We start from the raw sequence: 56,091 nt of genomic DNA, 5'->3' as shown, positions 1-56,091 counted from the left end.
TTTGTTAGTCATCAAATGGGGAAGGCTTAGAATTTGCCTTCGATTTCCCACTTGTCCAACAGGTCGTTCAGCGTGCCGTCTGCTTTCATGGAGGCGATGGCCGCGTCAAATTTGCCGCGCAGCTCATCGTCAGATTCGCGGAACGCCATGCCGATACCACCACCAAGGAAGACTTCTGCTACAAATGTCAGATCTGTTTCTGCAACAAATGGAGCCAGGAAGTCTTTGTCCGCCATGACGGCGTCAACTTCGCCGCCGTTCACGGCTGCGATGGTTTCATCCGGTGTAGTGAATTCCACGAGAGTGGCGCCGGTTGTGGCCACGTGGCTGGACTGGATGGTGCCGGTTTGCGCCGCAACAACTGCGGTGTTCACGTCGATGTCTGCAGACATCGCAGCGTATGCGGATGGCGACGGACGGGTATAGCCCTGAGTGAAGTCCATGGTGGCTTCACGCTCTTCGGTGATCGACATGCCAGCGATGATGGCATCGTAGTTGCTGGACTGCAGGTTGGTGATGATGCTGTCCCAGTCGTTGGTGACCCACTCACAGGTCAGGGAGGCACGTTTGCAGAGCTCATCGCCCAGTTCGCGCTCAAAGCCGTCCACTTCGCCAGCGTCGTTGATGAAGTTGTATGGAGGGTAGGCGCCCTCGGTGCCCAGACGAACTGTGTCGGCCATGGCGAAGCCAGCGGTCAGTGCCAGAGCGGCAGTGCTCAGGATCAGGTTTTTCATAGTTTTGCTCCCTATGGATTGGTTGTTTGTTCTTGTTGTTACGCGGCGGTTGAAGACAGAAACTGTTTCAACCGTTCCGATTTAGGATTGCCGAACAGCTCGTCCGGCGTGCCTTGTTCTTCGATTAGGCCTTGGTGCAGAAACACCACGTGATCTGAGACGTCGCGGGCCATTTTCATGTCGTGGGTGACAATCATCATGGTGCGGCCTTCCTCGGCCAGTGCCTTGATCACGCGCACCACTTCTTGCTCCAACTCTGGGTCCAGTGCAGACGTCGGTTCGTCAAACAGCAGCGCTTCAGGCTCCATCGCCAAAGCACGTGCAATGGCGGCGCGCTGTTGTTGACCACCGGAGAGCTGCGCCGGGTAGGCATCGTGTTTGTCCGCAATCCCAACTTTGTTGAGGTAGGCGTGGGCAGATGCTTCGGCCTCAGCCTTGTCGCGGCCCAGCACGGTCACCGGTGCTTCCATCACGTTTTGCAGGATGGTCATGTGCGACCAGAGGTTGAACTGCTGAAACACCATCGACAGGTTGGTGCGGATGCGCAGGATTTGCTTGGGGTCAGCGGGCTCGCGGGCGTGACCGGAGCCTTTCCAAGTCACAGGCTCCCCTTTGAACAGGATGTCGCCCTGTTGGCTGTGCTCCAAAAGGTTGGCACAGCGCAGGATTGTGGATTTGCCGGAACCGGACGAGCCAATCAAAGAAACCACATCGCCGCGGTGCGCGGTGATATCCACGCCCTTGATGACTTCTAGGTTGGCATAGGCCTTGTGCAGGTCGCGGATTTGCAGAACGGGCGTGGCTTCGCTCACAGTGTCCCCATCAGTATTGGGTTAATCATTGGTTGCCCAATAGGAATGAAAATTTGCGCAATTGCAACTTTCAAAAGGGCGGCTGAGGCACCTGATGTGACGTTTTGTCCAAGTAAAGTTCCAAAAGGTCAGGGTGACGGCGGGTTTGGCACCGCCTCATAAGAGCTTTGCGGAAGGTGCACCAGACCATGCAGAAACAATTCTTCGCGCTGTCCAAACGTCAAAGACTGAAGGCCATCCTGTAACGCATTTTGGATGCGAGCTGCGTCTTGGTAACGTGCGGAAATGAACGGCAAAGCCGGTGTTGGCCTTGTCATGTCAACCACAATCAGATCCGAGGTGAAATCATCATAGCGCGTCATCATTTTCCAACTGATGATGTCGAGGGCGGCAAAGTCAGCGTCACCTCGCGCCACCATACGGGCTGATTCCCGATGGGCGCCGCTTAGCTGCCGAGGGCCGATTCGAAATCCATTGTCCTCGAAATGACGCCAGATTGCGGCCCAACCTGATTGCGAAAGCGGCTCGTTGAACGCCAGAGTTGCGTCGTGCAATGTGTCCAGTTTTGCGCCTTCGTAACGTTTGCTGGCAACAATGACCGAACGGTAATGGCCGGCCGGGGCTTCCTCAATGCCGTGATCCGGCGCGCCTATCAACGCAACCTTGTCTTTTAGCCGCGAACGGTATGGAAAACCGCAGGTTTGGGCCAACAACAGGTCGGGGCTTTGCCAGACATCCCAGACATCGCGATCGCGTGTCAGCTGCCTTGGCCCATCTCCGTAAGCCTCACAAAAGAGCAGCCACAAATGATCCCATGTAGCCGCCAGTTCGGGACGGTCATACATGGGAAAGGCAGCGATCATGCCTGCGCAGCCATGCGTTGGCGCGCCAAGGCACTGTCCCGATCAGAGATGCCAAGCAAATTGGCGGCCAAGCGAATGACGCTGTCTTCTTCTGCGTCGCGTTCCCCGTCTGCTTGGACCACTTGCCACATGGCTTCGATCACCTCGATGCGCGCGTCCAGAGGCACGGCGTCTTTGATGGCACGGGTGAAGCGCACAGTGTCGGGTGCCTCAGCCTCTAGTGTTTCAGCCTCTTTGCGCAGGGCGGTGGCTTCAAAGGGACTAAGATCATAGCGACCGGTCACAATGCGCTCGATGCGTGCGGCTTCAGTCGGGTCAAATACTCCGTCTGCACGGGCGATGCGCACCAATAAGGCGGTCAGCGCCAAACGGGCGTCAGTGGTGTTCAAAGTATCAGGGGCGGGCGCCGTCAGGCGTTTGAGGAAGTCTGCAAACATGGCATAGGATTTAGGTTGCACTATCGGATCGCGCAACCAATCATTCTCATTCCTGAAATATCCTGGGGGAGGCGCCGTATGCGGCGGCGGGGGCAACGCCCCCAGAATCTCGTTTCCATACGTGCGGCATTGGCCTAGCCTGCGCCAACTTTTGCAACTCTGACGGCCCCAATGTCACGACTCCCCCTGATCCTCTCCGCTCTTCTGACCCTGCTTGTTGGGTTCGTGGTACAACGCGCGGCGTTTGATTATTTTTCTCAGGAGGAGTGGAGCAAAGCCCAAGGGCAACTGTCGCTCTATCGCAGCACGGTTGTCGCGGAATTGGAGCAACATAGCCATCTGACCCATATTTTGGCTCGCGATACTTTTGTGACTGAGGCGGTGGCAGGGGCTGGCACAGGCGCGCTCAACCAGCGGTTAGAGGATTTTGCCAAACAAGCGGGGCTGGAATCGATTTATTTGATGGACGCCAATGGCGTCACCATTGCCGCGTCCAATCATGCAACAGACACAAGTTTCGTCGGACATAACTACGGCTTTCGCCCCTATTTCAAAGATGCGCTGCAAGGCAAACACGGCCGGTTTTATGCCATTGGCATGACCACAGGGTTGCCGGGGTTGTTTTTGGCCGATGGCGTGGTTGTAGAGGGGCACGAGGTGGCCGGCGTGATCGCGATCAAAAAGGGGTTTTCCGTGTTGGAAGACAGTTGGCGGCGCGCGGGTGAACAAGTCATCCTAACCAACAATGATGGTGTTGTGCTTTTGGCGTCTGACCCAACCTGGCGGTATCGGGCTTTGCGGCCTCTGACTGAGGTGCAGAAAGAAAAGATTGGCGCTGTGCGGCAATTCTCCGGTCAACCCCTTAATCCACTGCAATGGCGGGTGAAGGCCAACAATCGTGCGGTGATCGGTGGTGATGAGCGCATGCATCTGGTGGCGGATGATCTGCCGGATGGCTGGCAGCTGCACTATTTTGCAGATGACGACCGCGCGGTGGCCCGCAGCTGGTTGGCCACTGCAGCGGTGGTGTTTTTGGCGGGCTCGTTGATGATTGTGTTTCAGGTGCAACGGGCGCGACGGGTTGGACGTGCGCTCAAACGGGCGGTGAAAGAAGAGGCACAGCTGCGCACATCCAACTTGCAGCTGGCAAAGGAAGTGGCGGAGCGCAAAGCCACAGAGGAACGGTTGCAGAAAACCCAGAAAGAGTTGGAACAAGCCAGCCGGTTGGCGGCCTTGGGCCAGTTGTCGGCCTCTGTCACACATGAGTTGGGGCAGCCCATTGCCGCGATGCGCAACCATTTGGCGGCGGCCGAGATCAATCCAAAGAACGCCGCGCGGCTGGGGCCTGAGATCGGCGGTCTTGTTGGGCGTATGGAAGGCATCACCCGCCAGCTTAAGTTTTTTGCCACCAGTGGTGGAGATGCGTTTGAAGTGTTTGATTTGCGAGAAGCAATGCAGGCTGGGCTCAGCCTGTTGGCGCCAAACATCGAAAAGGGTGCAATCTTGGTGGATTTGCAAATGCCTGAGGCAGCGGTTTGGGTCCGTGGTAATCGGTTGCGACTGGAGCAGGTGATCACCAATGTGCTGCGCAATGCGTGTGATGCCATGGAAGAAGAGCCTGCGGACTCCCAACTGTCGGTCTATGTTGGGCAGTCTGATGCGCAGGCCTTCTTTGAGGTGTTGGACACAGGGCACGGCCTGGGCACCGCCAGTTTGGCAGACTTACAGGAACCCTTTGTGACCACTCGGGAAAGTGGGCGTGGCATGGGGTTGGGGCTTGCGATTTCGGCCAGTATTATCAAGGATCACGATGGCACCATGAGCGCCCGCGCGCGCGCCGAGGGGGGCGCGGTTTTCCGGGTGATGATGCCCTTGGTGACGGATATGGAAGATGAGCAGATACCATGAGTGACGCGCAGCCGTTTGGCCTTTTGATTGTGGATGACGACAAGTCTATGCGGCAGTCGTTGTTGGCGCTGATGCAGGCTGCGGGTTGGCAAGCGGAGGCGGTGCCGCGCGCGGATAAGGCACTGGAAAAGCTGGGTGAGATGCAGCCGGATGTTATCCTGTCGGATGTGCGCATGCCGGGGATGAGCGGGCTGGAGTTGTTGGCGCAGTTGGATCGGGATTTTGCGCCACCTTTGGTTTTGATCTCGGCGCATGGTGACATCCCCATGGCAGTAGAAGCGATGCAGGCTGGGGCCTATAGTTTTGTGGAAAAGCCTTATGAGCCGCGCCGACTGCTGACGATCTTGACCCATGCAGCGGAGCAAAGCCGGATGAAAGCCAGCAATGTGCGGCTTAAAGAACGGCTGTTTGCTCTGTCTGGTCTTGATCGTGTGTTGTTGGGGCAAACGCCCTCGGTAACAGCGTTGCGCGAAGAAGTGTTGGATCTGTCCGGATTGGATGCAGCGGTGCTGATTCTTGGGGAAACCGGCACCGGAAAAGAGCTGGTGGCGCGCGCGTTGCACGATTTGAGCGCCCGTTCGGATCGGCCGTTTCTGGCGGTGAACTGCGCGGCGTTGCACCCAGACAGCTTTGAAGCAGAGATGTTTGGTGTGTCGGGTGGTCCTGAGGGGCGCTTGCAAACGGCCTCGGGCGGCACGTTGTTTTTGGATGAGGTCGGCAGTTGCCCGCCAGCCGTTCAGGCCAAGCTGTTGCGGGTGATCGAAGATCAAAGGGTCTATCCGGTTGGATCGGGCGTGCCAGTGAACGTGGATTTGCGGATTTTATCCGCGACCAATGAAGACGTCGATCAGGCCGTGTCTGAGGACAGGTTGCGAGCCGATCTGTTGTTTCGCCTCAACACGTTTGTGGTGCAATTGCCGCCGTTGCGGCAACGCCGAGATGATCTGTCGCTGCTGGCGAGCCATTTCCTGAATGAATATGCGCGGATGCATGAGGTCGACGGGCCTGAGCTGAGACATGAGGATATGGCGGCGCTTCTGGCGCATGACTGGCCCGGCAACGTGCGGGAGTTGCGCAATGTGTGCGCCCGTCGGGTGATGGCGGCGCGGCGGGGCGGTGGCTCTTTCGCCAGCGCCTTGGCCGGGGACCTCGGCGCAGAAGATGTGCCGGACACGCTGCGCGAGGCCGTGGCAGCGTTTGAGCGGGAACTGATTGGCAAAGCGATCAAGGCCCACGCCGGGCGCATGGACGCCGCGGCCGAGGCATTGGGCATTGGGCGACGGACTTTGAACGAGAAAATTGTGAAACTGGGCCTTAACAAAGACGCGCTTTTGTAGCTCTGCGGAAATCCGCAGAGCAGGGCGCTTGGCCTGCGCAATTTCTCTCATTGGCATCTGTCGCGCCTTTGCGGCATGCTGTGGTCAGAAAAACGCAATGGGAGGATATTATGCGTAAGATTTTGAGCCGGACGGCTGTGGCTGCTTTGTCGATGGCCTTTGTAACAGAGGCGATGGCAACGGAATGGAATGTGTCCCTGTGGGGCAAGCGCCGTGCCTTTACCGAGCACGTTGAAAAGATGGCGGAACTGGTGTCTGAGAAAACCGGCGGCGAGTTCACCTTGAACATCAGCTACGGCGGCCTGTCCAAAAACCGTGAAAACCTCGATGGCATCTCCATCGGTGCGTTTGAAATGGCGCAGTTCTGCGCCGGTTATCACCGTGACAAAAATCCATCCATCACTGTGATGGAGCTGCCATTCCTGGGCGTGAGCTCGCTGGAGCAGGAAATTGAGCTGTCCATGGCGGTGTATCAGCACCCGGCCGCGATCGAAGATCTGGGCCGCTGGAACGCGACACTGCTGATGCCGTCTCCGCTGCCGCAATACAACCTCGTAGGTATGGGTGACGCACCCGCCAAGCTGGACGACTTTGCCGGCCTGAGCGTACGTGCCACCGGCGGTATCGGCAAAGCCATGGAAACTGTGGGCGCTGTGCCAACCTCCATGTCTGCGACTGAAGTGCGTCAGGCGATGGACAGCGGTGTTGTAAAAGCCGTGGCTTTTGCACCACACGCGCACATGTCTTATGGCACCATCGAGAACGCCACCTGGTGGACCACCAACCTGAACCCAGGCACCGTGAACTGCCCGGTTGTGGTGAATACCGACGCGCTGGCGGATCTGTCTGACGATCACCGTGAGGCGCTGTTGGGCTCTGTTGAAGAATCTCTGGATCACTATGTGACCACCTACAATGGCAAAACCATGGATGCATGGGGTCCAGCTTTGGAAGAGCGCGGCATTGCTAAAGTGGCCTTCTCCGACGCAGAGATCGCAGCGTTCAAAGAAGCTGCAGCTGCCCCCGCGGCCAAAGCTTGGATCGAAGAGAACACTGCGCGTGGCCTGCCTGCGCAAGAGCTCTATGATCTGGTAACTGGCATGATCGCAAACGGCAGCTAAGCTGTCCAATAAGGCGGGGGCTCTGCCCCCGTCTCACACCTATTTGGGTGTGAAACTCCCCCGGGATATTTTGTAAATGTGAATAGGCAGCGCAGAGCGGCCTTCATTCATATTCTCACACTATCCCGCAGCGCGAGGCAGCGCCTCGCCTAGGGCGTATCTAAAGATGCGCAAAACTAGTGCGCCACAGGCGCTCACCATAAAAACAGCGGGAGGTCCCATGGCCAGCGCAACTTCGGTGCTGACGGACAACAGCACCCTCAGCAAAATTGACACCCAGCTCTACAAACTCGAAAAAGCCTTGGCTTTGGTGAGTGGTTTGGCGGTGTTTTCGCTCATGCTCATGGCGGTCTTTTCCGTCGCCGGGCGCAACTTCTTCAACGCGCCTTTGCCGGGCTATGTGGATTGGATCGAGCAGGCGATGCCGCTCATTGCGTTCATGGGCGCCTCTTACGTGATGCGCGATGGCGGGCACATCCGCATGGATATTCTGGTGGGGCAGCTCAAAGGGCGTGCGCTTTACCTAGTGGAGTTTATCACTACGACCGCGGTGCTTACCCTGATGGTCCTGTTGGTGTGGGGCACCTGGGCGCATTTTGATCGCAGCTTTGATTTTGGGGCGCCGATGTGGAGCCGCGACAGTTCGATGGACATTGCTTTGCCTCTGTGGCCCGCAAAACTGTTGGCGCCAGTGGCGTTTTCGGTTCTGTGCCTACGGCTGGTCTTACAGCTTTGTGCCTATGCCAAAGCGTTTGTCACAAATGCTGCAACTCCAGTGGCCGTGCCGCTGGTCATTGATGCGGCCACGCAAGCGGCGATGGAGGCAGAACATGTCTCCGGCCACGATTCCTAAGGAAGACCAAGAATATGGAACCGATTGATATTGGATTGGCGGTCTCAGGCGGCATGTTGTTGCTTGTGGTGCTGGGGATGCGTGTGGCCTTTGCTGCTGGACTGGCAGGCATGATTGGCTTGATCTGGATTTTCTGGGCCAAGTTTGGCTATGAGCCGGAGCGGTTTGGCAAAGCGTTGACCATTGCGGTCAAAACTGCCGGACAGGTGCCACACTCCAAGGTGTCGAGCCAGGCGTTGAGCCTGATCCCGACGTTTATCCTGATTGGCTATCTGGCCTATTATGCAGGTCTCACCAAAGCGCTGTTTGAAGCGGCCAAACGCTGGTTGGCCTGGGTGCCGGGCGGCTTGGCGGTGTCCACGGTGTTTGCCACCGCGGGCTTTGCGGCCGTGTCAGGCGCGTCGGTGGCCACCTCAGCTGTGTTTGCACGTATTGCGATCCCGGAGATGTTGGCGATTGGCTATGACAAACGCTTTGCAGCGGGTGTTGTGGCGGCCGGTGGCACGTTGGCCTCTTTGATCCCACCGTCGGCGATTTTGGTGATCTATGCGATCATTGTGGAGCAGGACGTGGGCAAGCTGCTTTTGGCCGGCTTCATTCCCGGCGCGTTTTCGGCGGTGATCTATGGGTTGTTGATTGTTGGTATGGCGGTGACCATCAAGGGCTTTGGTCCCCCCGTGTCAGGGTTCACCTGGAAAGAGCGGTTTATGTCTCTGCCACCGGCTTTGCCCATTGTGTTTGTGGTCGTGACCATCATCTTCTTTGTCTACAACCCGTTTGGCGGCGATGCTTGGGGAACCCCCACAGAAGGCGGCGCGATAGGGGCTTTTGTGGTCTTCCTGATGGCGCTGTTTCAGGGCATGCGTTGGTCGCAGCTCAAGGATGCGCTGTTGGAGACTGCCAAATTGACGGTGATGATCTTCACCATCATTTGGGGCGTGTTGATCTATGTGCGCTTCTTGGGCTTTGCGGATTTGCCAAGTGCGTTTTCTGATTGGATTGTTTCGCTGACCATGTCGCCCATGCTGATCCTTGTTTGCATCCTTTTGGCCTACGCTGTGTTGGGCATGTTCATGGACGCAATTGGCATGCTGCTGTTGACGCTGCCAGTGGTGTATCCGGCTGTCATGGCCCTGAACGGTGGCGAGTTTGTCTCCGCAGCCGACAGCACCTTTGGTATGAGTGGGCCGATGTGCGCGATCTGGTTTGGCATTTTGGTGGTGAAAATGGCGGAGTTTTGTCTGATCACACCGCCGATCGGCTTGAACTGTTTTGTTGTGGCCGGTGTGCGTGATGATCTGAGCGTGCAAGACGTTTTCAAAGGTGTGACACCGTTTTTCATCGCTGACGCCATCACCATCGCGCTTTTGGTGGCTTTCCCTGCCATTGTGCTTTGGCTGCCAAGCCTAGCCTAAGAGAAAGCCTGTCGGCCCTGCCTAAGTGGCGGGGCCGATGGGAGTGTCTTCGGGTTTGATGCCCATCAGCTTGGAAATTTCGAGCAAGCTGGCGTCTTCGGCGGGGACGTGTTTGCCATCCGCTTCAATCACATCCACCATTTTTTGTGCCACCTCCAAACGGTGGGGGTAGTCCACGTTTTCGCGGATCAAGAGCGCGAAATCCGGCGTGCCCGGGGCGTTGTGTTCCAGCTTCTCGCAGGTGGCCCGCAGTTTGGCGGCCTCAATAGGATTGAGGTCAAAAGTGGTGCCCAGGATGCGGTCGATCTCGCTGATCTCCAGCGCGTGGTAATTGTCGTCCGATTTGGCGACGCGCACAAGCAATGCCCCAAGCGCGAGTTTTTCGTCTGGTTCGGGCAAGGGTGGCGTGTTGGACGTGCCGCGCAGGCGGTCGAGCAGCTGGTCCCAGATCATGGATCATACCCCTCGATGATAACAATGTCGCCGGTGCTGACCGGATCACGCAGGGCTTTGGCCGCTTGGTAGTCTGCGGAGTTGTAGCAATCGAGCGCGGCTTGGTAGCTGGGGAACTCGATGACCACATTGCGGCTGCGCGAAGAGCCTTCGGGGTTTTCGAATTGACCTCCCCGGATCAGGAATTTGGCGCCGAAGTTCGCAAATGGTTTGGCGTTGGCCTGTACGTATTTTTGGTAGCCGTCGATGTCATCTACATCCACGCGTCCGATCCAGTAGCCTTTGGCCATTCTGGCCTCCCTTGAAGAAATTGTTTTTTGGCAGGGTGCCAAGCGGGAGGCCTGTTGGCAAGCGGAGTCAGGTCGGTTTTTTGAACCGGAGCCGGGCGAGCAGTCGCCCGTCAAGCACGATCAAGCCCAGTGTGAGGAAGGCAAAGCCTGCGTAGGCGCGTGGCGGGATCGATTCATTTAGGAAAATGGTGCCAAGCAGAATGGCAACGGGCGGTATCAGCAATGTGACCACAAGCAGATTGCCGGAGCCTGCGGCGGCGAGGACACGGTAGTAGAGCAGGTAGGCGACAGCGGTGCCGAGAATGGATGCATAGGCGATGGCAGCCCAGGTGGAGGCGGATAGGGACAGCGAAATGGGGCCTTCGGTGACGTGGGCGAGGGGAAGGGCTAGGATGGTTGTGCAGGTGAGCATGCCTGCGGACGCAACCATAGGGGAGCACCCCGCGAGGTGTTTGCGGGCCCAGACGCCGGCTAAGCCGTAAGACAGGGTGGCCAGCAAGGCGGCGATTTGCGCAAGGGAGTGCGGATCAAGCGCGGTCAGGTGGCTGAGGCCGATGGCGGTGGCGACGCCAATGAAGCCAAGGGTGATGCCGAGGGTCTTGGCGAGCGTCAAGCGTTCATCAGGTAGGAAGAGCGCAGCGAGCAGAACGCCCCAGAAAGCGGTGGCTGCATTGAAGATCGAGGCGAGGCCGCTTTCGATGGTGAGTTGGGCAAAATTCAGCAGGCTGAAAGGGATCAGGTTGTTGAGCAGCCCCATGACCAGAAACGCCCCCCAGAGACGCGGACTGCGTGGGAGGGCAGTTCTGGTTGCCAAGATCATCAGCCACAACAGGAGCGCCGCCCAGAGGGTTCTATGGGCGACCAGAGTGATGGGGCCGATTTCGTCAAGCGCAATGCGGTTGGCGAAAAAGACCGCGCCCCAGAGGAGTGCCAGCAGGAAGAGTTCGGCCCAGACACGGGGCGTGAGGTGTTTTTGTGTGCTCATGGGATTGGTTTAGCGGGATGCGAAGAGGCAATCACTCCGAAACCTGCGCAAAGAAAAAAGCCCCGCCTGAAAAGGCGGGGCTTTGGTGTTCACGAAGTGAGCGATTTAGAAACGGTAACCGATGCGGATGCCGGCGCCCCATGCGGAACTGTCTTCAAAGTCTACATTTACGCCCGGCGCAGCCTCGTAGTACTGGTCGCCTGGAAGGGCATAAGTCAGGCCACCGGAAACCGAAAGCTGATCATTGACTTGATATGTCGCGCCGAGGCCGATGCTCTTGGAGCCAGTGGTTGGAGCCAGAAGTGTTGTGGTTGGGCGATTGCCCGACTTCTCATAGCCAAACTGCAAGGCGAGCGACAGTTTATCGTTGATGCGCTGACCGACGCCGAGTGTGTAGTTGATGGTGTCGTCATCAAAGTCGACCCAAGACCCTTCAGGTGTTGTGTCGAGGCTAAACCCGCCCCAACCAGCCCAGCGTACCGAACCAAACACCAAAGTGTTCTTGGCAACGCCGGTTTGGAAATCAAGGTTTACGCTTTCAGGAAAGTCCACATCAAAGGTGCGATCTTGCATGCCCGCTGGGAACGCTGCGTTGGAACCCTCAAAACCGCTCTCAATTGCGCTTGCATAGGTCAAAGCCACACGCAGGGCGATTTCCGGTTTCTCGTAGGCAACGCCGACAACTCCGCCAAAATCGTAACTGCTGCTGGCATTCAGAATGCCGTTACCCGATTGAATTGTCCCGCGTACTTTGAGCGCACGGGCACCACCGTGAACGCTAAAGCCGTTGCCAAAGTTGTACTGTACCAAAGCAGTCAGGGCATCGCTGTTAATTTCTGCGGTTCCATCGAATGGACGACCACCTGCGGCGGAAAACGGGCCATTGTCATACAGGATATGCGCGCCAAACGGCTGATCGTAAATCAGGGCAAGGTCCCAATTTTCGTTGATCTCGTGTTTGTAGCCAAAGGACAGGTTGTTGTAGGATTTTGCTACATCATTGGAGTCGCCGATGATCGCGCTCTTACCGTCAACACTTGGGCTCGCGTGTGACCAAGTAAACTGTGCGTAGTTGCCTTCTTCAAAGAGGATGTTGACCCCTTGTCCGGAGCGGTCGATACCGCCTGCAAAAGACGTGCTAGCGGCCAATGTTAGTGCAGTGGCTCCCCATAGCGCTTTTTTCATGTGATGTGTCCCGTGGTTTTATGAGTGTTTTTTTATTTGTGACCATCAGGCTAGTCGCGCAACTTTGTTTAAGTCAACGTTAAGGTAAGCCGAGATTGGCCATGACTTTGCGTCACTTTGGCGCAGGTTTTAGGCGCAGTTGGGACAATATGTTCAAGTAATTGCCCGCAAAAATCACTGCAGCCCCAACCAGTACCCAAATGTCGATTTGTTCACCGTATAGTGTCATTCCTACAACAGCTATGAGCGGCAATCGGATGAAGTCGATGGGCATAACAACCGATGCGGGTGCGAGTCGCAGGGCAGTGGTCAGGCAGTAATGGGCCACAAGACCGGCGCATGCGATTAGGACGATCCATGGGGCGCTTTCCGCTGAAGGCAGTGCTATGTCGCCATCAAAGCCTGCGAAGATCACGCCAAATCCAGCCTGCATAACCGTGAGGTAGAACAGGATGCAGGTGATGCTTTCAGTGCGGGTGAGTTTGCGTGTGAAGAGCGCGGACAGGGCAAAACCAATTGCGGCACAGGCAGCGGAAATTTGTCCCACGTCCAACGCTTGCGGATTGGGGCGGGCGACAAGCAAGATGCCAAAGAAACCAATCAGCGCGGCCAGAAGGCCGATGGGGCGCAGCTTTTCGCCCAGGATCAGGGGGGACAGTAAGATGGCCCAGATCGGAGAGGTGAATTCCAAGGCAAAGACTTGAGCCAGAGGGATCACAGTGAGCGCATAAAACCAGAGGTTCTGCCCGGCAAAATGGCTTAGGTTGCGGACAAAATGTAGGCCCAGATTGCGGCGATTGACTTGTGAGAATGTGCCAGCTAGCCCCGCGACAAGCACAACAATGAAAATGCCCACTAAGCTGCGGTACATCATGATCTCAAAGGTATCGAGTTCGAGAGACACAGCCCGGCCTGCAACCGCCATGCTGGTGAAAGACACAATTGCGCCGCTCATCCAGAGGGCGGCCCTAAAAGTGTCGTTCATTCTGTTAGGTCTTCAATCTGATAGTGGCGAGGGATGCCGTCAGTAACCGTGGCCCAATCAGAGGCTTTGGTGCGGGTTTGATGGGCCTCAAACGACGCGCGGTTGGTAAAGCGTTCGGCCACAAGAAAACGGCCTTGGACGGTTGGGTCTTCGGTGACCTCAAACGACAGACAGCCTGTTTCGGCCCGCGTCAGCGCGATGTGCAGTGGCAGGGCCTCCATAACGGTTGTTAGCCGGTCAGCGGGGACGTCGATATATCCAGTGAGCTTGATCATGGCCGGACCGTGGCAGGTCTTTCCCTAAGGGACAAGTGCATTTGTGAACCAATTAGGACGACCAATGGAAGGTATTGGCGGTTACTCTGCGATTGTGCAGCAGCCGCTGCGTTGACCCAGGCCTAGGGTGTTGAGCGAAACAGACAGCGGGAAGGTGCCATAATCGGTTCTACAGATGCCTTCAGAGACCAATAGCATGTGGGCACTTGGTGGCTCTTGCAGTAGCCACACACGCGGCCAGCCTTCGTGATCCTGAGGCAGGGCTTTGGCGGGTAGGGTGCGGGACTTGTCGCCGGTGCGCATGTAGACGGCGTTGTCGGTGACCGTGAAGACGAGGGGAGAGTTGCGCATTTCACAGGCCAGCGGGGGGGTGGCCACGGCCTGAGAAGCCGCTAGCGAGAGAAGTGCCGATGTGAAGAGTGTGCGCATGTCCCGATCCCCTAGGTCAGGAAAGTGTCGCGCGGATGACCGCAAATGGGAACTCGATTTCTGGCGAAAGGTTAATCGAAAACTTGAATTAACTTTTGTCGGAACAGGGGCCCTCGGAATGTTTCAGTAGGACTGATTGCAGGCAGATTTTTACACGGAGATTGAACTTCATGTGAGGGAACAGGCACCTTTGCGTGAGCTGGAGGGCGCGTGCATTGACGTAGGCACTGAGCGTGCCCTCATAGGGGCATAGGAGGACCACTGACCATGACACAGACTGCCCCGTACCAAGATTACGTTGATCGGCTCACTGACTTGCGTGATGCGCAAAGCGAGGAGGCTTCAGCTGCGGATCAACTTTTGTATTTGCGCGATGCGGTTCGGGCAAAGCCAAATGGGACGTTCCTGGAGCTTGGCACGTGGAAAGGGCAAGCAACCAAGACAATGTTGAATGGAATGCACGGGGGCGATGGCCTGTTGGTGTCTGTGGACATTGAGGATTGCTCGAGCGCCGGAGATGGGCCGAACTGGCAGTTTGTGCAGTCTGACAGCAAAGACGCCAATGCTGTGTTGTCGGCGGCACCGACGCTCAATGACGGGATCGACCTTGTGTATGTGGATAGTATGCACACGGTCGCGCAAGTCTATGCCGAGATCATGGCCTGGTTTCCCAAGGTGCGGCGCGGTGGACGGATCGTGTTCGATGACGTGGATCCGGTGCCCTACATGTATGGCAATCGCAAAGACAGTGCACGCAAGGAGATGATCAACCGCGCTTTGCAGAAACTCATATGCGAGCTGTTTTATGCCAATTTAGATTGCCTGCGCATGGAAATGAAATTTGGCTCCACCGGCTTGGCAATCTGGACTAAGACGTCGGATTTTGGCGCGCAGCTACGTCCCTATGTGCCCATGGTGCCGGCGAGGTTGGACACGCAGCTGGCTGATCTGCATGACCTGTTGCGCGGGCACAGCGCCTATAGGAACAGCGAAACGGCGACGAGTGTGATGATCCCGCTGGGCGTGGCCGCTGAATAAAAAATGCCGCGCACAAGGCGCGGCATTTTGGATGTTTATTCCCACTCGATGGTGCCGGGAGGCTTCGAGGTGATGTCGTAGGTACAGCGGTTGATGCCTTTGACTTCGTTGATGATGCGCGTGGCGGTCTCACCAAGAAATTCGTGGCTGAACGGGTAGTAGTCCGCGGTCATGCCGTCGACTGAGGTCACCGCGCGCAGGGCGCAGGCGAAGTCGTAGGTGCGACCGTCGCCCATCACGCCCACAGTGCGCACCGGCAGGATTGCCACAAAGGCTTGCCAGATGTCGTCGTACAGACCGTGCTTGCGAATTTGATCGATGTAGACCGCATCCGCTTCGCGCAGGATGTCCAGTTTTTCGCGTGTGATCTCGCCAGGGCAGCGGATCGCAAGCCCTGGTCCAGGGAAGGGGTGGCGGCCGATGAAGCTGGCTGGCAGGCCCAACTCACGGCCCAAAGCGCGGACTTCGTCTTTGAAAAGTTCGCGCAGAGGTTCGACCAGCTTGAGGCCCATTTTCTCTGGTAGACCACCCACGTTGTGGTGGCTTTTGATGGTCACGGAAGGACCGCCGGAGAAGCTTACGCTTTCGATCACGTCTGGATAGAGCGTGCCTTGTGCCAGGAACTCTGCACCTTCGATGGTGTCTGCGTGTTTCTGGAACACATCGATGAAGAGCTTACCGATGATTTTACGCTTGGTTTCCGGATCACTTTGGCCTTCAAGCTCACCAAGGAACAAATCGCGTTCGTCCGCATGGATCAGCTTGATGTTGTAGTTGTCGCGGAACATGGCAACAACTTCTTCAGCTTCGTTTTTGCGCAACAGGCCGTGGTCGACAAAGACACATGTCAGCTGGTCGCCAATGGCCTCGTGCAGCAGAATTGCGGTGACAGAGCTGTCGACACCGCCGGAGAGGCCACAGATGACTTGTTTGTCGCCAACCTGTTCACGGATCTTGGCAATCATTTCCTGACGATAAGCGCCCATGGTCCAATCGCCTGAGAAGCCGGCGATTTTCACAAAGTTCTCATAGAGCTTTGCGCCGTTGGGTGTGTGGTGCACTTCGGGGTGGAACTGCACGGCGTAAAAGTGACGTTTGGTGTCAGCGGTTATGGCGTAAGGTGCGTTGGGCGAGGTGCCGTAGACCTCAAAGCCCGGGGCAATTGCGCTGACGTGGTCACCGTGAGACATCCAGACCTGTTCGTCGCCTTCAGCAAACCAACCATCGAGAATGTCGAGTTTGCTGTTTGGGGTCACAAAGGCACGGCCAAATTCGGCTGTGCCATGGCCGCTGTCCACTTGCCCCCCCAATTGGGCCATCATGGTTTGCTGGCCGTAGCAGATGCCAAGAATTGGCACGCCGTAGTCAAAAATCTCTTGTGGTGCACGCGGGGAGCCCTCGCGGGTCACGCTGTCTGGGCCACCGGAGAAGATCACGGCCTTGGGTGCGAAGCTGCGCACGAAGTCCATGTCGACGTTTTGGTAGGGGTGGATTTCGCAGTAGACGTTCAGCTCGCGTAGGCGACGGGCGATCAGCTGAGTGACCTGGCTGCCGAAGTCAATGATAAGAAGGCGGTCATGGGATGTCTGGGTCATGGCGGACGCATAGAGAAGAGCGGCGTTTTTCGCAAGATCGTTCGCACATTCTTGACGGGGTTTTTGTACGAAGTGGCGAACAACCGCAGGGTGGGGTGCCGCAGGTGTCCCAAAACGACTGGCCAATGTCGCATTTTTGTTTCAAAGGACGCTAACCAACCGGAGAGCAGCCTGTGGGAAGGGTAGACCTTTCACAAGGAAATCAACTCAGCCTGTGAGGACATGACATGGCAGAAGCAGCGACACGGCGTCGAGGACGCGGCGGCGGCGGGGCGGCACGACGCGCAGAACGCACCGGTGTAAAAATCGAAACCGCAAAGTTCATTGAACGCAACATGCCGCTGTTTGAGGTGCTCAACGAAGAAGCGCTTCAGATCATTGAGACCAATGCGGATATTCTTCTCGAAGAGGTTGGTGTCAACTTTGTGAACAACAAGGTGGCGTTGGACCGGTGGAAAGATGCGGGCGCAGACGTGGATTACCAAGCGGAGCGGGTTCGCATTCCCAAAGGTTTGGCTCGAGAACTGTGTAAAACGGCGCCGTCGCGGATAACCCAACATGCGCGTAACCCGGAACGCACTGTCGAAATTGGTGGCAACACACTGGTATGTGCACCGGTTTATGGCCCACCCTTCGTGCGTGATGCCGAAGGCGGGCGTCGCTACGCAACGATGGCGGATTTCGAGAAGTTTGTGAAACTGGGCTATATGTCCAAGTGGCTGCATCACTCTGGCGGCACCGTGTGTGAGCCAACCGATGTTCCGGTGAACAAGCGGCACCTTGATATGTTGCTCGCCCACATGACCCTGTCTGACAAGCCGTTTATGGGGTCGGTTACTGAGCCAAGTCGGGCGCAAGACAGCGTGGAGATGTGCGAGATCCTGTTTGGTAAGGAGTTCGTGCAGAACAACACGGTGATGACCTCGCTGATCAACATCAACTCGCCGATGACGTTTGACGACATCATGATGGGCGCGTTGGAAGTGTATGCGAAGAACAACCAAGCCTGCATTGTGTCACCCTTTATCGTGGGTGGCGCGATGGCGCCGGTGAGCGTGGTGGGCACGCTGACCCAGGTGTTGGCGGAAGTTATGGCGGGCATCGCGTACAGTCAGTTGGTGCGCAAAGGTGCACCTGTAATTTTTGGTGCCTTTGTGACCTCGATTGATATGAATTCGGGTGCGCCAACTTTTGGCACGCCTGAAGCAAGTCAAATCCTGTCGGGGGCGGGTCAGTTGGCCCGTCGGTTGGGGCTGCCGTTCCGCTCTGGTGGTGGGCTGTGTGGCTCCAAGATGCCAGACGCGCAGGCGGCTTATGAAACAGCTCATACCCATAACGCCGCGTTGACCGGTGGCGTGAACTTCATGCTGCACGCCTGTGGCTGGTTGGAAGGTGGGCTTGTGTCCAGCTTTGAGAAGTTTGTGATGGACGCAGATCAGCTTGGTGCGATGCATAAAATGGCCGCGGGTGTGCCATATGATGAAAATGCACAAGCCATGGACGCGGTGCGCGAAGTGGGGCCGGGTGGGCATTATCTTGGCTGTGCCCATACGCAGGCCAATTTCAAAGAGGCTTTCTGGCGCTCTGAGCTGCTGGACTACAAGCCGTTTGAGACCTGGTCTGATGAAGGTGGTCGTGACACGCAAGCATTGGCATCCGCACGGGTTCAGACTTTGATGGATGCGTATGAGCAGCCAGCACTGGATCCCGAGGTCGAGAAAGCTCTGCGCGCTTATGTAGCGGAGAAGAAGGCCTCCATGCCGGACAGCTTTGTGTGAGATAGTTCATAAAGACTGCGTGGCCCGCAACAGCTGGGCCTCGCCCAACATGGCGATCAACAGGTCGACATGTTTCACAATTGAATAAGCGGCAGAGCCATTGCGCCGTTGCTGGTCGACTGTGTTTTCCAACTCATAAAGATAGGACAAGGCCTCACTGTATTGCGGTAGACTGTGATGTGAGATGTGCCGTCTAAGATCTTGATCTCGCGCGTACTCCGTCGCGCCGGCCTTTGCGGCGCGGATAAGTAGTCGTGGGCGGTTGAGTTGCTCCAGTTTGGCTAGAGTGTCCTGCATAGAATCGCTCCTTCAGCTCTGAGGACATCCAATGGAGCACAGGTTTGCTCGTGTTGCGCGAATCCGCTTTCGGCGTTCGCCGTAAGAGAGCGCTATTCACAATTTCAAAACAATCCTTAAGGGCAGCGACACCTGATGCGCTCGCCTACACAGCCAAAAAACGCTGTGCAAAACTTTTAGGATAACCCTGTGGATAATTCCGGCAGCGGTTGTGACCCAAGGTCTTTGTAAGGAGTAACGAGAGATGCAACCGGAACAAGTAGCCCCCCAATTGCCAACCTGGCTGCCGCTAAGCGTGGCGCGCTATCTGGCCCACACGGAACAAGGCATTTCGATCCGGGAACTGGCGCGCCGAGATGGCTGTCATGCCTCCACTGTGTTGCGGCAAATTCGCAAGCTGGAGGCGATGCGGGATGATCCGCTGGTGGATGCGGCGTTAAGGACGTTCCGACAGAAGTCTCATGCCAATGGGAACGGCGCGCCTTTGCGGGAATGCGAGGATGTTCTTCCAGAGGAGTCTGTAGTGCAGGCGGAGGGCATGCGGGTGTTGAGGCGCCTGTGTGAAACCGGCGCGGTCTTAGCAGTGGCCAGCGACATGGAGACAGCTGTGGTGATGCGCGATGAAACCACGCGCACGGCGATGGTTGCGCGCCAAGTTGCACAGGCGATGGCGCTCAAAGGCTGGATCACATGTGTGCAGGCTGGGCGTGTCAGCCGCTATGTGATTTCGGCGCAAGGCCGAACGTATCTGAGCAAAATGGTGGCCGCGGCGGAAAATCAGGCGCGGGATCGCGCGCAGGGATTTGCGGAAACGCAAGCGGTGTATGGGGTGACCTCGCCGATTGAGGCGAAGGGCAACCTAACCGCGCATGGCATGGCAGAGACCGCGCGGTTTGTTGCTTCGGAAAGCCCTTTGACAATTCTCGCACGGCGGCGTGACCGGGAGGGGAACCGGTTTTTGTCCGAAGACCTGGTGCACGCCGGAGAACGGCTACGCGAAGATTATGAACTGGCGCAGATGGGGACAGAGCAGGAGGCGTGGCGGCAGTATCTGCAAGCCCCGCATGAAAAGGTCTATTTGGTGGAAGGGGAAGGGACAAGTGGAGCGGAACCGGCGCGGACGCGGGTTGTGGCCGCTCTGGAGACCTTGGGGGAAGGATTGACCGACGTGGCGCTTCGGTGCTGTTGTCAACTGGAAGGGCTGGAAGCGGCGGAAAAACATCTTGGGTGGTCGGCCCGGTCGGGCAAAGTGGTCTTACGGATCGCCTTGATGCACCTGCGCGATCATTACCACGCTGAGGCGGGGGGAGCTGGGGATTACATCGGCTAAAAGCAAAAGGCCCGCCAGTGGCGGGCCTTTCCGAATTTTTGCATGCCAAACTTAGGCTGCGGATTCGACGTTGGCTTTTTCCAAGAACTTCAGCAGGTTCTCTGGGGCACTCTCGCCATAAGGGTCTTCGCCGTGGTTGTCTTCCAGGCCTGGCTCTTCAAACCAGGCCTCAACAACACCGTCATTGATGATGGCGGCATAACGCCAGGAGCGCAGACCAAAGCCGAGGTTGTCTTTGCGCACCAGCATGCCAACTTTGCGGGTGAATTCGCCGGAGCCGTCAGGGATGACGTTTACGTTTTTTACGCCCTGCGCTTCGGCCCATTTGTTCATCACAAAGCTGTCGTTCACAGACATGCAGTAGATGCCGTCAACGCCAAGCTCTTGGAATTTGGCGAAGTTTTCTTCAAACCCAGGCAACTGGTACGTGGAGCAGGTTGGGGTGAAGGCGCCGGGCAGCGAGAACAGAATCACACGCTTGCCTTTGAAATAATCATCGCTGGTCATGTCCTGCCAGCGGAAAGGGTTCGGGCCGCCCACTGCTTCGTCCCGCACACGGGTTTTGAAGACAACATTTGGGACTTTGACGCCAACTTGCATTGAAGATTTCCTCGGTCAGATTTTGTACTGGACGTGATCTATAACGATTCTAAAAACTGACGCAATGCTGCAAAGTCGAAACATCTTTTGAGGGTGCGGGAAACCGCTGATCTATTCCGGATTTGACCGCTTTTGCATAGCTGCCTTGCATTTCTGGTAGTGGCGGGCGGGAACTCTTATGTTACACAGCCCAAACCCAAGTTGGCCGGAGGACCATCAGTTGCGTGATTTGAAGTTGCCAGAGCAGCGCCACCCTGAAAAGGCGCACCGTAAGGACAATGCTCAGCCCAGAAAGCCCAAGTGGATTCGCGTCAAAGCGCCAACAGGGGATGGCTACAACGCCACCCGCAAAATCATGCGGGAAAACAATCTGACCACAGTGTGCGAAGAGGCTGCGTGCCCCAACGCAGGAGAGTGCTGGAGCCAGGGTCACGCGACCATGATGATCATGGGCGAGATTTGTACCCGTGGCTGTACATTCTGTAACATCGCAACCGGTAAGCCGGACACGTTGGATGTGTTTGAGCCGGGCCGTGTGGCGGAAGCTGTGAAGAAGCTGGATCTGAACCACGTGGTGATCACCTCCGTCGACCGTGATGATCTGGAAGATGGTGGCGCGGAGCATTTTGCCCAGACCATCCGTGCGGTGCGGCATCGTTCGCCCAAGACCACTATTGAAATTCTGACTCCGGATTTTCTGAAGTGTAAGCCTGAAGTTTTGGAAGTGGTGGTTGAGGCGCGTCCCGACGTGTTCAACCACAATCTCGAAACCGTTCCGGGCCTGTATCCTCAGGTGCGTCCTGGCGCGCGTTACTTCCACTCCCTGCGCTTGTTGCAGCGGGTGAAAGAGATGGATCCGTCGATCTTCACCAAATCCGGCATCATGGTTGGGCTGGGAGAGGACAAGCAGTCTGTTCACCAGGTTATGGAAGATATGCGCGCAGCAGACATCGATTTCCTGACCATTGGCCAGTATTTGCAGCCCACACCAAAACACCACGGTGTGGACCGCTTTGTGACGCCGGAAGAATTCAAGAGCTATGAGACGGCTGCATTTGGCAAAGGATTCTTGATGGTGTCGGCGACGCCCCTCACACGCTCGTCTTACCACGCCGGTGATGATTTTGCGAAGCTGCGCGATGCGCGGGAGGCGCAACTGGCTAAGGGCTGAGGACGCTTAAATGGCATGGGGGCGCTGCCCCCAGACCCCCGGGATATTTTGAGCCAAATGAAGACAGGCGCCGCGGAATAAGCGGCGCCTTTTTTAGTGCGGTAAGTGTATCTTGAAGCGGGCGCGCAGTGCTTGATCCAGATCGGGGGAAAAGCGAGCGGCGGACGCTTGCGACAGAATTTGCTCTTTGCGAGACTTGGCTTTCTCAAGCAGATTTGGCTTGCCCAACTCGGCCCATTCTTTAGGGGAGGTTCGGTCTCCAAGTGTCGGATATACATGATCTTTTTGCATGCGGCTTAAGGTGGAATCTGTGCCGAGGTAATGGCCGGGACCGTTGAGGCAAACGTCGCGAATTTGTTCCAATGCCAAGGTTTCCTCGTCCACCTCAATGCCGCGCACAGAGCGCAGTGCCTGGCCAATCAGGTCGTCGCCGAGGATCAGGCTTTCGTGGCAGAAGCCCAACAAAGAGGCGTGCATTCCAGCAGCCTCATAGACCATATTGAGACCTGAGAGCCCCGCCATGACATTGGAGCACATTTGTTCCCAGCCAGCCTGCATGTCTGGCAGTTTGGAGTCGCTGGCCCCGGCGGCAGCACCGCCAGGTAACCCATAGAATTTGTGCATTTGGGCACAGCCGGCAGAGAGCAGGGCCTGTTCGCCTGAGCCGACGCTCATTGCGCCGCTGCGCAGATCGAGACCAAAAGGCCAGGTGCCGCAGATGGCGGGATGACCCGGAGAGATGGCGTTCACATAAACGATGCCAGCCAGACATTCGGCGGTGGCCTGCACTATGGCGCCGGCAATGGTGGATGGCGCGGTGGCGCCTGCCATGCCAGCAGAGAGCAGAAGGATTGGCATGCCACCCTGAATGCAGGCTTCCATGACCTCGCAGCTTTCGGTGGCAAACTTCATCGGCGGCACCACAAAACAGTTGGTGTTGCTGACAAAAGGGCGTGCGCGCCAGGCGTCTTCACCACCGGCAATCATGTGCAGCATCTCAAGTGCATCTGGGACAAAACTGGGTTCCGTGAACGACACGCCGACATGTTTGGTGGTGCCGGAGCAGCACGCGTAGATGGTGTTGAGGTCCATTTCTTTGTTGTCTTTGATGTCGCGCGCCACCATTGGGCGCTGCAGGAAATGGATGTTGTCGAGCTGATCAGCAATGCGGGCGGCGTCGTGCAGGTCTTGGATCGTGCTGTCGCGGTAGTCTTCTGTGTCAATGTCCACCATATGCACTGCGGCGCCCGCGGTGCCAAAATGCACGCGATTGCCGGAGAGTTGCAGATCATGGGTGCCGTCCCGGCTTGCCAGGGAGATGGTCTTGCAAGCTTTGGCCAACATGTCTTCGACCAAGGCACGGGGGAACCGTAGCCGTCCATCTTCGCCCAAAAGGGCACCGGCGGCGGTCAGGATGTCGATGCCGGATTGTGGGGCGTCTGCGAGGCCAATTTGCTCCAAAGCGTCCAGCGCCGTTTCATGAATGCGCATCATATCGCTATCTGTCAGTGGTTTATACTGGCCACCTTCCATGCCTGCGCGGATCGGGCGGATGTCTTGTGCTAGGGGGGCTGCGCGGGCAGCACGACGGGCGGAGCGGCCGCCGGAGCGGCGGGGAGATTGTGCATTCATATGATGTAAGGTCCTGTAAGAGTTATCAAAAACGAATTTGATGGCGCTTACGGGCGGCCTCGGGCGGCGCGACCGCGATCCGCACCAATGGTGCGGCTCACAAGTTTGATTTTACAGCGCACGCCTTGCATTTGCCTCTCCTCTTACAAGGAGTTTGCGAATCTCAAAGCGCCGCGTCATGTCCAATTGCGACAGATGTCGTTTTTGGACAAAACGCGGCTTTGAAATTATGCGGCGAGGTGCTCGGCGTGATCGACCAGCGTTTGCAGGGCGGACTTGAACCGCTTGTCATCCACTGTCATCGCCACGCGTATGTGGCCGTGGGCCGAGTGGCCAAAACTTTCGCCGGGCATGGTTGCGATGTTGTGGGTGTCGAGCAGCGAGTTGGCAAAGGCCTCGCCAGATAGGCCCGTCGCACGTACATCGAGCATGATATACATCGCGCCCTGAGCCGGAACGAGGCCTACTGTGTTTTGATTGGCCAGAATGTCTTTGGCAATGTCGCGGCGGCGTTCAAAAGGCGCGGCGATTTCTGCTTCCAGCTCTTCTCCTTGTGCCAGAGCAAACACTGCGGCGTCCTGAATAAAGCCGGGCACGCCGTAAGTGGTGTGTGTTGCGAGGTTGATCAGATGCGTGATGACCTCTTTTGGGGCTGCGATCCAGCCAATCCGAGAGCCTGTCATGGCGTGGGACTTGGACATAGAGCCGACAACAAGGGTGCGCTCTGCCATATCAGGCAAAGAGCGTGGGCTGATATGTTCGCCCTCCCAAACCTGCGTGTCATAGACCTCATCAGAGATCAGCCAGAGATCGTGCTCTTTACAGACCTGTGCGATGCCGTTGAGCGTGTCCCGGCCATAGACAGTGCCGGTTGGGTTGTTGGGTGTATTGACCAGCAGGGACGCGGCGCCTTTGGTGGCTTCAACAGCAATCTCTTCCGCTTTAGGCTTAAACGCATTAGCGGCGTGGGTGCGGATTGGCACCGGCTCTGCCCCAACGCCACGAATGGTGCCGGGGTAGGTGGCATAATAGGGATCGATGTAAAGCGCGCGATCCCCGGGGGAACAGGTGGCAACATGTGCTGCAAATAAGGCTGATTGACCGCCAGGCGTGATCAGGATGTTTTCATAGCTGGTGGGCACGCCAGTGCGTTCGGTCAGGCGGGCCGCAACGGCCTCGCGCATCTCCTGGGTGCCGGGTACCATGGCGTAGCCAGTGTGTCCGCCGCGGGCGGATTGGTCCATAGCGGCGAGGATCACCGGATCGGTGCGAATGTCGTGCTCGCCGATGGTCAGTTCGGTCACGTCGACGCCCTTGGCAATCATGCGGCGGGCTTTGTAGAAGACATCCCAGCCGTCAGATCCGCCCCCGGTGATGTTGGTGATGCGCTGCGAAAGTTTCATATCCCGCACTCCTTATTGTCCTTTGTGCCCGTGGTGACAGAGGGCAGGAGAACAAGTCAAATTCAATGTCGTGATAGGGGGTATTTCCGTCGCGGCGATGTCGGGAACGAACGATAGAGGGTCGGAATTGCCTGACGTTTTCGCGGGCGGGTTAGGCGTCTTGTCCTAGATCTGAGGGACTGTCGCCCATCAAGTAGCGGGGGCCGGTGCCGCGGGTACGGGCGCGGTCGTCGGGGTTGTAGAGCTTGCAATTGGACAGGCTGAGGCAGCCACAGCCTATACAGCCGTCAAGCTGCTCGCGCAGTTTAGTCATCTGGGAAATTCGGTCATCGAGCTTTTGGCGAAACGATTCAGAGATAGCCTGCCAATCCGCCTTGGTTGGTGTGCGGTTTGCCGGAAGACTGTCCAAAGCGGTGCGGATCTCTGCGATGGAAAAGCCTAGGGACTGCGAGATCATCACAAATGACAAGCGGCGGATATCAGCGCGTTCAAAGCGGCGCTGGCCGGTGTCTGTGCGATGTGGGTGCACGATGCCTTCTTCCTCGTAGTACCGGATCGCCGAAGGGGCGAGGCCAGTACGTTCGGAGATGAAGCCAATGGTCAGACCGGTGGGGCGCAGGCGAAGTTTTGGTGTGGTTTTCATTATCTATCTGAATTTAAACAATTAGAAGTTCTTGTAGTGAAGTTAACTTGAGGAATTAGTCTGAGTCCATAGAGAAATTCTGAGGAAGGACCAGAGCCATGAAACTTGAGCATGTAAACCTGACGGTACGAGATCCAAAAGCAACTGCGTCGATGCTGTGTGAGCTGTTTGATTGGCAGGTGCGGTGGGAAGGCGACTCCATTCACGGAGGGCGGAGTGTGCATGTCGGAGAGACCGAGAGCTATCTCGCGCTATATGCGCCACCCGTCGATATTCAGAATGCAGAGACGAGCTATTATCGGGCTGGAGGTTTGAACCACATCGGGATTGTGGTGGGCGATCTGGACATGGTTGAGACGCGCGTGAAGGCGGCGGGTTTTGTTCCTATGAACCATGCGGATTATGAACCGGGCAAGCGGTTCTATTTCGATGGGCCTGACGACATTGAATACGAGGTGATCAGCTATGCCTGACTTGCAGAAAGCTGGGCCAATTGGCTTGTTGATCTGGTGCGGCACCTTGCTGGGCGTGGGGTTCCCGCTCAGCAAGTTATCCGCGGCGGCGGGCGTACCGCCGATGGTCTGGGCGCTGTTGGTGTCTGTTGGTACTTGTACGGCGTTGTTTCCCTTTGTGGCCTTACGTGGTCAGTTGAGGCTGCCGCGTGGTCAGTTGCTGCGCTACGTGTTGGTGACCGGATTGGTGACCTCTGCGGGGATCAATGTGATGATCTTTGGCTTGGTGCCAAAACTGGGCGCGGGGCAGGTGGGCATGATGTTTGCTTTGTCGCCTGTGGCCACATTGGCGGTTTCGTCTTTGTTTGGTTTGAAGACGCCGTCGCGGTTGGGCCTGTTTGGGATCGCCTTTGGCTTGGTTGGTGCGCTGATGGTTGCGTTTGGGCGTGGCGGGGTCGAAGGCACGTTGCTTTGGTCACTGGTTGGGCTGACCATTCCGGTGATCCTGGCAGCCGGGAATGTTTACCGCACGTTGGATTGGCCTGAGGGCGAGCACCCCATTGCCCTGGCGTTTTGGAGCCAGATGGTGTCGATTGTTGCCTTGGTTGTGGTGATGGTTTTGCGTGGCGAAGGCATTGCGCTGCATACCGTGGCGGAGGTTCCCTGGGCTGCAACAGCCCAAATGGTGGCGGCTGCATTGACCATTCCGGCGTTTTTCCAACTGCAACGGGTCGGTGGACCGGTGATGTTGAGCCAGATTGGCTTTGTCGCTGCCGCTGTGGGTTTGATTGTTGGCGTGGCTTTGCTTGGAGAGCGCTATGGGCCGGTGAGCTGGTTTGGCGCGGCCATCACCGCGGTTGGGATTGGCTTGACCATTCTGGCGCAGACTGGACGGTCAATCGCGATACCAAAGGCCTTTCCGTTGGGACGGTTGACGCGGGCAAAGCTGTGGATCGGTGATGCATGTGAGAAGAAACGTGTGCCCAATCAGGCAACCTTACTCGCTGCGCGTCGGCAGGCTGTTTTGAAGCTTCTGCGTCAGGCTTGAGCGACTAAATCGTAAGAAGCTTCCAGACGGTGGCGCAGGTTTTCTGCGTCACCGTCAAAGCGGTCAGTCAGTCAATTCAGAGATGTCGGGCTTGACCGTCGATCACCACCCGCATAGGGTCGCGGCCATGAACACTGCACGCACCTTTATTATTTGCTGCATTACCTGCTGACATTGTCAGGCGGGCTGTTCTTCTATTTCAAACATGTTTGAGAATTGGTAAGCCCGCCACGGACCAACCGTGTGCCGAGGAGCCACTTATGACTGAGATCAAGCTGCACAACACGCTGAAACGCCAGAAAGAGGTGTTTGAGCCGATCGATCCTGAAAATGTGCGGATGTATGTCTGTGGGCCGACTGTTTATGATCGCGCGCATATCGGCAATGCGCGGCCTGTTGTGGTGTTTGATGTGCTCTATCGCCTGTTGCGCGAAGTTTATGGCGCGGATCACGTGACCTATGTGCGCAACTTCACCGACGTGGATGACAAGATCAACACGCGGGCGGCGGAGAGCGGTCGCAGCATTGGCGAGATCACGGCGGAAACCACGCAGTGGTATCTCGATGATATGGGCGCGTTGGGGGCGATGGAGCCAAACCATATGCCGCGGGCGACGCAATACATCGGTGAGATGATCACCATGATCGAGAAGCTGATTGCGGATGGGTTTGCCTATGCGCATGAGGGGCATGTGCTGTTCCGGGTGCGCAAATATGACAACTACGGCAAGCTCTCGGGCCGGTCCGTGGACGACATGATTGCCGGCGCGCGGGTTGAGGTGGCGAGCTACAAAGAAGATCCGATGGATTTTGTGCTGTGGAAGCCGTCTAACGCCGAGCAACCCGGCTGGGAAAGCCCGTGGGGGCGGGGGCGTCCGGGTTGGCACATCGAATGTTCGGCAATGGCCGACGAGTTGCTTTGGAAGAGGCCTCTGGAAGCTGGCGTTTTGTCCGAGGCGGCACTGGCTGCGCCCCATGTCATCGACATTCACGGGGGCGGCAATGATTTGATGTTCCCGCACCATGAGAATGAAGTTGCCCAGAGCTGCTGTGCCAACACAAGTTCCAATTTTGCCAACTACTGGCTGCACAATGAGATGTTGCAGGTGGAAGGTAAGAAAATGTCCAAGTCTTTGGGCAACTTTTTTACGGTGCGGGATTTGCTGGATCAGGGTGTTTCCGGGGAAGTGATCCGGTTTGTGTTTCTAGGAACGCACTACAGTAAACCGATGGATTGGACTGAGAAGAAGCGGAAAGAGGCTCAAGCCGACCTTGATCATTGGATGCGGAGAACGATTGAGCTGGACCCTGTTCCGGCCAGCGAGTTCACCCCTGATCAACGGCTTGTCGACGCATTAGCTGACGATCTCAATACGCACCTCGCAATCACGTATCTGCGAGCGCTCCATAACGATCCGCAAAAACTACTGGATAACGCTAGATGGTTAGGCTTTCTTGGCGACGAATCTAGGAAACAGTTCAAAGACAATAGCTTAACTGGCTATCATATTTTTACTTCTTTTCCGATTTCAACAGAACTTGGAAACGTCCTTGTTGCAGCAAGCGACAATTTCCGGGATGCTTATAAGCAGGCAAAGGAAACCAAGTCGTTCGACAAAGTTGATCGCTTCAAGAAGTTTGCTGCATCCATTGGGCTTAAGCTATCAGTTTCAGCTGACATGGTGACCTTAGACATGCAGGACGAACCGTCTTCGGATCTGGTTGAGTGCCTGAAGTCGGAAGTCGAGGCGCTCAAATGAACAAAGACCGCCTCTATCTCTACGACACCACGCTGCGTGATGGGCAGCAGACACAGGGTGTGCAATTTTCCACCAGTGAAAAGGCGCAGATTGCGGCCACTTTGGACGCGATGGGCATTGACTACATCGAGGGCGGCTGGCCCGGAGCGAACCCGACCGACAGTGAGTTCTTTGATGCCAAGCCAAAGTTGAACGCAACCTTCACAGCGTTTGGCATGACCAAACGGGCAGGCATGTCGGCGGAGAACGATGATGTGCTGGCGGCGGTGATGAATGCAGGCACAGAGGCCGTGTGTTTGGTGGGCAAGACCCATGATTTCCACGTGACCAAAGCGCTTGGGATCACTTTGCCTGAGAACACAGAGAATGTTGTGAAGTCCGTGGCGTATTTGGTGGCTCAGGGGCGTGAGGCGTTGTTTGACGCGGAGCATTTCTTTGACGGGTACAAGGCCAATCCGGACTATGCGCTCGAAGTGGTGAAAGCCGCCTATGAGGCTGGCGCGCGTTGGGTTGTGTTGTGTGACACCAATGGCGGGGCTTTGCCACGTGAGGTCTATGAGATCACCAAAGCGGTGATTGCGGCGGGCATTCCGGGGGATCATCTGGGCATTCATACGCATAATGACACGGAACACGCGGTGGCCAATTCTCTGGCGGCTGTGGATGCGGGCGCGCGTCAGGTGCAGGGCACGTTGAATGGATTGGGGGAGCGCTGTGGCAATGCCAATCTGACAACACTGATCCCGACGTTGCTGCTTAAAGAGCCATACGCGTGTACGCTGGAGATCGGCGTGAGCCTTGAGACACTTGAAGGGCTGACGCGGGCCAGTCGGATGCTGGATGACATATTGAACCGCGTTCCGATGCGGCAGGCTGCCTTTGTGGGCGCGAGTGCTTTTGCGCATAAGGCGGGCTTACATGCGAGCGCGATCCTGAAAGACCCGAGCACCTACGAGCACATTGACCCGGCTGTGGTCGGCAATGAGCGGGTCATTCCGATGTCCAATCAAGCCGGGCAGAGCAACTTGCGCAAGCGCTTGGCAGATGCGGGGCTAGAGGTTGAAAAGGGTAATCCAGCGCTTGGTGATATCCTCAACCGCATCAAAGAGGCTGAGGCCAAAGGCTATTCCTATGATACCGCGCAGGCCAGTTTTGAGCTGTTGGCGCGGGATGCCTTGGGGCTGACAGAAAGCTTCTTTGATGTGGAGCGCTATCGGGTGATTTCCGAGCGTCGCCGTAATGCGCGCGGCCACTTGGTGGTGGAAAGCGAAGCGGTTGTCACGGTGCAGCTGCCCAATGGGCAGAAAACCACCAGCTACTTCAAAAATGATCACGCGGATGAGATGAGTGACGAAGGGCCGGTGAACGCCCTTTGGCAGGCCCTCAAATCAGATTTAGGGCCTTATCAAGAGGTCATAGATGACGTGCGTCTGGTGGACTTTAAGGTTCGGATTACCAATGGCGGCACCGAAGCCGTCACGCGGGTCATAATAGACTTTGAAGATGACAGCGGGCGGCGTTGGGCCACGGTTGGTGTTTCCGCCAACATAGTGGATGCGAGTTTTGAGGCCTTGCTGGATGCGTTGAACTGGAAGCTGGTGCGTGACGGCGCAAAGGTGGCGCGTACGTCGGGAGCGTTTGCGTGACGCAGGACGATTTAAACGCCTGTGCTGATCTGGTACAGCGCGCAGACCCCGATCGCTTTGCTGCCGTGCTCGCGGCCAAGCCTGTCGCGCGGGATGTGTTGCTTCCGATCTATGCGTTTAACGTCGAGGTGGCGCGTGCGCCTTGGGTGACGCAGGAAACCATGATTGCCGAGATGCGCCTGCAATGGTGGCGCGACGCGCTGGATGAAATCCGCGAAGGCAAACCCGTGCGGCGCCATGAGGTTGTGTCGCCTTTGGCGGAGGTTTTGAGTGTCGAAGATGCAGAGGTGCTGGATCGGCTCATCGAGGCGCGGCGCTGGGATATTTACAAAGATCCGTTTGAAGATCTGGCGCACCAAACCCGATATTTGCAAGACACTGGCGGCGCACTGTTGTTGGCGGCTGCGCGCAGTCTTGGGCCTTGTGACACGGATGTCGCGCTGGATGCGGGCTATGCGTTGGCCCTTGCAAATTGGCTACAGGCCATTCCGGCACTGGAGGCACAGAAGCGGGTTCCGTTGGTGGATGGGCGACCTGAGGCGGTGAGTGCTTTGGCCAAAGAGGGTCTGGCCCGGTTCAAAAAGGCACGCGCCAATCACGGCGCAGTTTCGCCTCAGGCAGGTCAAGCATTTTTGAGCTGTTGGCAGGTGGAAACCGTGTTGTCTCAAGCCGCCGCAGAGCCAGAGCGTGTGGCGCAAGGTGCACTTGGCATGAGTGAGTTTGGCAAGCGAGTTGGCTTGCTGTGGCGGGGTGTGAGCGGGCGCTGGTAAACGCCCGCCAATCTGGTTAGGCCATTTCCTCTTTGGGGCGGAACATCAGCCAGATGAGCGCACCACCGGCCAGCATCAGGAACGGAGCCATGGCGAGGTTCACACTGGTCCAACCGGTCACTGCGTCGCCTCCGGAGCAATTCATCAGACCGCCAGAGGCCAGCGAGGCCACGGTCACGCCGCCAAAGACAATCACGTCGTTCATGCCTTGCATGCGGCCGCGCTCCTCAACAGTGTGCGCGCCTGCCAACATGGTGGTTGCGCCGATGAAGCCAAAGTTCCAGCCTAGCCCCAGCAGGATCAGGGCGATGAAGAAGTTCTCCAGTTCGACACCTTGAAGTGCAACGCCGCCGGCCAAGCCAAGGATAAGGATGCCGGTGGCGAGGATTTTCTCGACGCCAAATTTTGCGATCAAATGCCCGGTGAAGAAAGACGGAACAAACATTGCCAGCACGTGCGCTGTGACCACATCTGCAGCGTCATTTTGTTCAAAGCCACAGCCGACAACGGCCAAAGGTGTTGAGGTCATAACCAGGTTCATCAGGGCATAAGCCACCATGGCGCAAATCACGGAGACGGCGATGCGCGGGCTGGTGATTAGCTCCCACCGAGTGCGCCCTTTGGGGGCGTCTGCGGACGGCACGGGGGGCTTTGGAATGTCGATGAATAGGAACAACAAGGACCCGATGACATTGATTGCGATCACCGCGATGTAGGCGCCAAGGAAGGGCACCACCATAGAGTCCGATGTAACCTTGACCAGTTGAGGGCCAATGATGGCTGAAAGCAAACCGCCAGCCATGACATAGGAGATGGCTTTGGGGCGGAAGGCCTCAGAGGCCGTATCCGCTGCGGCAAAGCGAAAGAAGCCCTGCGCGGACATGTAAACACCTGTCAAAAGCGAGCCGAACAAAAAGATCGGGAAGCTGCTGAGGTACAGGCCATAAGCCCCCACAGCGCCGCCCAAAGCACCGCCTACGGTTCCTACAACAAATCCGGTGCGGCGTCCGTATTTCTGCATGATCGCAGAGAGTGGTGTTGCCGAGAGCATAGAGCCCAGTACGATGAGCGAAATCGGTAAGGTCGCAAAACACACATTTGAGGCCAGAGACTGCCCAGCCAACCCACCAATCGTGAAGATCAGCGGCATTTGAGAGCCCAAAAAGGCCTGAGCCATAACCAAAATAAGCACATTGCGCTTGGCGCGGCTGTCGTCAGCGGGGAGGGTCACTGTCTCTGTCATGCGCAAGCGTTAGCTTGTTAAGCAGCTGAGGTCCAGAGGTTGCACTTCACCAACGCGCGACTACTGTGACGGCCAGTCAGGGAGGTGCATGTGGACGTTGGACGGATTATCAAAACCGAAGATTGTGTGGCGGAAGGGGCTGCCTGGTTGGCAGAGCTTGATCCGCGATTTGCGCGGGCTCTGGAGCTGACAGGACCCTTGCCGTTGCGGTTGCGTCCGGATGGTTTTGACCAGCTGCTGAGTGCCATTGTGAGCCAACAGGTGAGTGTGGCCTCGGCGGCGGCGATTTGGGCGCGGATGCAGGGGGCAGGGCTCGTGACGCCTGAGGCGATTGTGGCTGCGTCGGAAGATGAATTGCGCGGTGCAGGGCTCAGTCGACAAAAGATGCGGTATGCCAGAGCCTTGGCGGACGAAGGCATTGATTTTGAAGCGCTGAGATCTGCGCCCAACGACGAGATTTTCAAGAGGTTAACCAAGGTCAGCGGTATTGGCATTTGGACGGCCGAGATCTACGCAATGTTTTCGCTAGGCCGTGCGGATGTGTTTGCGCCTGGTGATTTGGCGTTGCAGGAAAGCGCACGCATGTTGTTTGACCTGAACGACCGCCCAAAGGAGCGGGCATTGCGGCAAATGGCGGAGGCCTGGTCACCGTGGCGCAGCGTCGCTTCACGTTTGTTATGGGCCTATTACCGCGTTGATAAAGGTCGTGAAGGGATTGGTTAAGACCTAGAAATTGGCTGAGTGGCTTAGGGGACTAGGAGAATACAAAAAAGGGCGCCCCGAGGAGCGCCCTTTGTCGTTCTATCCGCCTAGGATTTAGCAGCTGTAGTACATGCCAAATTCAACAGGGTGCGGGGTGTGCTCGTAGTGCTCAACCTCTTCCATCTTCAGCTCAATGTAGCCGTCGATCTGGTCCTTGGTGAACACGTCGCCTGCCAGCAGGAAGTCGTGATCTGCCGCCAGAGATTCCATGGCTTCGCGCAGGGAGCCACAGACGGTTGGAATGTCTGCCAGCTCTTCCGCAGGCAGGTCATAGAGGTTTTTGTCCATGGCTTCGCCTGGATCTATTTTGTTCTTGATGCCGTCAAGGCCAGCCATCAGGAGCGCTGCGAAGCACAGGTATGGGTTGGCTGCTGGATCAGGGAAACGAGCCTCTACGCGCTTGGCTTTTGGGCTTTCGGTCCATGGGATACGGACACAGCCGGAGCGGTTGCGTGCGGAGTAGGCGCGCAGAACGGGCGCTTCGAAACCAGGGATCAAACGCTTGTAAGAGTTGGTCGCCGGGTTGGTGAAGGCGTTCAGAGTCTTGGCGTGCTTCAGGATACCGCCAATGAAGTACAGAGCTTCCTGAGACAGGTCAGCGTATTTGTCACCCGCAAACAGTGGCTTTCCGTCTTTCCAGATCGACATGTTTACGTGCATGCCGGTGCCGTTATCGCCGTAGATCGGCTTTGGCATGAAAGTGGCGGATTTGCCGTAAGACGCAGCCACGTTGTGGATCACGTATTTGTATTTCTGCAGCTCGTCGGCCTGTTTGGTCAGGCTGTCAAAGATCAGGCCCAGCTCGTGCTGACAGGACGCCACTTCGTGGTGGTGCTTGTCAGTTTTCATGCCCAGACGCTTCATGGTGGAAAGCATCTCGGAGCGCAGGTCGTGTGCATCGTCGGTTGGGTTGACCGGGAAATAGCCACCTTTGACACCAGGGCGGTGGCCCATGTTGCCCATTTCATATTCGGTGTCGGAGTTCCAAGAACCGTCAATCGCATCAACTTCGTAGGATACTTTGTTGATTTTGTTCTCAAAACGCACGTCGTCGAACAGGAAGAATTCAGCTTCTGGACCCATGTAGGCCACATCACCAATTCCGGAAGACTTCAGATAGGCTTCGGCTTTCTCAGCGGTGCCGCGTGGGTCACGCTCATAGGCTTCACCTGTGTCCGGCTCAACAATGGAGCAGTGGATACAGATGGTTTTCTCGGCGTAAAACGGATCGACGTAAGCAGACGTGGTGTCCATCATCAGTTTCATGTCGGAGTTTTCGATGGATTTCCAGCCAGCGATGGAGGATCCGTCAAACATGAAGCCTTCTTCGATGAAGTCTTCGTCAACAAGATCGACGTCCACTGTCACGTGCTGCAGTCGACCACGTGTGTCGGTGAAACGGATGTCCACATATGCGGCATCTTCGTCTTTGATCAGCTGGAGAATTGCGTCTGCGCTCATTCCCTTGGTCCTTCTGATTGCTTTAGATAATGGATGAAATTACAGCGCGTCCGGGCCGGATTCACCGGTACGGATGCGGATGGCTTGCTCCACAGGGGAGACAAAGATCTTGCCGTCACCGATTTTGTCGGTTTTGGCAGCACCCACGATGGCCTCGATTGCGCCATCAACCTGATCGGCCTCAAGCACAACTTCGATTTTCACTTTGGGCAGGAAGTCCACAACATATTCAGCGCCACGGTAAAGCTCTGTATGGCCTTTCTGACGGCCAAAGCCTTTGACTTCGACAACGCTGAGGCCTTGGATACCAAAGTCCTGCAGGGCTTCTTTGACTTCATCAAGTTTGAACGGCTTGATGATGGCTTCGATCTTTTTCATGTGGAGGCTCCTCCTCAGGTGCGTTCTTGAAATTCGACAGACCACTTTCATTGCGGGGTCACAATTGGATAGGGTGACGCAGGGCTCTCTGGATGAGCGGATTTTAGGGGTGTGCCTAAAAATTAGGCAATGTGGCGCAAAACTGCGCTGAATTGAATCGCGGGATGTTTCACAAATGAGCGAATTGTTAACCGCCGCCCAAATGCGCGCCATCGAGCAGGCGGCAATTGAGTCGGGCGAGGTAACTGGTCTGGAGCTGATGGAGCGGGCCGGGCAGGGCGTGGTTGAGGCCATTTTTGAAGAGTGGCCGGAGTTGCTTGATTTCAAGGCAAAAGCTGGGGGCCAGCCCCCAGACTCCCGGGATATTTCTGGAATGAGAATGCGGGCTGTCGTGCTGTGCGGGCCGGGCAACAATGGCGGCGACGGTTTTGTTGTGGCGCGGCTGTTGCATGTGCAGGGGTGGGATGTGGAGGTGTTTCTTTACGGGGATGCCGAGAAGCTGCCGCCAGATGCACGGGCGAATTATGAGCGGTGGCGTGCGTTGGGGGAAGTGAAAAGCCTTTCTGCTGAGACATTCGAAGTGGATAGTTTTGCAGCGGGCGCGGAGTTGGTGATTGACGCTCTATTTGGTACCGGGTTGACGAGGCCGGTGGGGTTGCCCCTTGTAGCATTGCCTGGGGAGCCGGCTGTTGGCCAATTCAATAAGCTCGTTGCGGTGGATATGCCTTCAGGGATTTGCTCTGATAGTGGGCGCCAGATCTTAAGTGAAGCAATGGATGAAAGTGGGGCTGCGGTTCCCGCTGACCTGATAGTTTCATTTCACTCGAAAAAGCTTGGGCATGTTTTAGCGGCAGGACCTGAAGCCGCAGGAAAGTCTGTAGTTGTCGATATAGGCCTGGGTTATTCAGATTTAGGCGACCCAATTTCTCGCAAAGCTCTTCAGGCATTGTCTGGTGAACGACGCCTGGGCCGAGTGGTGGTTTCATTGGTTGAACCTGCTTCACCGTATTTGGAGAAGTGGACTTGTGAGCACAAATTCTCCCACGGCCACGCGCTCATTCTCTCTGGTGGCTCCGGCAAAACTGGCGCGGCGCGGTTGGCGGCGCGGGGGGCTTTGCGCATTGGCGCGGGGCTTGTCACGCTTGGCGTGCCGCCTAATGCACAACAAGAAGTGGCCTGTCAAATCACCGCGTTGATGCTGAAGCGGGTGAGCGATGCTACAGCGCTTGAGGGTGTCTTAAAGGATGAACGCATAAACGCGCTGTGTTTGGGACCGGGTATGGGGGTGGAACGGGCGAGAGATCTTGTGCCTGTCGCGCTGGAAACACAGCGGGCGGTGGTGTTGGATGCGGATGCATTGAGCGCCTATGCAGATGATCCAACAGCACTTTTTGATCTATTGCATGAGAATGTGGTGCTGACGCCCCATGGCGGAGAGTTTGCGCGGCTGTTTCCGGACATTGCTGCCAATTTGGCGGAAACGCCGACCCAAGGCCCGGCTTATTCCAAGGTGGACGCCACCCGAGACGCCGCCGAGCGGGCAGGGTGCGTGGTCCTGTTTAAGGGGCCGGATACGGTGATTGCTTCGCCAAATGGGCAATGTGCCGTCAATGCGGCCGTTTATGACCGCGCAGCGCCGTGGCTGGCGACTGCGGGTTCAGGGGATGTTTTGGCGGGGTTTGTCACGGGGCTGCTTGCACGCGGATTGGCGCCGCAACAGGCGGCAGAGACAGCGGCGTGGCTGCATGTGGAGTGTGCGCGGGCGTTTGGGCCCGGTTTGATTGCAGAGGATTTGCCAGAGACGCTGCCGCAAGTGCTGAGCTCTTTGGACAACGAACGGATTTAACCTGCGGCGCTCTTCTGGTGTTTGCCTAAAAATTGACCTACCCTGTAGGAAATAAACAAAAACGCAGGTCGGGCAGGTCTGTTCCATGGCGAATTATTCATTTTGGGCGTTGGGGGAATCCCATGTCTCGGTATCTGGTGGCGTGTCGCTAGATGGGATCACGCAGGGTGACGGCAGTCATCTTGTGGGAGAAACCATTACACTTAACAGCAATGCCTGGGAGCAAATTTCTGTTAGGGACCGCGGCGGCGATACAAACTTTGACGACAATGACAGCAATCAACGGCTGGCGGGATCTCAGACGTTTGATGGCACCACCTTCGGTAACAACACACGGATCGAAGCGGAATATGAGTTTGTCCTTCTGGACCCCAGTACGGGGCTGACTTATCGCGTCATCTCGGTGAACTTCAATAATTCCTCTCCGGCTTATGGGACCGTTGAGGGGCTGGCGTTTGTAGATGAATTTCCGCCGGTTGGCGTGCCTCTCACGGTGATTTCTGCACAAGAAGGGCCAACGGGCGGTTCTGCTGTGGATCAGTCAAATATCGCTGCGCCTCCGTGCTTTACACCGGGGACGTTGATCCGTGTGCGTGGTGGGCAGGCACTGGTTGAGGATATTCAAGTTGGTGATCTGGTGAAGACACTGGATCATGGATTTCAACCCGTTCGATGGGTTGGTTGTGTCACGCTGACATCTACTCATCTAGCAGCCAACCCTAGTTTCCACCCGGTCAGGATACAAAAAGATGCCTTTGGGGCAGGACGGCCATGCCGCGACCTGACTGTGTCTCCACAGCACCGTGTTCTGCTGGAGGGCTGGCGTGCCGAATTGATCTGTGGTGAGCCGCAGGTTTTGGCCGCAGCAGTACATCTTGTGAATGACAGAAGTGTGCGTGTGGTGCGGCCCACGGGGGCTGTGATCTATATTCATCTGCAGTTTGATCGACATGAGATTGTCGACAGCGAGGGGCTTTTGAGTGAGAGCCTGTATGCCGGGCCGGTGGCTTTGCGGGGCTTACCTCACGACAGCCGTGCCGAGTTGGAGGCGCTATTTCCCGAACTCACCCAGGGAGAAGCTGGGATCATGGCCCGCCCAGTGGCGCAGAAACAGGAAGTACAGGCTATTCAGTTGGTTGGATGACAATTGCGGCGCGCTAAGTGGCGTGTTTGGAAAATTGTATTGTCGGAAAGTACATTTCTGTAAACTTTCCTCTCGCATCCCCGAAAAAGCTTTGCTAAGACGCGCTCACAATGCGGGTGTGGCGGAATTGGTAGACGCACCAGATTTAGGTTCTGGCGCCGCGAGGCGTGGGGGTTCAAGTCCCTTCACCCGCACCATGATACCCCCTTAACTACATGTAAAATAAGGAAAAAGGGCAAAGCTTTTCAGCTTCACCCCACATTTTACCCCACACTCGGCTTTCGCTAGGATCAGGTTTCTTCAAACAAGCCTTCCACCTCTGCGGCCTTCAAATAGGTCGTGGAATGCTCGTCGCCGCCCGGCTAGTAGGTTTTTTGCAGCCAGTGCCTTCTGAGCTGCCAAATCTCGTCCTAGATAAGCCACCAAAGTGAAGCGTAAACTCCGCATGGAGAGCAGTGAGGTAAGCTCACTTACTTCACGTGACTTCATCAGCCCGGAATATACGGGAAACTCTAAGCGCGTCCTGCTTGTATTGATGTCACTAGCCGGTGCTGCCTGCAGAATGGGCGGAAAGCGGTCCTTCGCAGCGCTATGTGCAAAGGTGCTGCCTCAGATTGAGGAAGGCAGCCCTTCAAAGGCGCCCCCCCCGACTTCAATGCTGTGCCAATCTACAAGGGCAGCATTGCGCAGGAAGCGGGTTTTGCAAAATGCAGAGCAGTATTAAGTATCGCCCTTCATTGCCGTTTCAAGTGCTGCAGTTTTGCGTCCCTATTGTAAAGTTTCAATCCCGCTTCACCTGAGGGCGACCGCCCCGTTCACAAGCTGGCATGCCAGTTGGTCAGAGAACGCATCGGCGACTACCAACGGCGCAGGCCAAATTCTCTGGTCGCTGTAGCAGGACCTTGCTTTGCTGTTCCGGGAGGAAGCGGATCGGGGCAAATGACAATTACTTTTGCGATTTTTCTTTGGGTCAATAAATCTCATGCCTTCGGGACCCACCCCGACCCGCCTTGTTTCGTTCATTTCCGTATTGGTCGCACAGCTAGAACTTGTGGCATTACACCACCGCGTTGAAACCGCGTTCGCCGATCAACCTAGCTGAACTCCGACATTTCGACAGATCGCTTCTCTTGTATGGATGTCTGTGCTGCGATGCCCATCAACACGGCCATCTTTCCGTCGGATAAGCTAACCTCGGGTGTGGACCGTTCGCCACGAACCAGTTCAAGGAAGTATTTGTGTTGGTAAAAAGTGGAGCCGTTGTGGTCACCCGCATCGAGGATGTCGGGATCCACAGGAATATCCTTTTCGACCGGACCTTTGGGTGTGCGCGGAGACAAGATGAGCTTCGGAGTAGGCGCGGCGCCAAGGTGTTTCGGCCAGAAGCGGCCCGGCCCGGGAACCAGCGCTTCAACTTTGCCTTTAGGACCGACAGCCGCGATTTCTTCCTGGTACTCCGCACCTTCCGCAAACATGCACAGTTCCAGCATCGCGCGGGCGCCGTTTTCGAAATCGACGATGACGTAACCATTGTCGAGTATGTCCGGCACCTGCCCATCATAGCTTTCTTCCAAGTGGTTGGCGTCCTGTCCGCCCGAGGCCATCACACGCACGGGATCTGATCCGAGTGTCAGGCGCATGAGGTCAAAGAAGTGGCAGCATTTCTCCACAAATGTCCCGCCGGATTTGGCGTTAAAGCGGTTCCAATCATCAACCTTTTCCAGGAAGGGAAACCGGTGTTCGCGGATGGTGAGCATCTTGATGCCACCTGTGACGGAGGCCGCGTTGTTCAGGAAGGCCGCAACCGGCGGCATGTAGCGATATTCCATAGCAACCCAGGCCGGGGAAGGATAGTTGGTGGCGAAATCATTGATGCGCACCAGATCCCGTGGGTCGGTGTACAGCGGCTTTTCGACCAGAAGGGGCAGGGGGCGGATTTGGGCAATCTGTTGCAGCTGATCGACATGACAGAAATTCGGACTGGCGATCAGCAGGCAATCCAGCGTTTCTACTGCCAACAGCTCTTCTAGACTCTCCACAAATTGCGCGTCAGGCGCAAACCGGGCGCTTTCCGTGCGCATTTGGGCGTTGGGTTCGAAGATGGCCCCAACTTCCGTGTTCGGGAGGAGTGCAATGTTGCGCAGATGCTCTTGTCCCATCATGCCGCAGCCGATGATCCCGTAGGTGGTGGGTTTCGTCATAATGCCTCCTAAGTCAGGCGTTGGATGTAGATAGAGTGTTCCGGGTCAAACCAGGTGCGTGAAAACTCGACCGGAGCGCTGGTTTGCGACCAGCTTAGGCGTTCGATGTAACCAGAAACTGCCCCAGGAAGTTGGCCGAAGGCTTCTGGCGCCCAGTCCGGCACGTGCCCGATGGAGACGCGATCTTCGGCGCGACGTATCCAGAAGCCAAGCTGCTTTTGATAATAGTGGTACAGCGACTCCGACAGTTTGGCCGGGTCCACTTTGCCGGCGTCGCCGTCCAGCCAGATTTCTTCGACCGCGATCACCACGTCGTCCAGATAGCGCAACCTGCGAATCCGTGTGCCGTGATTCGAGGTGCCAAAGGCTGGCAGGCCGGAAGGCTTGTCCATGTCATGCACCGAGAGGATGTCCGCAGTGGGCAATCCGCCCCCCCCCGGCAACTCCAATCGGAACATGGAGTAGACGCTGCGCCCGCTTTGTGTGGCGCGCACATAGTTGCCGGATCCTTGAACGCGCTCCAGCATGCCTTGCTTCTCCAGTTCGGCAAGGGATTTGCGCAGTGTGCGCACGGTGGTTCCGTATTGCTTGGCCAGCTCGCGCTCAGGCGGCAAGCGCTCTCCGTCCACCAGACGGCCAGCCGCGATCTCTCGGATCAGGGTTTCGCTGATCTGCAAATAGAGCGGCAGCGCCGAACTGGAGAGGTCTGGATTTGACATAGATCATCCCGCAAAATTGATACACCATTGATCTACATCAAATCGCAGTTTATTCAAGAGGTAAGGAAAACGAGATTTTGGGAGGAACTCGATGACCATCGTGCCGGTGACATCTGCTGATCTGGATGCTGTGGAAGTGTCGTGGTTTGCCGCGCTGTGCTCAGACGACTACCAATTTCTTGGCGTGCCAGATGGCGATCTGCGGTCGTCCTGGGCGCATTGCTCGGGCATCGTGAAAGAAGCTGAGGCGCAAGGCTTCCGCAATATTCTGTGCCCGTCTTCTTATCAGGTGGGTCAGGACACGCTGAGCTTCGTGGCAGGCTGCGCGCCGGTCACCAGCAAGATCAACATGCTGGCCGCCGTGCGCTGTGGCGAGATCCAGCCGATCATGCTGGCCCGTACACTGGCGACGTTGGACCACATGTTGGAAGGTCGGCTGACCGTGAACATCATCTCGTCCGACTTTCCCGGTGAAAAGGATGAGAGCAGCTATCGCTACCAGCGCTCGCGTGAAGTTGTCGAGATTCTCAAACAGGCCTGGACCCAAGGCGAGATCAACCACAAAGGTGAGGTCTACAATTTCCAGGGCCTTACAACTGATCCTGTGGTGCCTTATCAGACCGGTGGGCCATTGCTGTATTTTGGTGGCTATTCGCCGGATGCATTGGAACTCTGCGGGCAGCATTGCGACGTCTACCTGATGTGGCCGGAGAAGATGGACGAGCTGGCCGGGCGTATGAAGGCGGTGAACGCGGTGGCGGAACGCTACGGCCGGACACTCGATTATGGTCTGCGCGTGCATGTGATTGTCCGCGACACCGAGGCTGAAGCACGTGAATATGCCGATTACATTGTGTCTAAGCTTGATGACGAGCAGGGGCGTGCCATCCGGGAGCGTGCGCTGGATGCCAAGTCTCTGGGCGTGTCGCATCAGGCAAAGAACCGCGATGTAGCCGACGACGATGGCTTTATCGAACCACATCTCTGGACCGGCGTGGGCCGGGCGCGGTCCGGCTGTGGCGCAGCACTGGTCGGGTCAACCGATCAGGTTTTGTCCAAGCTGGAGGCTTATAAGAAGATGGGGATGCGGGCTTTCGTTTTGTCCGGGTATCCGCATGTGGATGAGGCCAAGCATTTTGGCGCCCGCGTGATGCCAAATCTCAACACGGTATCGCTGCCCCATGCCTATGGGCGAGTGCCGGCATCCACGCCGCAAACTCCCCTTGGTATCGGAGAACGTCGCTGATGAACCGTGTCGAGATCACAAACCGGCTGACCTTCAGCCGTCTGGTATATGGCATGTGGCGTCTGGCCGATGATGCGGACACGTCGCCCGAATACGTGGATGCAAAAATCCAAGCCTGTCTGGACCAAGGGATCACAACCATTGATCAGGCGGACATCTATGGCGATTACGGTGCCGAGGCGGTGCTGGGCGGGGCGCTAAAAGCCAACCCGGCGTTGCGCAATCAGATCGAGATCGTGACAAAGTGCGATATCGTCGCGCCCATCGGGATTTATGCCGACAAGCCGGTCAAATATTACGACACCTCGCGCGCCCACATCGAAGCCTCGGTGAACCGGTCGTTGAGTGAGATGGGGGTGGACCATGTGGATCTTCTGCTGATCCACCGACCCGATCCTTTGATGGATCACAATGAAACCGGGGCGGCGCTGGATGAACTGGTGGCGTCGGGCAAGGTGCGCGCCGTTGGCGTGTCGAATTTCCGCCCTTGGGAGTGGAAGCTTTTGCAGTCTGCCATGAAGACGCCGCTGGCCACCAACCAAATTGAGATTTCGCTGGCAGAATTGTCTCCTTTCACAAATGGGGATTTGGCCTTCCATCAGCAGCATGTCCATCCTGTCATGGCATGGTCACCGCTTGGTGGCGGCAGCCTGATGACCGGAACGGGGGAAGTGGCGGACCGTTTGGATCGTATTGCTGCAGAGCAGGGCGCGGATCGCGCCGCTGTGGCCGTTGCGTTCCTTTTGCGTCATCCGGCCCGTATCCTGCCGGTTTTGGGCTCCAACAACCTTGATCGTATCAAGATGATTTCGAACGCGGAGAAGGTCACACTGGACCGCGAAACTTGGTTCTCTCTCTACGAAGCCGCGCACGGCAAGGAGGTCCCATGATGTCTGCTCACACTGTCGGGGGAAAGCTCAGCTTTGTGCCTGACCCGAACAACACGCGGCTCTTGCGGGATGCGTTTGGACGATTTGCCACCGGGGTGACGATTGTCACGGCGGCTTCGGAAAACGGTCCGGTGGCGATCACCGCCAATAGTTTTTCGTCGGTGTCGTTGACCCCGCCTCTGGTGCTGTGGTCCCCTGACAAGAACTCGCGCCGGTTTCCGCATTTTGAGCGCGCAGATCACTATGCGATCCATGTGTTGTCGGCCGAGCAGGATGATCTTTGCTGGACGGTGGCCAAAGATGCCTTTGGTCTGGCGGATGTGGCGCACCTGGTGAATGACTGGGGTGTGCCCATTCTGGACAATTGCCTCGCACGGTTCGAATGCACTCGGTCCGCGATTTACGAAGGTGGCGATCACGCGATTGTTCTTGGACATGTTGACCGCGCGACCATGCGCGAAGACGGAGATGCACTGACTTTCTACAAGGGCCAAATGGGCCAGATTGCCGCCGTAAAACAATAAGATCGGCGACCTGCATTCTGAAGAGGACAGAATGCTAAACGGGAGGAGAAGAACACGATGAAGGCAGTCTTTGCTGTCTTGAATCTGTTGCGTCCACTGAACTCCGGACTGTTGGCAGTCGGGCGTTGGCTGGGCGTGTTCGCCATAGGCGTGATGGTCGCGGCGATCCTGATCCAAGTTTTCTTTCGTTACGTTCTGGGCAGTGCATTGCCCTGGCCCGACGAAGCCGCCCGTTTCTTTATGCTGTGGATGACAGGTCTGATGGCGCCCACGGCTTTCCGAAATGGCGGCTTTGTGGCGATTGACTTCATTGATGCGGTTATCAAAGGCAAGGCAATGCATCTTCTGCAGTTTGTCTTGTTGTTGATCAGCCTGACGGTGCTGATCGTCGGGGTGCAGATTGGCTACAAAGAGGTCACCGGGCTTGGTGGGCGTTTCACCACTGCGTCTTTGTATCTGCCGACTTCTCTGACGTTTGACGGTTGGTACCGAATACCACGCAGTTGGATGATGCTGTCCCTTCTGGTGGGCATCGTGCTGCTGATCTTAGTGAACATCGAGCTGTTGCTGGAGCGCTTTGTGCGCCTGTTGGGCATGAGCGACCGTTTGCCCACGCGTTCAGGCCTCACCGTCGGAGGGACTGAGTAATGCTGATCTGGTTTCTTCCGCTGTTTTTGTTCCTTCTTCTGGTTGGTCTGCCGGTGTTTTTCTGCCTTCTGGCTGCGCCGGGGGCGTTGCTTTGGTTAAACGGACAAGAACGTGACATCACGTTGCTGTACCGGAATCTCTACAACGGTATGGACAGCTTCCCCTTGATGGCCATTCCGTTTTTCATGTTGGCTGGCGAGCTGATGAACCGGGGTGGGATCACAGTCCGGTTGGTCGAGTTCTCGCAAGCCTTGATGGGGCATCTGCGGGGCGGGCTCGCACAGGTGAACATCCTATCGTCGATCCTGTTTGCAGGGCTGTCTGGTTCGGCGGTGGCGGACACCTCCGCGCTTGGCTCCATGCTGATCCCGGCGATGGAGCGTGAAGGCTACACCCGCAAATTTGCCGCAGCGGTGACCGCCGCCAGTTCTGTCATCGGGCCAATCATTCCGCCTTCGGGCATCATGATCATCTACGCCTATGTAATGGGCGAAAGCGTCGCCGCGTTGTTCCTTGCTGGCATTGTGCCCGGCATTCTGGTGGGGGTGGGCCTGATGGTGATGGTCCGTGTCATGGCCGACAAATACGATCTGCCTGCTGCGCGCCGTGTGACGTTTGAGAACGTTGAGATCGGCGGTTTGGAAAGTTGGGTATCCTTTGTGCTGGTGCGGCTGAACCTCGGACTCTTGCTCGCGCAATTTGCCCCAGCGGCTGACACAACGCTGTCCAAATGGCTGACCTTCCTAGGCGCGGTTCTTCTGGCGCATGGATTGATGCTGGGACTGCGCCGCGTGGTCAGCCCTGAATTCCGCATTGTCTGCAAACGCGCCGTGGTGCCACTGCAGACGCCAATCCTGATCCTTGGGGGCATTTTGGCGGGTGTGTTCACACCGACAGAGGCCGCAGCGGTTGCGGTTGCCTATGCGTTGTTGGTGGGATTCCTGGTGCTGCGGACCATGAAGTTGAAAGACTTGCCGGAGGTTTTCACCCGTGCCGGGATCACGTCCGCTGTGGTGCTGCTGTTGGTGGGCGCGGCCATGTCATTCAAAACAGTGGTCAGCCTCAGCCATGCACCGGAAATTCTTGCCGATTTCATTCTGACCCTTTCAGAAAACCCTCTGATCTTGCTGTTCCTGATCAACCTGCTGCTCTTCGTGGTGGGCATGTTTCTGGACGCAGGTCCGGCGATCATCATCCTTGGCCCCATTTTGGCACCTGTTTTTGATGGACTAGGGGTCGAGTCCATCCACTTTGCGATCATCATGTGCGTGAACCTGACTGTGGGGTTGGCCACGCCTCCCATGGGGCTTGTTCTCTTTGTTGCGGCGTCTGTCTCGCACGAACGGGTGACAACCATCGCGAAAGCCATTTTGCCATTTTTGGCGGTTGAGGTTGCTGTGATCTTCCTGATCACCTTCGTGCCCGCAATCTCTCTGACCATTCCGAAACTAACGGGGTTCTTGAACTGACACTAAAAAACGACGTGCAACAGGAGGAAACACGCATGTTTATGAAACTGGCAAAGACGGTGGCTCTGTCGGCCTTGATGGCTGGCACGGCGCTGACCGCGAGTGCGGCAGACTACACGATCCGCGCAACGGCAAACTCGAACGAAAATGACGAAGACTACGACGGTCTTGTTGTCTTCAAAAACTATGTCGAAGCCGCTTCTAACGGCGCCATCGAGGTCGAGCTTTTTATCGGCACGCAGCTGTGCTCCAACGGGGCCGAATGCCTGCAAGGTGTGGCGGATGGGTCCATCGACGTCTACATCTCGACCTCTGGCGGCGCGTCCGGCCTGTTCCCCTATGTGCAAGTTCTCGACCTGCCGTATCTGATGGCGGATGACCGTGTTGCGGAACATGTGCTGTCAGGTGACTTTACCCGCAAAATGCGTGCCATGGCGCTGGAGGACAGCGGCGATGCAATCCGCCTGATGACCATCGGCAACACTGGTGGCTGGCGCAACTTTGCCAACACCAAACGCCGTGTGGCTGCGCCCGCCGATATGGAAGGTCTGAAGATCCGGACTGTTGTGGCCGATCTGCCGCAGGAGCTTGTGAAAGCGCTTGGCGCCTCACCAACGCCAATCCCGTGGCCTGAACTGTTCACCAGTTTCCAGACTGGTGTTGTTGAAGGCTCCAAGAACGGCATCACCGACATCATGGGCATGAAGTTCCCAGATGCGGGCCTGCAGTATGTAACCTTGGATGGCCACGCCTACATGGGGGCTCTGTGGTGGATGTCGAACCAGAGTTTCATGGACATGCCAGAAGACATGCGCCGCGTGGTGGTGGATGGGTTCTATGCCCTGCAACAGGCCACCTTTGCATCGCCAAAGCGTAAGTCGATCCAGGCCTATGAAGACTTTGTTGCCGGTGGCGGAGACCTGTATGTTCCAACCCCAGCAGAGAAAGACGCGTTCAAACAGGCGGCTTCCCCAGTGTATGACTGGTTCAAGTCCAACGTGACCCGTGGCGATGAGGTGTTCACCGCATTGACCGATGCAGTTGCCGCAGCAGAAGCGGACGTAAACGGCGCGCGTGACGCAGACCTGAACTAAGCACAAGCGGCGCGGGGGGCAGACCCTTGCGCCGTTTTTGTCCGGACGTCACCGGAACGGATACATCCACACGCGGTAGTCCTCGACCAGAATATGCGCTTTATCAATTTCTTCCTTGGTCATTTTTTTCACAACCTCTTCAAGGCTGATCGCCGCGTCGGGGTCGCCGCCGATCGCCGAAAGCGTGTACCACATATAGGCCCGGACCAAATCCGGCGCGGGCATGCCGCGCCCGACCTCATAGTACCACCCAATTCCGGATTGCGCGCCGGGGTGGCCCTTCATGGCGCTGCGCAGATACCATTCAAACGCGCGTTGATCGTCGCGCTCAACGCCAAGCCCCATCGCATACATCACGCCGATCAACTCCTCGGCGTCAGCATTGCCCGACCGGGCCGCCGGCCACATCGCTTCACGCGCGGCTTCAAAATCCCCGGCCTCCATAAGATCGCGCGCGGCTTCAATCTCGGCGAGGCCAAATTGGGTCGTTCCCACGACCAACGCCGCCGCCAGAAGAAGCTTTTTTGTGGGGTGTCGCATGCGCTCTCCGTGATCCTGTTTGCCGCCCCGTCCTTCGCCGAATTGCCTGCGTTGCCAACACCACTGACCGCCAGTGACTTCATGGATGTGGACGCCGAAAAGGCGGAACTAGGACGCCTGTTATTTTACGACAAGATCCTGTCCGGGAACAGGAATATCAGCTGTGGAACCTGCCATCATCCGCGATTTGGAACATCTGACGGATTGTCACTTGGATTGGGCGAAGGCGGGCACGGTCTTGGACCGGATCGGGTTTCGGATGTGGGCGCAAACAAGGTCCAAAAACGTATTCCGCGCAATGCGCCTGCGCTATGGAACTTGGGCGCAAAGACTATTGATACACTGATGCATGACGGCCGCGTTAGTGTGGACCCCATATTTGGAAATGGCTTCAACACGCCCGCAGAAGAGTGGCTTCCCGATGGGCTAAAGTCAGTTCTGGCAGCGCAGGCGCTTTTCCCCATGACATCCGGTTTTGAGATGGCTGGAAATGTCGGTGAAAATGAGGTTGTGGGAGCGACGCGGGATCGCATTGATGCCGGGTGGCCAATCATCGCCAAACGGGTCAGAACGCTCCCCGACTATGGTGTCCGTTTTGTCTCTGCATTCAACGAAATAGACGTGGCCGAAGAGGTGACGATTGTCCAAATCGCGGACACCTTGGCGCATTTTATGGTGCAAGATTTTACGTCCTTTGACAGTCCATTTGATGCCTATTTGGCTGGTGATGATCAGGCTCTGTCGGCGATGCAAATCCAAGGAATGGATCTGTTTTTTGGCAATGCAGGGTGTAGCAACTGCCATTCCGGAAACCTGTTTTCAGATCAGCAGTTTCATGCTTTGGGGTTGCCCGCATTTGGCCCCGGAAGGACGCGAAAGTTCGATCCTTATGCGCGGGATGTCGGGCGTATGGGTGAAACCGATGACCTTGCCGATGCTTATCGCTTTCGGACGCCTATGTTGAGAAATGTAGCGATTACAGCGCCCTATGGGCACAACGGCGCCTACCCAACCTTGGAGCGCATGATCCTTCATCACTTTGATCCCCCAGGAGAACGTGCCAAGTGGAAAGGGACTGATCTGACGCTGCCCGACGTGCCTTGGTTAAGTCGTATCGATTTTGTCATCCAGCAAGACCGTATCGAAATGGCGCGGCATGCCAAACACCGTGACATTCACATTCCGCCCCGCAGCGACGCAGAAATCGCGGCTCTGGTTGCATTCCTCAAAAGCCTGACGGGTTCGGCAGCTGAGGCTGTTGAAAGCCGGATTCCTGAGCAGGTTCCCAGCGGTCTGAGAGTGGATCGGTAAAAAGGTCGAATGCCTAAAGAATGCCGCGCGCCTGGCCTGCCTAAGTCCGGCATCATTATGCAATTTCTAGAGGAACGTTTTGCCCGACGGAATCATTTTCCAGGCACCTCAACTTTGATGGCTTGCAATCGCAGGCCGAAGAAGGCGTTTTGTGTGTCTCAAGCCGAGGAGAGGCAAACTCCAAAGAAGTTCATGTTCAAAGCGTTTGAGATGGGTGGATAGAGCACAGGTCACGGGGGGCAGTTTGCTGCTGACAAATCTAGGGACTTGGGAGCTGGACGGCGACCGCTCGACCAACGCACCGGTGGTTACAGTTGGAATGCTTGGCTTGGGTGGGCGAATTGGCTCAACGTCATGCCGCCAGGCTTCGGTATAGAGTCAACTCACAAAATTTGCAGGAGGTTTGTGAAGCAGCGAACACGCATTCTACAGTGATCTCATTCGCTGTCGTTTCCAAGGTTCGTTACTAATTGAAACACCTTTTTCGTCTTTGCCAACGGAGGATGACCGGTTTCCAGACGGTTTGAAGGAAGCCAATACCCCTTTGTGCCAGGGCTGCCGTTAGCCCGCCATGACGCGAACGCTGGTTGCAGGCCAAAAACGACATTTGGGCTAATCTGTGTGAAGGTCGGGTAAGTCCGCAGTGCTGCCCTCGAACCCCAAAACTTCGCCGCAACTCTCACCAATGACCGCTTCTAATGCGGCATCACAGCGAACGTGGGCTGTGTTCCGAGGCCGGAAGGCGGACTTTGCATAGGGTGCTATCTGCGCATTGCTGACCTTGATGCTCATCGCAGCATGTAGGTTCCGCTCTGATAGGGTTTGAATGTCCGCTTTGGCCACGGCGAAGCTGAGCCCTCGCGACTGCAGAGAACGGCAGCTGTCCGCCCTTTCAAAATAGATCAGCCTCAGAGCTGCCAACCACCCCGCAATTGCATTGGCCCATTCACCACGAGGATGGGTCTAGCTGGAACAACAATGACAACTGTTCATAGACGCTTGGCTCTTCTCGCTTGAGGGATGCAGGTCTTTCAAAAAAAACCTCAACGGATACAGCAAAGAATTCTTCATAACCTTCCGCACCATAGTGGTCGATCACGGTCTTACGCCCCTTTTGAACAAGCTGGACGTGCTTTTTAAATGCTGTTTCGAACACTTGAACCCAATCCGAGTACTTTTGATTTGGCCCGAGGTTTGGCACCCCATCTGTACGTCCTGACAGGTCATCGATTTGATGGGCGAACTCATGGAATACAACATTGTGACCATCCGTGTCGTTTGCCGCCCCTTGCTGGGAGTGCGACCAGGACAGGATAACAGGTCCTCGAGACCAGCTTTCCCCGGTTCGAACGATTTCGCGTTCGATCACGACATAGCCATTGTGCTGTGTTTGCCTCGATTTGAAAGCACCGGGGTAGACGAGAATGGTCGTAAGATGATCATACCAAATTTCGGTATTAACAACTAAGAGACAGGCCTGCGCGGCTATGGAAACTTTCATTTCCTCGGTAATTTCAAGCCTATTGCATCCGTCGAATTCCACCTGATCTAGAAACCGGTTGATCTTGCCTTCCAGTTTAGTGCGCAGGTCCATGGGCAGTTTGGCAGTAATTGGGACCTGTTCCTCCACAATTGCACGATGGTCCGCAGACATGGGTTGAGACAGAAGCCTATGCAGGCGCTGGCGACTTGCCCAGTATCTGACCATCAAAGCGATGGCACCTAGGGCTAATACAAAAAAGAAGACTATCATCTGTGTGAACCCCAATCTGCACAATACCGCCCCCGACATAGGCGAAAATGAGTTGAGACAGAACCGTGCAAAGCCAAGAACCCGAATTCAGTCAACACTCGGACCAGTGAACGTTCGACACTCGGCGGGCTTTCGCGTGGTCAATACATTGAAGGTTCTCAGCTTCGAAACGGAAGCGCTTAAACTACCCCCAGCGGTCTGCCTGAATTTGCAGCAAATGCGAGGATCACACCTCACAAGCGCAGAAATGGCCTCGGCTGTCAAATGGCTCATTCTGGCGAGCTGCGCGCCCAACAAGGGCTGCTATGCGCAGAAAGCGCCCTTTGCATAGTTTGACAACCTGGCAGACCGCACAGCCCGCGAACGGCCCATTGCCGGCATTCATCTGGTGCGACTTGGCCGCAGTGCAGCTTCACCAAACCAGACATTCGTGCATTGAACACCATTTTTGGAGGGTGAAGGTCAGCAGTGCGGACCAAATCTGCCATCCGGAACGTGAATTGCAACAGCTGCTTTACGGGATGTGATGCTGTTTCGACTGTCGCGATCAGATGAGTCGCCTGAGGTTCCACTAACTCAGCGCAAGTTCTGACTGCCCAATAGCATCGGTTAGCCGGTCCGCTGCGAAATCCACAAACGACCGCACCTTTGGGGCAACGATTTTGCTTTGCGGATACACAAGATGGATAGGCTCCGCAGGCGGCAGGTAATCGACCAGCACGGGCGCAAGCTGGCCGGAACGGATTTCGTCGGCGACCATGTATGACAAGGCCATTGTTATCCCCTCACCAGCGGTCGCGGCCGTCAGTGCCGTGGTTGCATCATTCACCTCAAACCGGGGGTGCAATTGGACGTGACCCCGTGATTTGCCGTGCTTGTAGTGCCAGTCATGGATCGACATGATCCCGGTGAACCCGATGATCGAATGCAGCTTTAGTTCCGATGGATCATTCGGAGTGCCGCGGCGATCCAGATATTCCGGGCTGGCGACAAAAAGACGACGTACAACGCCCAGACGCTTTGCCATGAGGTTGGAATCCGGCAATTCACCAATTCTAATGGCGACATCAATTCCTTCTTCGACAATGTTCGTCACCCGGTCGACCGCGACCAATGACACTGAAATCCGTGGATGCGAAGCGAGGAAAGATCGAATGACTGGCGCTGCGATCATTCGACTGAAGGCCAACGACGCCGAAACAGTCAAATGACCCTGCGCCACGCCTTCTTCGCCGACCGCCAGTTTTTCGGCTGACTCGATCTCGACTAGGAGCTGGCGGGCTGCAATCAAAAACCGCGTTCCGGCATCAGTAAGTGTCAATTGACGGGTGGATCGCGTCAGCAACTGAACGCCCAACCTTTCTTCCAGTGCATTCATTGCCCGCGTCACAGCCGGTGGCGACATGCGAAGCCGGTTGGCGGCCTGCACAAAACTGCCGGTGTCATTGATGGCAGCAAAAACTTCCATTTGCTGGATGCGATCCATTTATTCCACTTTTTGCAACAATGAATTCATAATTATCATTATTCTTCCACCATTGGAAGGTCATTATCTGTTGCTCACACGCCGCCGCAACACACCCTGTAACGCGGCCCATATCGAAGGATACAGAAATGAAAACGAACTTGATCACGCCTCCCCTTTTGTCCGGCCTTATCGCGTTGGCGCTGCTGGTGCCGCACGCATCACCAACCTTCGCAGAAGACTCTGCAACAACCGCAGCTGCGCTCAGCGGGATTGCCCACGACGCCGTGCGCTACAACACTGTCGACATTGATGGGCAGGAGATCTTCTACCGCGAAGCTGGTAATGAAAATGCGCCTACTTTGCTGTTGTTGCACGGTTTCCCAACGTCCTCACAGCAGTATCGCAATCTCATTCCCGAACTGGCGGACAGCTATCACGTGATTGCCCCAGATTATCCCGGATTTGGGCGCAGTGCGATGCCTGATCCCAGCGAATTTGAATACAGCTTTGCCAACTATGCAGCTTTAATGGACGGCTTTACCGACGCTTTGGATCTGACATCCTATAGCCTTTACGTGATGGATTACGGCGCACCGGTCGGATACCGCCTGGCCCTGAAAGAGCCACAGGCAATCGAGGCGCTGATCATTCAAAATGGCAACGCCTATGAAGAAGGCCTACTGGAGTTCTGGGATGTGTTTCGCACCTACTGGACTGATGCGACCGATGAAAATCGTGAGTCTTTGCGCGGCTTCCTGAATGTCGGCGCAACCGAATGGCAGTACACCCATGGGGTGCCCGACACCCACCTAAGCCGTGTCAGCCCTGATGCGTGGATGCTGGATCAAACGTATCTTGATCGGCCCGGAAACCAGGAAATCCAACTGGACCTGTTTTATGATTACCGCACAAACGTCGATCTCTATCCGGATTTCCAGGAATTCTTCCGTGCGTATCAACCTCCCACGTTGATCGTCTGGGGCGAGAACGACCACATCTTCCCAGCCGAAGGGGCAACACCGTACCTGCGTGATCTACCGAATGCGGAACTGCATCTGATTGACGCCGGTCACTTCATCCTTGAATCCCACGGCGCTGAGGTTGCGGCTACCATCCGGACATTCCTGTCCAAGAACAAGACCAACTAAGCCAATTCGGTGCAGGGGCCACCCTGCACCGTTTCGCCAGCCCAAATGATGCGCGCCTAATCAAAAGTGCGCGCAATCCTTGGTGGCTGTTTGTCCAGCCGGGGGTGTCAGATCTCGGCCTGAAATATCTGCTACTCAAAAAGGGTCCGTCAAATGGGACACAAATTCGCCGAACTCGCCTTCACGGGCGCCGTGAAAAACATCCAGTCCGACCAAGGGTCGCGCAATTCACATGCGCGAATGGAAGTTGGTGACGACTACAACTACGTTCTGGGCCCAAACGAAGCCCAATTCATTGCCGCGCGCGACAGCTTTTACATGGCGACGGTCAGCGAAACGGGCTGGCCCTATGTGCAACATCGCGGTGGTCCGGTTGGATTTGTGAAGATTCTGGACGACAAAACGCTGGGGTTTGCTGACTTTCGGGGCATCCGGCAATATGTAAGTATGGGAAACATAAGCCAGAACGACCGTGTGTCGCTATTCTTTATGGACTACCCAAACAAAACCCGCCTCAAACTTCTGGGCAGGGTTCAAACGCTGGGTGCCTCTGAGCTGGACACACAACAAAAACTGTCACTGGGCGACCGCTATAAGGCGCGGGTAGAACGGGGATTGCTGATAACTGTCGAGGCATTCGACTGGAACTGCCCGCAACACATCACACCCCGGTTCACGAGTGCGGAAGCTGACTATGAAGTGTCATCGCTGCAAACCACAATATTGGAACTCAAAGCAAAACTGAGGGCAAAAAACGCACGAAACTGAGTACACAGGTCAATGCAGCATCGCGGACATTGGTGCATTCCGCAGCATCCGTCGCTTTGGGCTTATTCTGTTGATAAACTCGGTGTTTGGCCATTTGAACGCATATCGTCGGAACACTGTCCCGCAGGAATGCCATTCTGAGAATGCTGTTTGCCAGCGGTGCGATCTCAAAATACTTGTTCTAATTTGTCGCGGCGTTTTTTGGCAAGCGAGTTTTTCAGCAGAATAGGCTCAAAGCGGCCTTGCGGCGCTGCAGCAACATGTTTGCAGCGAGATCGGGCCCAACAATGGTTGTCCGATGGCAGCAGCCAGCCCGAAGCGGACCTGTGAAATGAGTCTTTCAGAGAAAAACCGCTCGGTGGTTCCAACAACAAAGGAAACGTAGTTTCCTCGGTCCCTTCAACGCTGAAGTTCTGCTGCTTGCTGTAGTGGTGCACAAGCATTGGAAAACGAAACTGGCCTTGGATCGGTTCGATGAGTTGCTTTTTGTCGGGGATTGGGTAGGCTTGGATTTGTCTCATCCCAACTAACTAGGATTGCCCGGATGCAAAAAGTGTACATCGCGGACGATAATGTAGAGTTTGCGGAGTATTTGGCACATGTTGCAACCCGGCATGGGTGGGACGCCGAGATTTGCAGCAATGGCATCAAACTTTTGGAAGGACTGCAAGAAGGCGACGAGCCAGCTTTGCTGCTTGTTGACATTAACATGCCACAGATGGACGGGATCGAAGTTATCTCCGGGCTAGCCGCGCTCAACCGACCCTTGCGTTTGCGCTTTATGACGGGCGGTGGGGCGCCATCCATGGAAGCGGCAAAATTGATTGCCCAAGCACGAGATATTGATGTCGGTGACAGCATGCACAAGCCGCTGTCTCGTGACCTTCTGAAAGACGTGTTACAAACGGAAGCCGGCACGTTGGCTCAGATGCAAGCGCAATCCTTATGATGCCTCAACCGTTGTTGGCGACGTCATCTGCCAACTGCAGGACACAAGCGGTTGGCCATGGTTCGCGCGGACTTTTGAATCGACGCCTCAAGTCCGTTTGTTCTCCAAAACTTGGTGCACTTTTTCCAGTAATGTCGTCCGTTGAAACGGCTTGTTGATCAACAAACCGCTGCTGACCAAATTACGGACCTCGACAGAGGAGTTTTCTGCAAACCCCGTCGTGTAAAGCACCTTGATGTCGGGGTGGTGTTTTTGAGCCAGCGCAGCAATTTCAACACCGTTGAGGCCGCCCGGCAGCACCATATCCGTGAACAAGAGGTCAAAGCTCAGACCGTCTCGCAAGTGTTGGACCGCCTCGTGGCCATTTTCTGCCTCTTGGACATTGTATCCTTGAGCTCGCAAAATGGAACCGGAGATACTCCGCACTGCAGCGTCGTCTTCAACCACAAGGATGTGCCCGACACCCCGCGCGTACTCTTGCACATTTTGAACCGTTTCCACCTCAGCCACCGCTTCTTTAGAGCGGGGCAAATAGAGTCTCACAGACGTACCGTGACCTTCTTCGCTGTAGATCGTGACATGCCCATTTGACTGCTTGACGAAGCCAAATACCATACTGAGCCCAAGACCACTTCCCTTGCCGACATCTTTTGTTGTGAAGAAGGGTTCAAACACTTTGAGTTGAACATCCTCAGACATGCCCTCCCCTGTGTCACTCACCGTCACCTGCACATAATCTCCCGGGGTAACCTCTGTAGATTGCGCCGCATAAGACTCGTCTAGAGTGGCATTCTGAGTTTCTATGGTCAGTCGCCCCCCCCGTGGCATGGCGTCCCGCGCATTCAGCACGAGGTTTATCAGCGCGTTTTCAAATTCATGGGTGTCGATCAACGCGGGCCAGAGGTCGTCAGGGCACGCCACAGCCAGTTCGATGGTGGCCCCCAACGTTCTGTGCAGCATGTCGTCGATGCCGCCAATCAAATCGCATACATTTGCTGGAACAGGAGCCAACGTCGATTGCCTGGAGAAGGCCAGCAACCGTCCGGTCAGCGAGGAAGCCCGGTCCACAGCCGATTTGATGGTTGTGATGAATTTCTTTGTTTCTGGCGTCTTGTCTGCCAGATCCTCAAGCAGTTCGGTATTGCCAAGCATTACAGCCAGCAGGTTGTTAAAGTCGTGCGCCACCCCACCCGTCAGTTGGCCGACAGCTTCCATACGTTGCGATTGTCGAAGTTGTTCTTCAAGAAATTTGCGATCCGATATGTCGGATTGGACCGCAATAGC

General features: G+C 56.3%; 54 protein-coding genes and 1 tRNA gene (1 of these 55 only partly in view). 28 read left to right on the top strand and 27 right to left on the bottom strand.

Going from position 1 to position 56,091, the window contains the following annotated elements; all coding sequences use genetic code 11:
- Positions 1-26: 26 nt before the first annotated feature.
- The 4 genes from QOL67_RS06355 to QOL67_RS06340 form a co-directional block, all read right to left on the bottom strand.
- The gene (locus QOL67_RS06355; protein ID WP_283425126.1) at positions 27-734 is read right to left on the bottom strand and encodes a transporter substrate-binding domain-containing protein; all 708 of its coding nucleotides are present in this window, start codon (positions 732-734) and stop codon (positions 27-29) included.
- A 38-nt stretch (positions 735-772) separates the two neighbouring features.
- A complete protein-coding gene (locus QOL67_RS06350; protein WP_283425125.1) occupies positions 773-1,546 on the bottom strand; it encodes an ABC transporter ATP-binding protein in 774 nt (257 codons plus the stop codon).
- Positions 1,547-1,674: 128 nt separating this feature from the next.
- The gene (locus QOL67_RS06345) at positions 1,675-2,409 is read right to left on the bottom strand and encodes a phosphate/phosphite/phosphonate ABC transporter substrate-binding protein (protein ID WP_283425124.1); all 735 of its coding nucleotides are present in this window, start codon (positions 2,407-2,409) and stop codon (positions 1,675-1,677) included.
- A complete protein-coding gene (locus QOL67_RS06340; protein ID WP_283425466.1) occupies positions 2,406-2,846 on the bottom strand; it encodes a tellurite resistance TerB family protein in 441 nt (146 codons plus the stop codon). Before QOL67_RS06340 ends, QOL67_RS06345 begins: the two co-directional genes overlap by 4 nt.
- 171 nt (positions 2,847-3,017) lie before the next feature.
- On the opposite strand from QOL67_RS06340, the gene QOL67_RS06335 reads away from it, so the two are divergent.
- The 5 genes from QOL67_RS06335 to QOL67_RS06315 all read left to right on the top strand — a co-directional run bounded on the left by QOL67_RS06335 (position 3,018) and on the right by QOL67_RS06315 (position 9,480).
- On the top strand, positions 3,018-4,754 hold the full coding sequence (locus tag QOL67_RS06335) for a sensor histidine kinase (RefSeq protein ID WP_283425123.1): 1,737 nt from the start codon (positions 3,018-3,020) through the stop codon (positions 4,752-4,754).
- Positions 4,751-6,091, top strand: a complete 1,341-nt coding sequence (locus QOL67_RS06330) for a sigma-54-dependent transcriptional regulator (protein WP_283425122.1) — start codon at positions 4,751-4,753, stop codon at positions 6,089-6,091. Before QOL67_RS06335 ends, QOL67_RS06330 begins: the two co-directional genes overlap by 4 nt.
- 110 nt (positions 6,092-6,201) lie before the next feature.
- Entirely contained in the window at positions 6,202-7,212 is a 1,011-nt protein-coding gene (locus QOL67_RS06325) for a type 2 periplasmic-binding domain-containing protein (RefSeq protein ID WP_283425121.1), read from the top strand.
- Between the two features lie 220 nt (positions 7,213-7,432).
- Positions 7,433-8,065 carry a TRAP transporter small permease subunit gene (locus QOL67_RS06320; RefSeq protein WP_283425120.1) on the top strand — a complete coding sequence of 211 codons (633 nt, stop codon included), beginning with the start codon at positions 7,433-7,435 and terminating at the stop codon, positions 8,063-8,065.
- A gap of 14 nt (positions 8,066-8,079) precedes the next feature.
- The gene (locus QOL67_RS06315; RefSeq protein WP_283425119.1) at positions 8,080-9,480 is read left to right on the top strand and encodes a TRAP transporter large permease; all 1,401 of its coding nucleotides are present in this window, start codon (positions 8,080-8,082) and stop codon (positions 9,478-9,480) included.
- Positions 9,481-9,501: 21 nt separating this feature from the next.
- Here the strand turns inward: QOL67_RS06315 and QOL67_RS06310 are convergent, their stop codons facing one another.
- The 7 genes from QOL67_RS06310 to QOL67_RS06280 all read right to left on the bottom strand — a co-directional run bounded on the left by QOL67_RS06310 (position 9,502) and on the right by QOL67_RS06280 (position 14,082).
- Positions 9,502-9,933: a tellurite resistance TerB family protein gene (locus tag QOL67_RS06310; RefSeq protein WP_283425118.1), complete on the bottom strand. Its 432-nt coding sequence runs from the start codon at positions 9,931-9,933 to the stop codon at positions 9,502-9,504.
- Positions 9,930-10,223 carry a DUF1330 domain-containing protein gene (locus QOL67_RS06305; protein ID WP_283425117.1) on the bottom strand — a complete coding sequence of 98 codons (294 nt, stop codon included), beginning with the start codon at positions 10,221-10,223 and terminating at the stop codon, positions 9,930-9,932. Before QOL67_RS06305 ends, QOL67_RS06310 begins: the two co-directional genes overlap by 4 nt.
- 67 nt (positions 10,224-10,290) lie before the next feature.
- Positions 10,291-11,208 (bottom strand): DMT family transporter, encoded by a 918-nt coding sequence (locus QOL67_RS06300; RefSeq protein WP_283425116.1) that lies wholly within the window; start codon positions 11,206-11,208, stop codon positions 10,291-10,293.
- Positions 11,209-11,313: 105 nt separating this feature from the next.
- Positions 11,314-12,393 carry an OmpP1/FadL family transporter gene (locus QOL67_RS06295; RefSeq protein WP_283425115.1) on the bottom strand — a complete coding sequence of 360 codons (1,080 nt, stop codon included), beginning with the start codon at positions 12,391-12,393 and terminating at the stop codon, positions 11,314-11,316.
- A gap of 112 nt (positions 12,394-12,505) precedes the next feature.
- The gene (locus tag QOL67_RS06290) at positions 12,506-13,378 is read right to left on the bottom strand and encodes a DMT family transporter (protein WP_283425114.1); all 873 of its coding nucleotides are present in this window, start codon (positions 13,376-13,378) and stop codon (positions 12,506-12,508) included.
- Positions 13,375-13,653 carry a putative quinol monooxygenase gene (locus QOL67_RS06285; RefSeq protein WP_283425113.1) on the bottom strand — a complete coding sequence of 93 codons (279 nt, stop codon included), beginning with the start codon at positions 13,651-13,653 and terminating at the stop codon, positions 13,375-13,377. Before QOL67_RS06285 ends, QOL67_RS06290 begins: the two co-directional genes overlap by 4 nt.
- An 81-nt stretch (positions 13,654-13,734) precedes the next feature.
- Complete coding sequence (locus QOL67_RS06280) at positions 13,735-14,082, bottom strand: hypothetical protein (RefSeq protein WP_283425112.1); 348 nt, start codon at positions 14,080-14,082, stop codon at positions 13,735-13,737.
- 267 nt (positions 14,083-14,349) lie between these two features.
- Here QOL67_RS06280 and QOL67_RS06275 point away from each other — a divergent pair, with 267 nt between their 5' ends.
- Positions 14,350-15,120 carry a class I SAM-dependent methyltransferase gene (locus QOL67_RS06275; protein ID WP_283425111.1) on the top strand — a complete coding sequence of 257 codons (771 nt, stop codon included), beginning with the start codon at positions 14,350-14,352 and terminating at the stop codon, positions 15,118-15,120.
- A 35-nt stretch (positions 15,121-15,155) separates the two neighbouring features.
- Here the strand turns inward: QOL67_RS06275 and guaA are convergent, their stop codons facing one another.
- On the bottom strand, positions 15,156-16,715 hold the full coding sequence (gene guaA, locus QOL67_RS06270; RefSeq protein WP_283425110.1) for a glutamine-hydrolyzing GMP synthase: 1,560 nt from the start codon (positions 16,713-16,715) through the stop codon (positions 15,156-15,158).
- A gap of 227 nt (positions 16,716-16,942) precedes the next feature.
- Here guaA and QOL67_RS06265 point away from each other — a divergent pair, with 227 nt between their 5' ends.
- Positions 16,943-18,493, top strand: a complete 1,551-nt coding sequence (locus QOL67_RS06265; protein ID WP_283425109.1) for a trimethylamine methyltransferase family protein — start codon at positions 16,943-16,945, stop codon at positions 18,491-18,493.
- A gap of 6 nt (positions 18,494-18,499) precedes the next feature.
- Here the strand turns inward: QOL67_RS06265 and QOL67_RS06260 are convergent, their stop codons facing one another.
- Positions 18,500-18,790, bottom strand: coding sequence for a DUF6477 family protein (locus QOL67_RS06260; RefSeq protein ID WP_283425108.1), 291 nt, complete (start codon positions 18,788-18,790; stop codon positions 18,500-18,502).
- A 244-nt stretch (positions 18,791-19,034) separates the two neighbouring features.
- Here QOL67_RS06260 and QOL67_RS06255 point away from each other — a divergent pair, with 244 nt between their 5' ends.
- Entirely contained in the window at positions 19,035-20,120 is a 1,086-nt protein-coding gene (locus tag QOL67_RS06255; RefSeq protein ID WP_283425107.1) for a DUF6456 domain-containing protein, read from the top strand.
- A 51-nt stretch (positions 20,121-20,171) separates the two neighbouring features.
- Here the strand turns inward: QOL67_RS06255 and QOL67_RS06250 are convergent, their stop codons facing one another.
- Positions 20,172-20,720, bottom strand: coding sequence for a peroxiredoxin (locus QOL67_RS06250; protein ID WP_283425106.1), 549 nt, complete (start codon positions 20,718-20,720; stop codon positions 20,172-20,174).
- Positions 20,721-20,940: 220 nt separating this feature from the next.
- Here QOL67_RS06250 and lipA point away from each other — a divergent pair, with 220 nt between their 5' ends.
- Positions 20,941-21,891 (top strand): lipoyl synthase, encoded by a 951-nt coding sequence (lipA, locus tag QOL67_RS06245; protein WP_283425465.1) that lies wholly within the window; start codon positions 20,941-20,943, stop codon positions 21,889-21,891.
- 93 nt (positions 21,892-21,984) lie between these two features.
- Here the strand turns inward: lipA and QOL67_RS06240 are convergent, their stop codons facing one another.
- The 3 genes from QOL67_RS06240 to soxR all read right to left on the bottom strand — a co-directional run bounded on the left by QOL67_RS06240 (position 21,985) and on the right by soxR (position 25,569).
- Positions 21,985-23,523 carry a trimethylamine methyltransferase family protein gene (locus tag QOL67_RS06240; RefSeq protein WP_283425105.1) on the bottom strand — a complete coding sequence of 513 codons (1,539 nt, stop codon included), beginning with the start codon at positions 23,521-23,523 and terminating at the stop codon, positions 21,985-21,987.
- A gap of 227 nt (positions 23,524-23,750) precedes the next feature.
- Entirely contained in the window at positions 23,751-24,926 is a 1,176-nt protein-coding gene (locus QOL67_RS06235; RefSeq protein WP_283425104.1) for a pyridoxal phosphate-dependent aminotransferase, read from the bottom strand.
- 151 nt (positions 24,927-25,077) lie between these two features.
- The gene (gene soxR, locus QOL67_RS06230) at positions 25,078-25,569 is read right to left on the bottom strand and encodes a redox-sensitive transcriptional activator SoxR (RefSeq protein ID WP_283425103.1); all 492 of its coding nucleotides are present in this window, start codon (positions 25,567-25,569) and stop codon (positions 25,078-25,080) included.
- A gap of 98 nt (positions 25,570-25,667) precedes the next feature.
- Here soxR and QOL67_RS06225 point away from each other — a divergent pair, with 98 nt between their 5' ends.
- The 5 genes from QOL67_RS06225 to QOL67_RS06205 all read left to right on the top strand — a co-directional run bounded on the left by QOL67_RS06225 (position 25,668) and on the right by QOL67_RS06205 (position 31,245).
- Complete coding sequence (locus QOL67_RS06225) at positions 25,668-26,042, top strand: VOC family protein (protein WP_283425102.1); 375 nt, start codon at positions 25,668-25,670, stop codon at positions 26,040-26,042.
- Positions 26,035-27,069: a DMT family transporter gene (locus tag QOL67_RS06220; RefSeq protein ID WP_283425101.1), complete on the top strand. Its 1,035-nt coding sequence runs from the start codon at positions 26,035-26,037 to the stop codon at positions 27,067-27,069. The genes QOL67_RS06225 and QOL67_RS06220 overlap by 8 nt, the downstream gene beginning before the upstream one ends.
- Positions 27,070-27,329: 260 nt before the next feature.
- Positions 27,330-28,829: a cysteine--tRNA ligase gene (gene cysS / locus QOL67_RS06215; RefSeq protein WP_283425100.1), complete on the top strand. Its 1,500-nt coding sequence runs from the start codon at positions 27,330-27,332 to the stop codon at positions 28,827-28,829.
- A complete protein-coding gene (gene cimA, locus QOL67_RS06210) occupies positions 28,826-30,475 on the top strand; it encodes a citramalate synthase (protein ID WP_283425099.1) in 1,650 nt (549 codons plus the stop codon). Before cysS ends, cimA begins: the two co-directional genes overlap by 4 nt.
- Complete coding sequence (locus QOL67_RS06205; protein WP_283425098.1) at positions 30,472-31,245, top strand: squalene/phytoene synthase family protein; 774 nt, start codon at positions 30,472-30,474, stop codon at positions 31,243-31,245. The genes cimA and QOL67_RS06205 overlap by 4 nt, the downstream gene beginning before the upstream one ends.
- Before the next feature lie 16 nt (positions 31,246-31,261).
- On the opposite strand, the gene QOL67_RS06200 is transcribed toward QOL67_RS06205, so the two are convergent.
- On the bottom strand, positions 31,262-32,488 hold the full coding sequence (locus QOL67_RS06200; protein WP_283425097.1) for an MFS transporter: 1,227 nt from the start codon (positions 32,486-32,488) through the stop codon (positions 31,262-31,264).
- Between the two features lie 90 nt (positions 32,489-32,578).
- Here QOL67_RS06200 and QOL67_RS06195 point away from each other — a divergent pair, with 90 nt between their 5' ends.
- A complete protein-coding gene (locus QOL67_RS06195) occupies positions 32,579-33,211 on the top strand; it encodes a DNA-3-methyladenine glycosylase family protein (protein ID WP_283425096.1) in 633 nt (210 codons plus the stop codon).
- 93 nt (positions 33,212-33,304) lie between these two features.
- Here the strand turns inward: QOL67_RS06195 and glnA are convergent, their stop codons facing one another.
- Together glnA and QOL67_RS06185 are read right to left on the bottom strand one after the other, a co-directional pair.
- Positions 33,305-34,711, bottom strand: a complete 1,407-nt coding sequence (glnA, locus tag QOL67_RS06190) for a type I glutamate--ammonia ligase (RefSeq protein WP_283425095.1) — start codon at positions 34,709-34,711, stop codon at positions 33,305-33,307.
- A gap of 39 nt (positions 34,712-34,750) precedes the next feature.
- Positions 34,751-35,089 carry a P-II family nitrogen regulator gene (locus QOL67_RS06185; protein WP_164642114.1) on the bottom strand — a complete coding sequence of 113 codons (339 nt, stop codon included), beginning with the start codon at positions 35,087-35,089 and terminating at the stop codon, positions 34,751-34,753.
- 175 nt (positions 35,090-35,264) lie between these two features.
- On the opposite strand from QOL67_RS06185, the gene QOL67_RS06180 reads away from it, so the two are divergent.
- From QOL67_RS06180 to QOL67_RS06170, 3 genes are all read left to right on the top strand, one after another.
- Positions 35,265-36,935 (top strand): NAD(P)H-hydrate dehydratase, encoded by a 1,671-nt coding sequence (locus QOL67_RS06180; RefSeq protein WP_283425094.1) that lies wholly within the window; start codon positions 35,265-35,267, stop codon positions 36,933-36,935.
- Positions 36,936-37,020: 85 nt separating this feature from the next.
- Positions 37,021-38,079, top strand: a complete 1,059-nt coding sequence (locus tag QOL67_RS06175) for a Hint domain-containing protein (RefSeq protein ID WP_283425093.1) — start codon at positions 37,021-37,023, stop codon at positions 38,077-38,079.
- A gap of 112 nt (positions 38,080-38,191) precedes the next feature.
- A tRNA-Leu gene (locus tag QOL67_RS06170) sits at positions 38,192-38,276 on the top strand.
- An 897-nt stretch (positions 38,277-39,173) separates the two neighbouring features.
- On the opposite strand, the gene QOL67_RS06165 is transcribed toward QOL67_RS06170, so the two are convergent.
- Both QOL67_RS06165 and QOL67_RS06160 read right to left on the bottom strand, forming a co-directional pair.
- Entirely contained in the window at positions 39,174-40,280 is a 1,107-nt protein-coding gene (locus tag QOL67_RS06165; protein WP_283425092.1) for a Gfo/Idh/MocA family protein, read from the bottom strand.
- Between the two features lie 8 nt (positions 40,281-40,288).
- Positions 40,289-40,999, bottom strand: coding sequence for a GntR family transcriptional regulator (locus QOL67_RS06160; RefSeq protein WP_283425091.1), 711 nt, complete (start codon positions 40,997-40,999; stop codon positions 40,289-40,291).
- Positions 41,000-41,090: 91 nt separating this feature from the next.
- Here QOL67_RS06160 and QOL67_RS06155 point away from each other — a divergent pair, with 91 nt between their 5' ends.
- Genes QOL67_RS06155 through QOL67_RS06130 form a run of 6 tightly spaced genes read left to right on the top strand, consistent with a single transcriptional unit; the run spans position 41,091 to position 46,870 of the window.
- The gene (locus QOL67_RS06155) at positions 41,091-42,245 is read left to right on the top strand and encodes an LLM class flavin-dependent oxidoreductase (RefSeq protein WP_283425090.1); all 1,155 of its coding nucleotides are present in this window, start codon (positions 41,091-41,093) and stop codon (positions 42,243-42,245) included.
- Positions 42,245-43,135 carry an aldo/keto reductase gene (locus QOL67_RS06150; RefSeq protein ID WP_283425089.1) on the top strand — a complete coding sequence of 297 codons (891 nt, stop codon included), beginning with the start codon at positions 42,245-42,247 and terminating at the stop codon, positions 43,133-43,135. Before QOL67_RS06155 ends, QOL67_RS06150 begins: the two co-directional genes overlap by 1 nt.
- On the top strand, positions 43,135-43,659 hold the full coding sequence (locus QOL67_RS06145; protein ID WP_283425088.1) for a flavin reductase family protein: 525 nt from the start codon (positions 43,135-43,137) through the stop codon (positions 43,657-43,659). Before QOL67_RS06150 ends, QOL67_RS06145 begins: the two co-directional genes overlap by 1 nt.
- Before the next feature lie 57 nt (positions 43,660-43,716).
- Complete coding sequence (locus tag QOL67_RS06140; protein ID WP_283425087.1) at positions 43,717-44,307, top strand: TRAP transporter small permease; 591 nt, start codon at positions 43,717-43,719, stop codon at positions 44,305-44,307.
- Positions 44,307-45,776 (top strand): TRAP transporter large permease, encoded by a 1,470-nt coding sequence (locus tag QOL67_RS06135; RefSeq protein WP_283425086.1) that lies wholly within the window; start codon positions 44,307-44,309, stop codon positions 45,774-45,776. The genes QOL67_RS06140 and QOL67_RS06135 overlap by 1 nt, the downstream gene beginning before the upstream one ends.
- 35 nt (positions 45,777-45,811) lie before the next feature.
- Positions 45,812-46,870: a TRAP transporter substrate-binding protein gene (locus QOL67_RS06130; RefSeq protein WP_283425085.1), complete on the top strand. Its 1,059-nt coding sequence runs from the start codon at positions 45,812-45,814 to the stop codon at positions 46,868-46,870.
- A 48-nt stretch (positions 46,871-46,918) separates the two neighbouring features.
- Here QOL67_RS06130 and QOL67_RS06125 read toward each other — a convergent pair whose 3' ends face one another.
- Positions 46,919-47,314: a tetratricopeptide repeat protein gene (locus QOL67_RS06125; protein ID WP_283425464.1), complete on the bottom strand. Its 396-nt coding sequence runs from the start codon at positions 47,312-47,314 to the stop codon at positions 46,919-46,921.
- A gap of 87 nt (positions 47,315-47,401) precedes the next feature.
- Between QOL67_RS06125 and QOL67_RS06120 the strand changes: the two genes are divergently transcribed.
- Complete coding sequence (locus QOL67_RS06120; protein WP_283425084.1) at positions 47,402-48,721, top strand: cytochrome-c peroxidase; 1,320 nt, start codon at positions 47,402-47,404, stop codon at positions 48,719-48,721.
- A 946-nt stretch (positions 48,722-49,667) separates the two neighbouring features.
- Here the strand turns inward: QOL67_RS06120 and QOL67_RS06115 are convergent.
- Positions 49,668-50,474, bottom strand: coding sequence for a M90 family metallopeptidase (locus QOL67_RS06115; RefSeq protein ID WP_283425083.1), 807 nt, complete (start codon positions 50,472-50,474; stop codon positions 49,668-49,670).
- Between the two features lie 571 nt (positions 50,475-51,045).
- Positions 51,046-51,960, bottom strand: coding sequence for a LysR family transcriptional regulator (locus QOL67_RS06110; protein WP_283425082.1), 915 nt, complete (start codon positions 51,958-51,960; stop codon positions 51,046-51,048).
- Between the two features lie 128 nt (positions 51,961-52,088).
- Here QOL67_RS06110 and QOL67_RS06105 point away from each other — a divergent pair, with 128 nt between their 5' ends.
- Together QOL67_RS06105 and QOL67_RS06100 are read left to right on the top strand one after the other, a co-directional pair.
- Positions 52,089-53,090: an alpha/beta fold hydrolase gene (locus tag QOL67_RS06105; protein WP_283425081.1), complete on the top strand. Its 1,002-nt coding sequence runs from the start codon at positions 52,089-52,091 to the stop codon at positions 53,088-53,090.
- A 153-nt stretch (positions 53,091-53,243) separates the two neighbouring features.
- Positions 53,244-53,858, top strand: coding sequence for a pyridoxamine 5'-phosphate oxidase family protein (locus QOL67_RS06100; protein WP_283425080.1), 615 nt, complete (start codon positions 53,244-53,246; stop codon positions 53,856-53,858).
- A gap of 167 nt (positions 53,859-54,025) precedes the next feature.
- Here QOL67_RS06100 and QOL67_RS06095 read toward each other — a convergent pair whose 3' ends face one another.
- Complete coding sequence (locus QOL67_RS06095; RefSeq protein WP_283425079.1) at positions 54,026-54,379, bottom strand: hypothetical protein; 354 nt, start codon at positions 54,377-54,379, stop codon at positions 54,026-54,028.
- Between the two features lie 23 nt (positions 54,380-54,402).
- On the opposite strand from QOL67_RS06095, the gene QOL67_RS06090 reads away from it, so the two are divergent.
- Positions 54,403-54,807: a response regulator gene (locus QOL67_RS06090; RefSeq protein ID WP_283425078.1), complete on the top strand. Its 405-nt coding sequence runs from the start codon at positions 54,403-54,405 to the stop codon at positions 54,805-54,807.
- An 87-nt stretch (positions 54,808-54,894) separates the two neighbouring features.
- Here QOL67_RS06090 and QOL67_RS06085 read toward each other — a convergent pair whose 3' ends face one another.
- A protein-coding gene (locus tag QOL67_RS06085) for an ATP-binding protein (RefSeq protein WP_283425077.1) crosses the window boundary here: on the bottom strand, positions 54,895-56,091 show its end. It continues 1,512 nt past the right edge of the window; the window shows 1,197 of its 2,709 coding nt (coding positions 1,513-2,709); its start codon lies off the right edge, out of view — the gene reads right to left on this strand; it ends in the stop codon at positions 54,895-54,897.

This window comes from Shimia sagamensis, assembly GCF_900182745.1.
In the GTDB taxonomy this organism is placed as follows: Bacteria; Pseudomonadota; Alphaproteobacteria; order Rhodobacterales; family Rhodobacteraceae; genus Shimia; species Shimia sagamensis.
The sequence above is the reverse complement of the archived record's forward strand: the minus strand, read 5'-3'. Positions and strand labels throughout refer to the sequence as shown.

Bases quoted from the DNA above. Each gene is read 5' to 3' on its own strand.
- QOL67_RS06325 (WP_283425121.1), top strand. From the start codon at position 6,202: ATGCGTAAGATTTTGAGCCGGACGGCTGTGGCTGCTTTGTCGATGGCC.
- QOL67_RS06340 (WP_283425466.1), bottom strand. From the start codon at position 2,846: ATGTTTGCAGACTTCCTCAAACGCCTGACGGCGCCCGCCCCTGATACT.
- glnA (WP_283425095.1), bottom strand. From the start codon at position 34,711: ATGAGCGCAGACGCAATTCTCCAGCTGATCAAAGACGAAGATGCCGCA.
- QOL67_RS06225 (WP_283425102.1), top strand. From the start codon at position 25,668: ATGAAACTTGAGCATGTAAACCTGACGGTACGAGATCCAAAAGCAACT.
- QOL67_RS06315 (WP_283425119.1), top strand. From the start codon at position 8,080: ATGGAACCGATTGATATTGGATTGGCGGTCTCAGGCGGCATGTTGTTG.
- QOL67_RS06345 (WP_283425124.1), bottom strand. From the start codon at position 2,409: ATGATCGCTGCCTTTCCCATGTATGACCGTCCCGAACTGGCGGCTACA.
- QOL67_RS06320 (WP_283425120.1), top strand. From the start codon at position 7,433: ATGGCCAGCGCAACTTCGGTGCTGACGGACAACAGCACCCTCAGCAAA.
- QOL67_RS06140 (WP_283425087.1), top strand. From the start codon at position 43,717: ATGAAGGCAGTCTTTGCTGTCTTGAATCTGTTGCGTCCACTGAACTCC.
- QOL67_RS06115 (WP_283425083.1), bottom strand. From the start codon at position 50,474: ATGATAGTCTTCTTTTTTGTATTAGCCCTAGGTGCCATCGCTTTGATG.
- QOL67_RS06155 (WP_283425090.1), top strand. From the start codon at position 41,091: ATGACCATCGTGCCGGTGACATCTGCTGATCTGGATGCTGTGGAAGTG.
- QOL67_RS06290 (WP_283425114.1), bottom strand. From the start codon at position 13,378: ATGAACGACACTTTTAGGGCCGCCCTCTGGATGAGCGGCGCAATTGTG.
- guaA (WP_283425110.1), bottom strand. From the start codon at position 16,715: ATGACCCAGACATCCCATGACCGCCTTCTTATCATTGACTTCGGCAGC.
- QOL67_RS06145 (WP_283425088.1), top strand. From the start codon at position 43,135: ATGTCTGCTCACACTGTCGGGGGAAAGCTCAGCTTTGTGCCTGACCCG.
- cysS (WP_283425100.1), top strand. From the start codon at position 27,330: ATGACTGAGATCAAGCTGCACAACACGCTGAAACGCCAGAAAGAGGTG.
- QOL67_RS06220 (WP_283425101.1), top strand. From the start codon at position 26,035: ATGCCTGACTTGCAGAAAGCTGGGCCAATTGGCTTGTTGATCTGGTGC.
- QOL67_RS06130 (WP_283425085.1), top strand. From the start codon at position 45,812: ATGTTTATGAAACTGGCAAAGACGGTGGCTCTGTCGGCCTTGATGGCT.
- QOL67_RS06175 (WP_283425093.1), top strand. From the start codon at position 37,021: ATGGCGAATTATTCATTTTGGGCGTTGGGGGAATCCCATGTCTCGGTA.
- QOL67_RS06295 (WP_283425115.1), bottom strand. From the start codon at position 12,393: ATGAAAAAAGCGCTATGGGGAGCCACTGCACTAACATTGGCCGCTAGC.
- QOL67_RS06090 (WP_283425078.1), top strand. From the start codon at position 54,403: ATGCAAAAAGTGTACATCGCGGACGATAATGTAGAGTTTGCGGAGTAT.
- QOL67_RS06335 (WP_283425123.1), top strand. From the start codon at position 3,018: ATGTCACGACTCCCCCTGATCCTCTCCGCTCTTCTGACCCTGCTTGTT.
- QOL67_RS06150 (WP_283425089.1), top strand. From the start codon at position 42,245: ATGAACCGTGTCGAGATCACAAACCGGCTGACCTTCAGCCGTCTGGTA.
- QOL67_RS06125 (WP_283425464.1), bottom strand. From the start codon at position 47,314: ATGGAGGCCGGGGATTTTGAAGCCGCGCGTGAAGCGATGTGGCCGGCG.
- QOL67_RS06355 (WP_283425126.1), bottom strand. From the start codon at position 734: ATGAAAAACCTGATCCTGAGCACTGCCGCTCTGGCACTGACCGCTGGC.
- QOL67_RS06160 (WP_283425091.1), bottom strand. From the start codon at position 40,999: ATGTCAAATCCAGACCTCTCCAGTTCGGCGCTGCCGCTCTATTTGCAG.
- soxR (WP_283425103.1), bottom strand. From the start codon at position 25,569: ATGAAAACCACACCAAAACTTCGCCTGCGCCCCACCGGTCTGACCATT.
- QOL67_RS06280 (WP_283425112.1), bottom strand. From the start codon at position 14,082: ATGCGCACACTCTTCACATCGGCACTTCTCTCGCTAGCGGCTTCTCAG.
- QOL67_RS06100 (WP_283425080.1), top strand. From the start codon at position 53,244: ATGGGACACAAATTCGCCGAACTCGCCTTCACGGGCGCCGTGAAAAAC.
- QOL67_RS06240 (WP_283425105.1), bottom strand. From the start codon at position 23,523: ATGAATGCACAATCTCCCCGCCGCTCCGGCGGCCGCTCCGCCCGTCGT.
- QOL67_RS06255 (WP_283425107.1), top strand. From the start codon at position 19,035: ATGCAACCGGAACAAGTAGCCCCCCAATTGCCAACCTGGCTGCCGCTA.
- QOL67_RS06300 (WP_283425116.1), bottom strand. From the start codon at position 11,208: ATGAGCACACAAAAACACCTCACGCCCCGTGTCTGGGCCGAACTCTTC.
- QOL67_RS06180 (WP_283425094.1), top strand. From the start codon at position 35,265: ATGAGCGAATTGTTAACCGCCGCCCAAATGCGCGCCATCGAGCAGGCG.
- QOL67_RS06285 (WP_283425113.1), bottom strand. From the start codon at position 13,653: ATGATCAAGCTCACTGGATATATCGACGTCCCCGCTGACCGGCTAACA.
- QOL67_RS06165 (WP_283425092.1), bottom strand. From the start codon at position 40,280: ATGACGAAACCCACCACCTACGGGATCATCGGCTGCGGCATGATGGGA.
- QOL67_RS06135 (WP_283425086.1), top strand. From the start codon at position 44,307: ATGCTGATCTGGTTTCTTCCGCTGTTTTTGTTCCTTCTTCTGGTTGGT.
- QOL67_RS06185 (WP_164642114.1), bottom strand. From the start codon at position 35,089: ATGAAAAAGATCGAAGCCATCATCAAGCCGTTCAAACTTGATGAAGTC.
- QOL67_RS06200 (WP_283425097.1), bottom strand. From the start codon at position 32,488: ATGACAGAGACAGTGACCCTCCCCGCTGACGACAGCCGCGCCAAGCGC.
- QOL67_RS06260 (WP_283425108.1), bottom strand. From the start codon at position 18,790: ATGCAGGACACTCTAGCCAAACTGGAGCAACTCAACCGCCCACGACTA.
- QOL67_RS06265 (WP_283425109.1), top strand. From the start codon at position 16,943: ATGGCAGAAGCAGCGACACGGCGTCGAGGACGCGGCGGCGGCGGGGCG.
- QOL67_RS06310 (WP_283425118.1), bottom strand. From the start codon at position 9,933: ATGATCTGGGACCAGCTGCTCGACCGCCTGCGCGGCACGTCCAACACG.
- QOL67_RS06250 (WP_283425106.1), bottom strand. From the start codon at position 20,720: ATGCAAGTTGGCGTCAAAGTCCCAAATGTTGTCTTCAAAACCCGTGTG.
- QOL67_RS06330 (WP_283425122.1), top strand. From the start codon at position 4,751: ATGAGTGACGCGCAGCCGTTTGGCCTTTTGATTGTGGATGACGACAAG.
- cimA (WP_283425099.1), top strand. From the start codon at position 28,826: ATGAACAAAGACCGCCTCTATCTCTACGACACCACGCTGCGTGATGGG.
- QOL67_RS06235 (WP_283425104.1), bottom strand. From the start codon at position 24,926: ATGAAACTTTCGCAGCGCATCACCAACATCACCGGGGGCGGATCTGAC.
- QOL67_RS06305 (WP_283425117.1), bottom strand. From the start codon at position 10,223: ATGGCCAAAGGCTACTGGATCGGACGCGTGGATGTAGATGACATCGAC.
- QOL67_RS06105 (WP_283425081.1), top strand. From the start codon at position 52,089: ATGAAAACGAACTTGATCACGCCTCCCCTTTTGTCCGGCCTTATCGCG.
- QOL67_RS06275 (WP_283425111.1), top strand. From the start codon at position 14,350: ATGACACAGACTGCCCCGTACCAAGATTACGTTGATCGGCTCACTGAC.
- QOL67_RS06110 (WP_283425082.1), bottom strand. From the start codon at position 51,960: ATGGATCGCATCCAGCAAATGGAAGTTTTTGCTGCCATCAATGACACC.
- QOL67_RS06095 (WP_283425079.1), bottom strand. From the start codon at position 54,379: ATGAGACAAATCCAAGCCTACCCAATCCCCGACAAAAAGCAACTCATC.